Genomic DNA, 57,671 nt, shown 5'->3' with positions numbered 1-57,671 from the left:
CCGTGGTGCGCGGCCCGCAGAGCGTGCAGCACATCTCCGAGCGCGCCGTCCTTGGCAAGGAAGCCGACCGCACCGGCCGCCATCGCCTGACCCAGCAACGCGGGCTCCGTACGTGCGGTGAGCACGACCACCCGCACGTCCGGATGCCGCCGGTGAAGGAGCTCGGTGGCCGCGATGCCATCGAGGTCGGGCAACCCGACATCCATCAGCACCACGTCGGGTCGGAGTTGGTCGACCAGGCGCAGCGCGTCCGCGGCGGTCCTGGCATGTCCGACACAGGTCAGGGCGGGTTGCCCGTCGAGCGCCAGGGCGAGCAGGTCGGCGAAGGTCTGGTGGTCGTCAACCACCAGCACCCGGATCGCCCGGTCGGTCTCGGACTCCGATGACCCGACGGACCGCATCATGACCTCCTGCTCCTGGCGCGCCGGTGCCGCTCGCCCGTCCTTGGCAGTCTAGAAAGTGACTCCACGTCATCGATCCGTCCTAACGGCCCGCCCTTCTCGGCCGGACGGCGATGGCCGAACCATTTCCCGACACCTCGCCTGCCCGCCATCGGGCACCGCCGGTACCGGTTGGGGCGAGGAGCGGACTCCAACCGGCGTGACGCATCGGCAGACCGAGGGCCAGGCTGCGCCGGTCCGGCATGGCACCCCCCAAGGATTCGGGGGTCCACTGGCGACGGAAGTGGCTACCGCACAGTAGCGCCAACCTGCAGAGTCAAGTCGGGGAAGAAGGAGCGGGGGCAGGGGGGCCTGATGTACGAGATCCAGTTGTTCGGCTCGGTCCGGGTGCGGGCCGGCCGAGCTGTGCTGTCGGGCCGTGACTTCGGGGGCGTGAAGCCCCGCCAGATCCTGGCGCTGCTCGCCCTGCGGGGCGCGCTGCCCAAGGACGAGCTGGCCGAGCTGCTGTGGCTGGGCAGGCCGCCGGCGAACCACGTGGCCACCCTGGAGAGCTACGTGTCCGTGCTGCGGCGTCGCCTAGATCCGCAGGGATCGGTGCGGCGTTCGGTGATCCTCACCCGCAACGGCGGCTACCGCCTGGACAGTGACCGGGTCAGCGTAGACGTGACTCGCTTCGACGCCCTGCTCGCTGCTGCTGCCGGCTGCGGCCCGAGCCGGGCCCTACCGCCGCTGCGCGCGGCCCTGATGCTGGCGAATGAGCCGTTGCTGGTCGACGAGCCGTTCGCCGACTGGGCGGTCGATGCCCGCGAGCGTTATCGCAAGCGAATCGTCGACGCGTTGGTCGGCGCCGCCGCTCACACCCTCGCCGTCGGCGATGCCCCGGTGGCGCTGGAGTTCGCCGCGCGGGCCCTGCGGTGGGACCCGCTCGCGGAGCGCGGCTGGTACCTGCGGGTCGCCGCCCACCGGGCGGACGGCGACCGGGCCGCAGCGCTCCGGGCGTACGACGAGTGCCGGCGGCTGCTCAGTCATGAGCTCGGTGTCGAGCCGTCGGCGGAGCTGCGGCACCTCTTCCTCGACCTGCTCCGGCAGGAAGTGTCCGCCGGCTGCGTGGACGGGGTGGTGGCCGCCATCCGGGCCATGGCCCGCGAACTCGCCGCGGTGGGCGACCTGCGCGCGGTCGGCGAGGGCGCCGGCACCTCGGCGCGGCGGTTGGCGCAACTGCTGACCGAGGCGACCGAGCTGGCCGACACGCCCGCCCGTACCCCGCTCTCCGCGGTTTCCTGATCGTGCGCCGCGCTGTGCGCCGATCCACGCCGCGTCCGGAACTCCGTCGGGCGGTCCGCTACTTCCTCTGCCTCAACGCGCTGGCCATCATCGGGGTAGCGGTCGCAGTGTCCCTGGCGAGCGTCCATCTGGCCCGGGAACAGGCGGTGCACTTCGCCGAGCACAGCGCGCGTGGTATGGCCGAGTGGCTGATCTCGCCCCACTGCACGCCGAGGCTGCGGGCCGGAGATCCGATGGCGCTGCGGGCGCTCGACGAGGCGGTGCGGGCCCGGATGCGGGACGGCTCGGTGGTCCGGGTCAAGGTGTGGAGTTTCGACGGACGGGTGCTCTATTCCGACCAGGCGGAGCTGATCGGGCGCCGCTACGAGCTCGCGGCCGAGGACCGTGCACTCGCCGGGACCAACCGGGTGACGGCCGAGATCAGCGAGCTGGATCGGGCCGAGCACGAGTACGAACAACAGGTCGAGCGGTTGGTTGAGGTCTACCTGAGCCTGTCGGGCACCGACGGGGAGCCGGTGTTGTTCGAGGCGTACTTCCCGGCGGACCGGCTGGAGGACGACGCGCGGTACATCGGTTGGCGGCTCGCGCCGCTGGCGCTGCTGGCCATTGTCGTCCTGCAGCTGTTCCAGCTTCCGCTGGCGCTGGCGCTCGCCCGCCGACTGGACCACGCCCATCGCGAACGGGGCCGTCTGCTGGAGCACGCCATCGCCGCATCCGAGCTGGAACGGCGAAGGATCGCCCGGGACCTGCACGACGAGGTCATCCAGGACCTGGCGGGGGTGGGCTACTCCCTGGGGGCGGTGGAGCTGCGCCTGTCCGGCGGGGGCGAGCGGCTCCGGGAGACCGTTCGTCGGCTCTCCGCCACCGTGCAACGGGATGTACGGGCGCTGCGGCGGGCCATGGTCGACATCCATCCGCCGGACCTGTCCGTCACCGGACTCCCGACCGCTCTGGACGAGCTGGCGGAACCGATGCGCGCGACGGGCAAGGTCTGCCACGTGCGGGTCGTCGAGACGTCCGAGCTGCCGGTCAACGTCCGCCAACTGCTCTACCGCAGCGCCCGCGAAGCGCTGCGCAACATAGACAAGCACGCCCACGCCGACCGGATCGACCTCACGGTCGAGACCTCTGGCGATCAGGTGCGGTTGACCGTTGACGACAACGGCGTCGGCTTCGACACGACCGATCCGCCCCAGCCCGATCACCTCGGAATGCGGCTTCTCGGCGAGGCGGTCCGGGAGGTCCGGGGCACGCTCTCCGTCACCAGCGCGCCGGGGGTTGGCACGGTGGTCACGGTAGTCCTGCCGCTCGACGACGGCGGTCAGCATCGGCGATGGGTGCCGTGGCGCCGGTAGGCCGCGACACCTGCAGAGGCGCAACAGCGCAGCTCGGCCGCTCGTCCGGGGCGGTCCGTGTGGGCTGACGGCTGGGCGGCTGGTACGAGCAGGGCCGGCGACATTCGGTGTACGGTGTGCCGCCGTTGCTCGACACACCGCCCGCTCTGCGGGTCGCAGCGGCGTTGGCGAACTCGCCCGAGCGATCTGACCGCCCACCCGGCAATGGGCTTAACGCGTCTTCCCATCCCACGACGCAACGGCGCCGTTCAGGATGCGCGGCTCCACCGAAGCCCGGATCGTCGTGCCCTTGCCGGGAGTCAGTGAGTGCGGCGAACGGCAGCCCTACGTCCAGACCGCAGGCCCTGTGCCGTCCTGGACCGTCGTCTGCGCCACCAACCGGCTCTCCGCCGGCGTCGGCCTCGTTGAGGCCGAGGGCTGCCCGTGCCGGATTCCCGGCGCGGTGGAGAGTGTCGCCCACATCTGGCCGCGCCCCGCCGTCCTCGGTGCGGTCGCGGGGGCCGCACCGACCCAGTAGCCGCGTCCGGCAAACACGGACGCCCCCACCACCTCACGGCAGCGGGGGCGTTCCGGTGAAGGTCAGGCGTCGAAGCGGACCCGACGACGGCGCGCCACCACCAGCGCCACGCCAGCCAGCACCGCGATCACACCAACGGCGCCGAGCGCAGTGGCGTTGACACCGGTGACGGGAAGGCCGCCGCCCGCGCCCGGCGCGGGGCTGGTGGTCGGCGGGACGGTGTTCGGCTTGAGGGGGTTGGACTCGCAGCCGATCCCCGGCGTGCCCCTGTTGCCGTCCAGGCCCCACGGGTCGTTGTTCACGTCCACCAACGTGACCCGGTATTTCACGTCAGAGCAGTTAACCGTGCCGGGAGGGTCGGGGAAGTCGGCGCACAGGTTCTGCGCAGTGCCGGTGTAGACGTACGCCTCGCAGTCGCGCGGCTCCGCGGGCTGGCGGGTCGGCGGGGTGGTCGGCGTCTTCGTCGGTTCGGCGCCCGGCTCGACCGCCTGGAAGTTGATGGCCTTGCCGTCGATCTTCAGGTTCGTCACGACCACTGTGCCGGCGGTGCCGTTGTCGTACACCACGCCGGCCGCCCCGATGGCGCCGGCTTCCGCGACGGTGAAGGTGACCGCGCCGTCCGCGCCGCACTGCGTGCCGCCGCCGATGTTCTGATCCCACGAGTTTGTGTTGACGCCGCCGACGACGACGAAGACGCGCGGGGCGCCACCGTTGCACACCGCGCCGGCGGACAGCTCGTAGGAGAAGCTGATCTCGGTGCCGGCCTCGACGTCGACGCCGAGGTTCGCGGCCTCGACGGAGGTGTTGCCGCCGGTCAGCGTGACGGCGTGCTGGCCGGTGATGGCCGAGTCACCGTTGGCCGTCCACACCGGATCGCCGGGCGCGGCCTGGGCGGAACCGGCCAGAGCCAGGGACGAGAGAACGATCGCGCCGACCGTGGCGCCGACAATCTTGAGCGTGCGCATAGAACCCCTTGGTTGAGTGTCGGTTCCCGTTCGCCGGCGGGAACTGGGCAGTCCGACTGGATCAACGACAGCCCGGACCAGGCACAACGCGAGGATCACTACTATCAGTCGTCAATCCGCGACGGTCGCCTGTTCGGGCCGAGGACGGTCGGTCGCGCGGCCCACACCATGCACGCTGGACGACAGAGCGGATCGGCTGTTCGGCCCATGCCCGGCTCCTGCACGCCTACCTCGCAGCGAAGTCCCGGGCACGGGCGACCTGAGAGAAGCCTGCTGCACCACCTCAACGCCAACCAGGGAAGGGCGACCAGTGGAGACCGACATCCAGTACCGCCCCGAACGAGGTTCACGCCCTCGCGGCCGCCGAGGGCGGACACCTGGACCAAGGGCCTCTGCCGAAGTTCTGGATCGAGCATGAAGGCCGGCCTGCGATCGGTTCGCCGACCGCTACTGATAGCCCCGCCTCAGCAGGTACTTGGCGCCGGCGTCGAAGCCTTCATGGCTGAGGATCTCGAACCCGAAGGCGTCGGCCAGGCGTGCGGTGGTGTCGAACGCCGCGCATACGGCGAGCGCGTCCTCGATCTGTTCCCGGGTGGCACCTGCGGCGAGCACCTGCCGCATGTCGGCGGCACCGACCGTCCGCTCGGTCAGGAGCTTGCCGAGCATCCGCAGGGTCGCTCGGAGTGGCTCCGCGATCGGCGCGGTCTCCAAGTCCGTCAGCACCGCCGTGACCATCGGTTCGCTCTGGTACGCCTGCCGGGCGGTCGCGGTGTGCGCGGCGGTGCAGAACTCAGACTCGTTGACGGTGGCGACGTAGGCCGCCATCAGCTCCCGGTCGGCGACCGACCAGGGCGACGGTCCACGCATCGCCTCGTGGGTGGCGTCCTTGGCCCGGGCGCCGTAGAAGTCGGGCCGGTAGAACACGATCTTGGCTGCGTCGGGCACGGGGTGGCCGGAGAACAGGCGGATGAACGTGAACAGCAACTTGGCGCCGGGGCGGTAGCCGCGGTCGAGGATGTCGAGGCGCATCAGCCGGTCCGCCCGTCGTCCGTGGCGTCGGCCAGAGCCGCCAGCCCGGCCGAGTACAGCCGTGCGGAGTGACCGACCGCGGCGCAGACCACCAGTTCGAACAGCTCGTCCTCGGTGTAGCCGGCCGCCTTGGCCGTGGCGATCTCGGCCTCGGTGACGCGTACTGGTCTCGCGGTGACCTTGTTGAGAAGCGTGTCCAGCGGCGGCGGCAGAGGATCGCCCGCGAAGGCGGCGGCACGCTGCTCAGTGGGGGCCCGGCCGGCGCCGTGCACAATGCGGTCGACCAGCGCCAGGTGCGCTGCCCGCTTCCGGCTGCCGTCTGGCGTGGTCATCTCCATTCGAGGCGCTGCCGCAGCAGCGACTGTTCGGCGGGATTGGTGGTCAGCGCGAGGGCGCGTTCGTTCGCGGCGTGCGCCGCTGTCGTGTCTCCGAGAGTGTGGAGGAACTCGGCGCGGGTGGCGTGGAACAGGTGGTAGTCGCTCAGCGCCTCGTGCAGGGCGTCGACCTCGGTGAGCGCGGCGGCCGAGCCAGTGACGTAGCGCAGAGCGATGGCGCGGTGCAACCGGGTGACCGGTGATGGTGCCAGGCGCAGCAGCATGTCGTAGAGCACGACGATCTGGACCCAGTCGGTCTCCTCCCAGGTCCGGGCCTCGGCGTGGCAGGCGACGATCGCGGCCTGCAGTTGGTACGGCCCGGGTCGCTGCTGCGCGGCGGCGCGGGCGATGAGCTGTCCGGCGGCGGCGATGGCGTTGTAGTCCCATCGCGACCGGTCCTGGTCGTGCAGTTGGATGATCTCGTCGCGGTCGTCGAAGCGGGCGGCGGCGCGGGCGCGGTGCAGTTGGATCAACGCGAGGAGGCCGGCGACCTCGGGCTCAGTGGGCATGAGGGTGTGCAGGAGCGCGCCGAGGAACTCGGCGTCGCCGGTGAGGTCGCGGGAGTGCGTCCGATCGCCGGTGGTGGACAGGTAGCCCTCGTTGAACAGTAGGTAGATGACGGCGAGGACCTCGGTGAGTCGGGAGCCGAGCTCGTCGGCGGACGGGATGCGGTACGGGATGCCGGCGTCGCTGATCTTCCGTTTGGCGCGGGTGATGCGTTGCCCGACGGTGCTCTCGGGCACGAGGAACGCCTTGGCGATCTGGGTGGTGGTGAGTCCGCACACGACGCGCAGCGTGAGCGCGACCTGGGCGGCGCGGGGCAGCGCCGGGTGGCAGCAGGTGAAGATCAGCCGAAGCCGGTCGTCGGGTTCCGGCTCAGCAGGCCACGGTACGAGGGTGAGCTTCTGCCGGTGGCGGTCCTCGCGGCGCAGGTGGTCCAGCCCGCGGCGGCGGGCGACGGTGTACAGCCAGGCGTCGGGTCGCTCGGGGATGCCGTCGATGGGCCAGTGGGTGAGGGCGGCCTCGATGGCGTCGGCGACGAGGTCTTCGGCGGTGGCGAAGTCGCCGACGAGGTGGACCAGGGACGCGGCGAGCCGGCCCGCGTGGTCGCGGACCACGAGGGCGAGCTCGTCGTGCGTCGGCGGAAAAGCCATGTCAGGCTCAGGCGGCGATCGGCCGGATCTCCACGATCGGGCAGGCCGGCCAGGACTTCGCGATCCGCAGCGCTTCGTCCAGGTCGGCGACGTCGATCTCGGCGTACCCGGAGACGACCTCCTTGCCCTCCACGAACGGACCGTCGGAGACCAACGGCCCGCCGCTGTCCAGTCGCACGGTGGTGGCGGTGTCGACCGGCAGCAGGTGCGTGTGGTGGGTGATCTTGTCGTGGTGCTCAGCGAACCACTGCTGGACGCGGCCGTAGGCGCGTTCCCGTTCGGGCTCGTCCATGGCGGCCAGGTCGGTGGCGAACTGCTCGGTCTCGACGAACATCAACACGTACTTCATCGGTGCTCCTCTCGCACGTGGACGGGTCAGGCGAACAGGGCGGCCATGCGGCGGGCCATCTCGTCGGGGGCAACGTCCTCGACATGCGTGGCGACGGTCCAGGCGTGACCGAACGGATCGACGATGAAGCCGTCCCGGTCACCGTAGAACTGGTTCTCCGGGGCCCGCTTGAGCGTCGCGCCGGACTCGACAGCCTTCGCCACGGTAGCGTCGACGTCGGGCACGTAGATGAACTGGAAGACCGGTGTGCCGGGCAGGCCGTCGGCGGGTGGTGCGGTGGTGCCGCGGTACGGGTCGGCATCTTCGACGATGAGTACCGAGTCGCCGATCTCGATCTCGGCGTGCGCGATCATGTCGCCGGGACCGGGCATGCGCATCCGTTCGGTGGCGCCGAACACCTCGGCGTAGAAGGCGAGCGCCTTCGCGGCACCGTCGACGACGAGGCACGGGGTGACGCGCCGGTAGGTGGCGGGAATGGGGTCGGGCTTCGCAGGCTCAGTCATCGGTGTGCTCCTCGGCTCGGTGGCTTACCTCTACCAGGGAGACGACCGGCGGCGAGCCTGATCCGACACCCGGCTCAGAAAATTTCCGGCGGGTGGTGCTTCGCCGGGCGTCGCGGCGTGACGGGCCGCTGTGCTCGACCGCAGGTGGGTCGCTGCCACAGGCGATCGGCACGGCGATGACCAACATGCGGGCTGCGAGGGCCCGGCGCAGGTCGGGAAGGTCGGCGGGCGCAGCGACGTCGTGGACGGCCCGATGCGCATCGCCCAGCGCCCGGGCCAGGCCGAGCACGCGCCACGGTCGACGCTGCAGCAGTGTGAAAATGTTCGGTCCGTCGAAGCGGTCGAGCACCAAGACGGTGCGGGCCTCGTGATCCACGACGTCGTGCAGCCTCGGCGCGAGGCCCGCACCGTCGAGCGCGCCGAGCACGGCCGCCTCGGCGTGGTGACCCTCGAAACCGGGGCGGTGGAGCTTGAGCACCGCAGTGCTGCCCCACGCGTAGACCTCCGCCTCCCGCCCGGCACCCAGTCTCGGCCGGAGCAGCGCCGCCCCACCCGGGCCGGTCATCCGGCGGGTGTCTCGGCGTCGGGCTTGCGGGCGCGGATCCGCTCGACGCTGCCGGCCTTGAGCCGCTCGACCTCGACGATCTCGAACCCGGCCGCGCGCACGAGGGGCAGTTGACGGCGGGTGAAGTGCTCGCCCGCGGCGGGGATAGTGATCCGTTCCAGGAGCCACTGCGCGGCGTAGATAGGCGGCCAGGTGCTGCCGATGTGGTCGAGCAGCAGCAGCCGACCGCCCGGGACAAGGACGCGGTACATCTCGCCAATCGCTGCGGCCGGGTCGGCGATGGCGCACAGCGACAGCGCGCACACGACGGTGTCGAGCGACGCGTCGGCGAAGGGCAGATGCTCGGCGTCGCCCTCGTGGAGTTCGACGGTGCGGCCGAGATCGGCGGCACGCCTCCGGGCGAGGGCGAGCATCGCCGGGCTGAGCTCCACGCCGGTGACGGTGACGTCGGTCGGGTAGTGCGGCAGGTTCCGGCCGGTGCCGATCGCGACCTCGAGGACACGACCGTGGACGCGGGCGCCCAACCACTCCCGGCCACCGCCGAACTGGACCTTCTCGAAGAAGGCGATCTGCTTGTCGTAGCTGGGTGCGGACTTGTCCCACACCCGTCGTGCCTTGGCGGTCTGGTCAGGTGCGGCGGTCACGGTCGCCTCCAACAGGCAAAGGAGTGGTGCCGGTCAGGTGGTCGGTGGCAGGCAGTCCAGGCCGGGGCGGGCGGCCGCGGCGGTGATGACGCCGGCGATGACGTGCCGGACCCGGTCGGCGGCTAGGTCGGCGTCGGGCTGTCCGGCGTCGAGCCAGGCGATGATCGCCTCGATCGCCGCGGTCGGTGCCAGGCACGAAGCCCACAGCGCCCACGCCTCGTCCGCCACGACTTGGGAGATCTGCAGATGCGCGGCGGCGGTGATGTCGGCGCGGAACTGTTCGACGCGGGCCTTGAACTCCGGCTCGCGGGCGGCGTGGGCGAACAGCAGCCGGAACCCGGCCGGGTCCGCGGTCGCGGCCTTGAGCAGCCCGTCGATGCTGGCGTCGGTGAATCCGCCGACCGGCTCGGCCACGTGGTCACTCAGCACGGCGCAGAACCGGTCGAGGACCGCCTCGTAGAGGTCGGTCTTGGAGTCGAAGTGCCGGTAGAGCAGCACCCGTGTGATGCCCGCCTCGGCGGCGATCTCGTCCAGGCCGGTCGCGGTGAACCCGTTGCGGGCGAAGGCTTCCGTCGCCGCGGCGAGGATCTGTTCGCGCCGCTGCGCCCGCGGTAGCCGGCGTGCCGGACCCGGCTCGTCCTCGACCATCCCCATGCCCTCCAACGTCTTGTTGACGTCAAAGTGTACTTAGTCTTATGTTGCCTCACAAGTACACAACTGGGGTGTCGATGGATTCCGTCATCGGTCGGCCGGGTCGCCAAGATGTTCCGCGGCCGGCGTCCGAGCCTTGGACGCCTGAGTCTGGCCATCCCGCGGGGCAGCATCTACGGGCTGCTCGGCCCGAACGGTGCCGGCAAGACGACGCTCATCCGGATCCTCGCCAAAGCTGCTGCGCCCCGACACCGGCGGCGTGCGGGTCGCCGGCCATGACGTCGTGCGCGAGCCGGCCGCCGTTCGGGCCCGCATCGGAATGGCCGGGCAGTTCGCCGCCGTCGACGACCACCTCACCGGCCGTAAGAACATCGCCATGATCGGCCGCCGCTACTTGCTGTCCGGCCGCTACGCCGACACCCGCACGACGGGATCGTGAAACGGATCGGCCTCGGTCACGCGGCCGATCGGCAGGTCAAGACCTACTCCGGCGGCATGCGCCGCCGCATCGACCTCGCCGCCCTCGACCTCTTCCACGTCGGCCATCCTCGCGAGGATGGCCACCGACGTCACGGGATTATCGCGTGCGACTGCGCGGCCGGTCGACGAGTGCGCGACCCGAGGCCGCCGATTTCCGCCGCCGGCCGCCCGCCCGAATGGCAGGGTGGACGTTCATGGACAGGAAGCAGGTCGCTGATTGGCTCGCCGCCTACGAGCAGGCGTGGCGGACGCCGGGCACGAGCGGGCTTGTCACGCTCTTCACCGAGGACGCGAGCTACCAGCAGGGGCCGTACTGGACGCCCGTGGTCGGCCTGCCGGCCATCGGCCGGATGTGGGAAGCGCAGCGCAAGGGCCCTGACGAGGTGTTCGAGATGAGCCGGGAGATCGTCGCGGTCGACGGCGACACCGCGGTGGCGCGCCTGGAGGTCCGCTACGGCGACCCGGTCGACCAGGAGTACCGCGACCTGTGGGTCATGCGGTTCGCCGAGGACGGACGTTGCCGATCGTTCGAGGAGTGGCCGTTCTGGCCGGGACAGCAGCCGGCCAGCCTGCCGGACGGATCGTGACCCGCGAACTGGTCACGGTCGCGGGGTCGGCGGTCATTCCCTCATTCGACCGCGAATCGGGATGATACGTCGGCCGACGCGAGGACTTTCGCCGCCGGCCTTCTAACTATCCGCGATAGCGCCCTGACTTTTCGTTGACCCGGGCATAAGTCGTCGTTACGGTCGACGCATGTCTATGGCCGATCCGGTAACGGCGTCGCCGACATGACGTCCGACGTGACGACCAGCGTCCGGCTGACCGGGATCAGCAAGTCCTTCCTCGGGGTGCCGGTGCTGCACGGGGTGGACCTGGAACTGCGCGGCGGCGAGGTGCACGCCGTGATGGGCGAGAACGGCGCGGGCAAGTCCACTCTGCTCAAGGTGCTGGCCGGGGTGCACCGGCCGGACGGCGGCAGCATCGAGGTCGACGGCGCCGAGGTGTCCTTCGCCGGCCCCAGCGATGCGCAGCGGGCCGGCATCGCGATCATCCACCAGGAGTTCACCCTGCTGCCGCACCGCAGCGTCGCCGAGAACGTCTACCTCGGCCGCGAGCCCGTACGCCGGATGCAGGTCGACCGGCGGCGCATGGTGGCCGACACCCGCGAGTTGCTGGACTGGCTCGGCGAGGACGGGATCGACCCGACCGATGCGGTGTCGTCGCTGTCGGTCGCTCAGCGTCAGGTCGTGGAGATCGTCAAGGCGCTGTCGACCAACGCGCGGGTGCTGGGCATGGACGAGCCGACCGCCGCGCTCGCCGACCACGAGGTCGAGCTGCTCTACGACCTGGTGCGCCGGCTGCGCGAGCGGGGCATCGCGATCCTCTACGTCTCGCACCGCATGCGCGAGGTGTTCGACCTCGCCGACCGGATCACCGTGCTCAAGGACGGGCGCCTCGTCGCCTGCGCGCCGACCCGCGAGCTGACCCCGGCCGACCTCGTCCGCCACATGGTGGGCCGCGACCTGGGCGAGTACTACCCGGACCGAGGGGCCCCCGACGACCTCGGGCCCGTGCGTCTCGCGCTGCGCGGCGCCGGTAACGGCCGCGTCCGCGACCTCGATCTCGAGGTACGCGCCGGAGAGATCGTCGGTCTGGCCGGGCTGCAGGGGTCGGGCCGATCGGCGCTGGCCCGCGCCGTGTTCGGTGTCGAGCCGTTCAGCCGAGGTGGGTTGGAGGTGGACGGGCGGGCGCAGCGGGTGACCCGGCCCCGCACCGCCGTGCGCCTCGGGATCGCGCTGGTCACCGAGGACCGCAAGGGCGACGGGTTGGCGCTTCGCCAGTCCGTACGCGACAACACGTTGCTGGTGCGCCGCGCCGCGCTCCGCGGGGCACGGTCCCGTACGCGCGCCGACGTGCCGGCGCTGCTCGACCTGGTGAAAGTGGTGGCCCGCGGCGAACACCAGGAGGTGCGCTTCCTCTCCGGCGGCAACCAGCAGAAGGTCGTACTCGCCAAGTGGCTGGCGGTCGAGCCGAGGGTGCTCATCGTCGACGAGCCGACGCGCGGCATCGACGTCGGCGCGAAGCGGGCCGTGCACGAGTTGCTTCGTGACCTGGCGAAGCGCGGCGTGGCGGTGCTGATGATCTCCTCGGAACTTCCCGAGTTGATCGGGATGAGCGACCGGATCCTCGTCATGCACGACGGCGCGCTGGCCGGTGAGCTGCCCGCCGGCGCGAGCGAGGGGGCCGTGATGGCGCTCGCCACCGGGCACCGGGCCGGTGAAACGGCATGAGCGTCCTTCAGCGGAACACCTCCCCGGCCGGGCAACTGGTCGCCCGGCCCGTGCTGCGCCGGCGGCTCACCCCGGTCGTCGTCGTCTACCTCGCGCTCGTCGCCCTGCTCGTCGTCGGCAGCGTCCTCGTCGGGCTGCGCGGCGAGGTCCTGCTCGACCAGGCCGGCATCCTCAACATCCTCACCCGGTCCACCGCGCTCGGGCTCGTCGCGATAGGCCAGACGATGGTGATCCTCACCGGGTCCCTCGACCTGTCCGTCGCGTACCTGATCGGCCTGACCTCGCTGCTCGCGGCAGAGACCATGGCCGGGCAGAACGGCATGGTCGTACCGGGCGTGCTGCTCGCGCTCGCCGTGGCCGCCGGCGTCGGGCTGGTCAACGGCCTGGTCATCACCGTCCTCAAGGCCAACGCGTTCATCGCGACGCTCGGGGTGGCGCTGATCCTGCGCGGCTATCTCGAGGACAACTACACGGGCCCGGCCGGCGACGTGCCGCGCGGCTTCCAACACCTCGGCTACGACCGGATCGGCCCGGTGCCGGTCGCGGCGCTGCTCATGCTGGCCGTCGCCGCGCTCGCCTGGTGGTACCTGTCGCGGACCCGCCCCGGCTACCACATGTACGCCGTCGGCGGCGACCTCGAGGTGGCCCGGCTCTCCGGGGTGCCGACCCGTCGGGTCGTCGTCACCGCACACGTGCTGTGCTCGCTCGCCGCCGGCCTCACCGGGATCTACCTCGCCAGCCGGCTCGGCTCGGGAGCCCCCTACGTCGGCACCGACGCCGGCTACGACCTGGAGTCGATCGCCGCCGTCGTGCTCGGCGGGACGCTGCTCGCCGGCGGCCGAGGTGGCGTCGTCGGCACCATCGGCGGTGTCCTCATCCTCGCCACCCTGGACACGATCTTCGACGACCTCGCGGTCGACCCGTTCTTCAAGGACGTGGTGCGCGGTGTCGTCCTGGTGGCCGCGGTCGCGCTCTACGCCCGCCGGATGATGGCCGATCGCGCCCGGGGGAGGCTGACGTGAGCTGGCGTCCCCGTCTGGCCGAGGGCACCGCGCCCGTGCTCGTCGTCCTGCTCCTGCTGCTCATCGGCCTCGCGGTCGCCGGCCCGGCCTACGACGAGCCGTCCGGCTACCTGGCGCTGCTCAAGCGCGCCGCGCCGCTGATGATCCTCGCGATCGGGCAGTACTTCGTCATCGTCTCCGGCGGGTTCGACCTGTCCGTCGGCGCCCTGGTCACCGCCGGGGTGGTCATCGCGGCCCGGCTGATCGACGGCAACGACTCCGCGACCACCTGGGTGATCCTGCTCGTACTCGGGTTCGGCCTGCTGGTCGGCCTGGTCAACGGGCTGATCACGACGAAGCTCCTGGTGCCCTCGTTCATCGTCACGCTCGGCATGCTGCTGGTGCTCGACGGCGCGACCTTCCTCTGGACCGACGGCGCGCCACGCGGCGCGCTGTCGGCCGGGTTCCGGCGGTTCGGGCGCGGCGACCTGGACATCCCGGTGCTCGGCGAGGTTCCGTGGTCGGTGCTCATCCTGTTGGCGATCCTGGTCGCCGCGGCCCTGTTCATGCGCAGCGGCACCGGCCGGGCGCTCGTCGCGGCCGGCGACAACGAGGCCGTCGTGCGGCTCTCCGGCGGCCAGGTCGACCGGCTCCGGCTGCTCGCGTTCGTCCTCTCCGGAGTGCTCGCCGCGGTCGCCGCGATCCTGCTCGGCGGGTTCGCCGGCGTCTCGGCGCAGGTCGGCAACGGCCTGGAGTTCCGGGCGATCACCGCCGTCGTGCTGGGCGGCGTGCTCCTCGGCGGCGGGCGCGGGTCGGTGGTCGCGGCCGCCGCCGGCGCACTGTCCCTGGAGGCGCTGTTCACGCTGCTGAACCTGCTCGGTGTGAGCGGCGCACTCGAGTCGGCCGTGCAGGGCCTGATCATCATCGCCGCCGTCGCCTACGCCTCGCTCGGCGGTGGTCTGCGGCAACGGCTGCGGTGGCGGCCGAAGCGAAACACCGTGCACCCCGCTCCCTCCTGACGTCCCGACGGCTGGCAAAGGAGATCGGAAATATGACCAAGAGATGGGCCCTGGTGGCCGTGGCGGCTGCGCTCGCACTCGCCGGATGCTCGAGCGACCTGCCCGACGACACCCCCGGCGGTGGGTCGTCCGGCTCTGACACCCGTAAGTCGGAGTTCTTCGACCAGGCCGAGTACGACCGCCAGCTCGCATTCCGCAACGCCACGCCGCAGGGCCCGGACGGCAAACCGTGGGAGCAGATGCTCGAGCCGGAGATGGTCGACACCGCGAAGTTCGCCAAGCCCGGCGGGAAGTACACCCTCTGCTTCTCCAACGCGGCGGTGGACAACCCCTGGCGGCAGGTGGGCTTCAAGACCATGCAGCAGGAGGTGAAGCTGCACCCGGAGATCACCGACTTCGTCGTGCTGGACGCGGAGGCCAAGGACGACAAGCAGATCAGCGACCTCCAGTCGCTGACCGGCCGGAACTGCTCCGCGATCATCATCTCGCCGAACACCACCGCCACCCTGACGCCGGCCGTCGAACAGGCGTGCGCGAGTGGCGTGCCGGTGATCGTGTTCGACCGGGGCGTCAACACCAGCTGCCCCGTCACCTTCATCCACCCCATCGGCGGCTTCGCCTTCGGCGCGAACGGCGCGGAGTTCCTCAAGGAGAAGGTCAAGCCGGGCGGCAAGGTCCTCGCCCTGCGCATCCTGCCCGGCGTGGACGTGCTCGAGCAGCGGTGGGCGGCCGCCAACGAGATCTTCGCCGGCAGCGAGCTCGACGTGGTCGGCGTGGAGTTCACTGACGGCGACGCGGCCAAGACCAAGAGCATCGTGGCCGACTACATCCAGCGCGAGGGTGAGATCAACGGCGTGTGGATGGATGCCGGCGCGACCGCCGTCGCCGCCGTCGAGGCGTTCCAGGACGCGGGTGTCGACGTGCCCGCCGTCGTCGGCGAGGACCAGCAGGACTTCCTGCGGCTGTGGGTCGACGAGGGCCTGACCGCCGTCGCGCCGACCTATCCCACCTACCAGTGGCGCACTCCGGTCATCGCGGCACTGAAGATCCTCAAGGGCGAGCAGGTGCCGAAGGAGTGGGTGCTGCCGCAGCCGCGGATCACCACCGACAACGTCCGGGAGTACGTCAAGCAGGACATGCCGCCACTGCACTACGCGATGTGTGGCTGCGAGGGCATGCCGGGCTACCCGGGGCCGTGGAAGTGAGCGGACATCCGCTCGGGGTCAACACGTGGGTGTGGACCTCACCGCTGACCGACGCGACCTTGGCCGCGCTCGCGGCCAAGGTCGCGGGGTGGGGCTTCGACGTGCTCGAACTCCCGGTGGAGAACCCGGGCGACTGGAACCCGAAGCGGGCCGCGCAGGTGCTCGCCGAGCATGGTCTCGGCGCCACCGTCTGCCTCGTGATGCCACCCGGTCGGGAACTCGTCGGGGCGGATGAGGCCACGATCCGGTCCACGCGGGACTACCTGTTCCGCGTGGTGGACGCCGCCGCGACGGTCGGCTCGGCGGTGATCGCCGGGCCGGCGTACGCCTCGGTCGGCCGCACCTGGCGGCTGTCACCGGGCGAGCGGGCCGCGGCGTACGCGCAGCTGCGCGAGAGCCTCGCCCCCGTCGTCGCGCACGCGGGCGCGGCCGGGGTCACGGTGGCCGTCGAGCCGCTCAACCGCTACGAGACGAGCCTGCTCAACACCGTCGGGCAGACCCTCGAGGCGATCGGCGACCTGCCGCACTGCGGGGTCGCGCTCGATCTCTACCACCAGAACATCGAGGAGACCGACGTCCCGGCGGCGATCCGCGCGGCCGCCGGCCGGGTGGCCCACGTCCAGGTCTGCGGCAACGACCGCGGCACGCCCGGCGTCGACCACCTGGACTGGCCGGCCATCCTCGCCGCGATCGACGAGGCGGGCTACACCGGCCCGCTGTGCATCGAGTCGTTCACCGCGGAGAACGCCACGATCGCCACCGCCGCCTCCATCTGGCGGCCGCTCGCCGAGAGCCAGGACGCGATCGCCGTCGACGGCCTGAAGTTCCTGCGGGCGGTGATGCCGTAGGCCCACCGCCAGCTGCACCCGGTCCGACGGCGCCGGCACGCCGCACGGTCACGACAGCATCAGTTCCTCGCGTCCCAGGAGGTACACCACCCCATGAACGTGACCTGGCGTCCCCGGTGGGGACGGTTACTCGCGATGCCGGTCGCCGCCACGCTCGCACTGTCCATGATCGGCACGCCGCCGGCGGCCGCGCACCCGGGCGCGCACGGCGACGCCCATGTGCTGATCTTCACCAAGACCACCCAGTTCCGGCACGCCGAGGCGATCACTCAGGGTGTCCCGGTGCTGCAGGCCGCTTTCACCGAAGCCGGGATCACCTCCGAGCACACCGAGGACTCGGCGATCTTCAACGACGAGGACCTCGCGCACTTCGACGCCCTGGTGATGTTCCAGGCTTCCGGCGACCCGTGGACCGCCGAGGAGAAGGCGGCGATGGAGCGCTACATGCAGGCCGGCCACGGCATCGTCGCCATCCACAACGCGACCGACATGCGCGGGAACTACGCGTGGTGGGACACCATGATCGGCACGCTGATGCCCGGTCACGCCGCCACCGGCAGCAGCCCCGGCCTTCCCGGCACCGTGCGGGTCGAGGACCAGACCCACCCGTCGACCAGCCACCTGCCGCAGCGGTGGGATCGGGCCGACGAGTGGTACAACTACGCGCTCAACGTCCGCGGCGACGCGCACGTTCTCGCCACGATGGACGAGACGACGTACGACCCGGGCGGCAACGCCATGGGCTACGACCACCCGATCTCGTGGTGCAAGCCGTACGACGGCGGGCGTGCCTGGATGACCGGCATGGGCCACTTCGGCGCGCACTACACCGGTGAGACGCGGCTGGTGCAGCACATCGTCGGCGGCGTGAAGTGGGCCGCCGGCATAGCCGAGGGCGACTGTGGCGCGACCACCTGGGACAAGTTCGAGCGCGTGCCGCTGGACCAGAACACCAGCGCGCCGTACGCGATGGATGTCGCGCCCGACGGCCGGGTGTTCTACACCGAGCTGGTCCGCGGCGAGATCCGGGTGTACGACCCGCGCAACCAGACCACGTCGACCGCGATCACCATCCCCGTCTACTCCGGCGGTGAGGACGGCCTGCTGGGCATCGCGCTGGACCCGCGCTTCGCGGACAACGGCCATCTCTACCTCTACTACTCGCCGGCGAGCAGCGACGACACGAACCCGGACAACTTCGTCAACCGGCTGTCCCGGCTGACCGTCGGCGCCGGCTCGCAGATCGACCGGGCCAGCGAGAAGGTGCTGCTGGAGGTGCCCGCGCGGCGGCTGCCCGACGAGCCGGGGCACACCGGCGGCGGGTTGGACTTCGGCCTGGACGGCAACCTCTACCTCGGCGTGGGCGACGACGTGAACCCGCACTCCGAGCCGTCCGGCGGCTACGCGCCGCTGTCGGAACGCGACAACACCTTCCACGACGCGCGGGCGACCTCGGCCAACACCAACGACCTGCGCGGCAAGGTCCTGCGGATCCACCCCGAGGCGGACGGCACCTACTCCGTTCCCGAGGGCAACCTGTTCCCGGCGGGCACCGCGAAGACCCGCCCGGAGATCTACGCGATGGGCTTCCGCAACCCGTTCCGCTTCGCCATCGACCCGCGCTCGGGTGCGCTGGCCGTGGCCGACTACTCGCCGGACAACGGCAACGACAACCCCGACCGCGGCCCGGCGGGCATCGCCGAGTGGAACCTCATCACCGAGCCCGGCTTCTACGGCTGGCCGCTGTGCATGGGCGACAACGAGCCGTTCCGGGACGTCGACTACCGGACCAACCCGGTGACCGTCGGCGCGTACTTCGACTGCGCCAACCCGGTGAACGACTCGATCCGCAACACCGGCCTCACCCAGCTGCCGGCGGCCAAACCGGCGAAGATGTGGTACGGCTACAAGCGCTCCTCGGTGCCGTCGGTCATCCCGCAGGGCGGTGGCCTCGCGCCGATGGGCGGGCCGTTCTACCAGTACGACCCGGACCTGAAGTCGGACACGAAGTTCCCGGCGTACTACGACGGCAAGCCGTTCTTCTACGAGTGGTCCCGCAACAAGATGTACTCGATCGTCACCGACGGCGACGGAGGCGTGGAGAAGGTCAACCCGTTCCTGCCGGAGGAGCAGTTCCTCGCGCCGATCGACTCGAAGTTCGGCCCGGAGGGCTCCCTGTACGTGCTCGACTGGGGTGGCGGCTTCGGCCGGGACAACCCGAACTCGGGCCTGTACCGCATCGACTACATCTCCGGCTCGCGCTCCCCGGAGGCGAAGGCCACGGCCACGCCGGACTCCGGGCCCGCGCCGCTTGAGGTGCGGTTCGACGGCGCGCCGTCGTCCGACCCGGAGGGGGAGCAGCTGACCTACGCGTGGGACTTCGACGGCAACGGCACGGTCGACTCGACCGACCGGGCGCCGACCCACACGTACGCCGACAACGGCGTCTACGACGCCCGGCTCACGGTGACCGATCCGCACGGCAGGACCGGCACCACGACCGTGCCCATCACCGTCGGCAACACCCGGCCGGAGGTGCGTTTCGAGCTGCCGCCCAACGGCGGGTTCTTCGACTTCGGTGACGAGATCAGCTGGAACCTGTCGGTCACCGACGCCGAGGACACCCAGATCGACGACGCCGACGTGGTGATCCAACCGGCGCTCGGCCACGACGAGCACGCTCACCCGGCCGAGCCGCTGCACGGGCGCACCGGCACGGTGGCCACCTCGCTGGGCGGTGGGCACAGCGACGACATGAACGTCTTCTACGCCCTCGACGGCCGCTACACCGACTCCGGCGGCGCCGGCGGGATCCCCCCGCTCACCGGGTCGGACACCACCCTGCTGTTCCCGAAGCAGCGGGAGGCGGAGTTCTTCGACGCCTCGCAGGGCGTGACCGTGGCACCGTCGCGGGACGTGGAGGGCCACGCCAACGCCATCACCGGCCAGAACGGCGCGTGGGCGTCGTACGACCCGGTGAACCTGCGCGGCGTGGACAAGCTGGTCCTGCGGGCCGGCGCGGCCGGCGCGGGCAGCGTCGAGCTGCGCCGCGGCGCGCCCGACGGTGCGCTGCTGGGCACCGCGCAGGTGCCGGCGACGCCCGCCGGCCGTTACGTGGACGTACCGGTCGACGTCACCGACCCGGGGGAGACGTTCACCCTGTACGCGGTCTTCCCCGGCGCGGGGGAGCGGCGGCTGAACTTCATCGAGGCCGACGGCAAGGGCGTCTCGCCGACGAGCAAGCCGAAGGTCGCGGTGACCGCCCCGAGGCCGGACGACGATCTGGAGCCCGGCGCGATCCAGGTCACCGCCGACGCGAGCGACGCCGAGAACACGGTCACCAAGGTCGAGTTCTTCGTCGACGACACCTCGATCGGCACCGACACGACCGCGCCGTACGAGGTGACGTGGAACGCCACGACCCAGAAGCGCTACCAGCTGACCGCGGTCGCCACCAACGACAAGGGCGGCAGCACCACCTCCCGCATCGTCGAGGTGGAGGTCGGCGACCTGTACGGCGACTGGCAGACCTTCAGCAACACCGACGCCACGTTCGAGCGGCCGGACACCGACACCTGGGTGATCAACTCCGGCGGCGCGAACATGTGGCAGGGCACCGACCAGTACGGCTCGGTCTACCTGCCGGCCGCCGCGGGCAACCAGTGGACGGCCACGGTGCGCATCGAACGGCAGGGCAACTCCAACGCGTCCGCCAAGGCCGGGCTGATCGTCCGCAACGACGTCACCCAACCGGCCAGCTCGCCCGGCTACGCGGCGATGACGATCCGGGCCGGCCTCGGATTCGAGTGGTTGCGCGACACCGACGGCAACGGGCAGCTCGATGCCAGCACCGGCGCCAGCACGACGAGCTACCCGGCGTGGGCGCGGATCGTGCGCGACGGCAACCAGTACCACGGCTACTGGAGCAAGGACGGGGTGAACTTCACCCGAGTCGGTGATCCGGTGACGCTGACCGGCGCGGCGAGCCCGCAGGACATCGGACTCGCGGTGACCGCGCACAGCACCTCGGCCACGAGCGAGGTGGAGTTCTCCGGGTTCAGCCTGGTGGACGAGGCCATCCACCCCGAGCCGGAACCCGAGCCCGAGCCCGCACCGGGCTGCGTGGTCAAGGGCTCGGACACCTTCGACGGCACCGCGCTCAACACCACCCGCTGGACGGTGGCGCGCAACGCGCCGGACCGGCCGGTGCGGATGGCGGACGGCGTACTGGCGCTGCCGGTCACCAACGGTGACATCAACGAGGCCGCGTCCGGCCCGATCAGCTACGTCGGCCAGCCGGTGCGGACCGGGGCGTGGACGGTCGAGACGAGGGTGTCGATCGCGCACAGCCGGGAGTGGCAGCATGCCGGCCTGCTGATGCACGGCACGGACAACGACTACGTGAAGCTGGCGTTCACCCGCAGCTCGTCCGGAGGGCGGCTGCTCGAGTTCCAGACGGAGGCGGCGGGCACCAGGACCTGGCACGCCAACCTGGCGGTACCCGCCGACTTCCCGGCGGCCGTCCACCTACGGCTGGTGAGCGACGGAACGAAGCTGACCGCCGCGTACTCGACCGACGGCCAGACCTGGACGGCGCTGGCCGGCGAGGCGACAGTGATCCCGCGTGCCACCATCGGCCCGATGGCCGCCGGCGACACGGCGGCCGTCGAGGTCGACGCGGTGTTCGACCACTTCACCGTCACCCCGGACTCGACCGACGACGGCGTACGCGCGCCGAGCGACGAGTTCGGCGGCGACGCGCTCGACGGCTGCCGCTGGGACCAGGTGGTGCGCTACGACTCGACGAAGGTCGCGGTGGCCGACGGTCAGCTGCGGATCGAGACGCAGCCGGGCGACATCAACGGCGACAACTCCGCCTCGCCGCGCAACTTCGTCCTCCAGGACCTGCCCGACGGCGACTGGACGATCCAGACCCGGCTGACGCCGACGATGCTGCACCGCTGGCAGCTGGCCGGTTTCCTGTTGTACGCCGACGACGACAACTACGTGAAGTTCGACGTGCTGGCGACGAATACCAGCGGCTCACCTGTCGACCTGCGCGCCGAGCTGGTCTCCGAACGCGACGGGGAGTTCGGCAACGGCGGCAACCGGTCGATCGACGTCGCGGAGGCGACCGAGAGCGGCTGGTACGACCTGCGGCTGAAGCGGACCGGGAACACCTACTCGGCCGAGATCAGCGACGGCGGGGTCAACTGGACCTCGCTGGGTGACCCGGTGACCAACGACGCCGCGATGACGTCGTTCGGTCTGATGGCGCTGGGTCCGGAGCAGGTGTCGCCGGTGACGGTGGCGTTCGACTACTTCCGGCTGGTCGACACGACGCCGCCGTCGGTGTCGGTGGCGGTCGACCCGGCGGCGCCGAACGGCGCGAACGGCTGGTACGTCTCGCCGGTCACCGTGTCGGCGAGCGCGACGGACGACAGCAGCGGCCCGCTCCGGATCTCCTACGCGGTCGGCGACGGCGAGTGGGTGGACTACCGGCAGCCGGTGGCGGTGACCGAGAACGGCAAGCGCGAGCTGCGGTTCCGGGCGGTCGACGAGGCGGGCAACGTCTCGCCGCAGTCGGTCGTGTCGGTGCAGGTCGACTCGGCGGCGCCGGTGGTGTCGTTCGGCGGCGTGAAGGACGGCGGCTCCTACCAGTTGGGCGCGGAGTTGCCGGTCACGGCGTCGGCGCAGGATCCGGCGTCGGGCGTCGCGTCCGTGCAGGTGCGCCTGGACGGCGAGCCGGTCACGGGGGCGGTCGCGCCGACCGCGGGCACCCACCGGGTGACCGCGGTGGCGACCGACAAGGCCGGCAACGTGGTGGAGTCGACGGCGTCGTTCGAGGTGGTGGCGACGTTCGCGAACACCGGGGCGCTCCTCGAACGGTACCGCGCGCAGGGGCTGGTCCTGCCGCACCGCGCGGCAGCCCTCAAGGGTCAGCTTCAGGTGGCCGAGCGGATGGCGAAGGCCGGGCGCAAGGCGCAGGCCGAGGCCGCGCTCGACCGGTTCGCGTCGTTCGCCGCGACAGTCGCCGACGAGCGGGCGCGCACCCAGTTGGTGGCGGCCGGCGCGTACCTCAAGGCCCACCTGTGAGGTGATGACGGCGAGCCGGTGCCGGCCGGCTCGCGACCGGTGCCGGAGCACGCCTCGCGTGCTCCGGCACCCGTGTCGCCGACGACCTCGACGGGGGCTACGACGACCTCACGGGGACCGCCCGGCTTGATCCACTCCGGGTCATTGCAGTCGCGGTGTCCGCCGCTGGGGACATCCCGACTTCACGGGGCAGAGCCGATCATGGTTGCCGCGGCGCGTCTGATCGTCCTTCGCGTACGCGCTTCAGACAGCGCCGTTCACGAGGCAGCCCCTACTCGGGGCTCTTGGAATCCAGGAAGAGCCCGAGCGCCTCGACGACGAGGCGGTGGTCGTCGAGTTGGGGCAGGCCCGAGACGGTGACGGTGCCGACCGGGCCGGTGCCCCGGAGAATGATCGGGAAGCAGCCGCCGTGCGCGGCGTACCGGGCCGGCTCGAGGTGGGATTGCTCCTCGAAGGTGGTGCCGCGGTCGCGGTAGGACTGGCCGACGAGGTACGAGCTGTGTCCGAACCGACGGACGACGCGGATCTTGCGTTCGATCCAGTCGTCGTTGTCGGCGGTGGTGCCGGGCAGCGCGTAGTGGAAGAGCTGGTGGTCGCCGAGGCGGATGTCGACGGTGACGGCGTGGCCGCGCTCCCGGGCCAGCCTGACCAGACGATCTCCCAGGTCCCAGGCGTCGTTGTGGTCGAAGCGGTCGAACTGAAGGCGTTCTTCCTGCTCCTGAAGTTCTGGCGTCACGGTGTACCGCTCCCTTGCTCGATCGTCGCAACGATCTAAGCAGAGCAGAGAACCCGGCGCGGCCGCACGGTGTATGGACTACCTCAGCGGGCGGAAGTGGTGCCGCACCGCATAGCGGAAGACCGCCTCACCGAGCTCCGCGCCGTCGACGTCGGCGCTGCGGAAGTGGACTCCGCCCCAGACGCGCGCGCCGATGAGCTCGTCGAGCGCCTGGGAGAAGCTGTCGAAGTGCCGGGTCGTCCCGGAGTCCGCGCTGGATCCGCTGAAGGAGACGTCGTCCCTGCCGAAGAAGTGCCGGTAGAGCGACATTCGGGCGCCGGTGCCGCACGCGTGGCCGGACGGGTACTCGGGGAAGGGCGGTGTGATGAGCAACGGTGTCCAGTCCGGGTCCGCCGCCGTCCCGGGGTTGCCGTCCCTGTCGGCCTGCTGGATGGCGGTGACCGGACGCCAGTAGCTCCACTGCTCCTTCTGGCTGAAGCAGGCCACTCCCGAGTCGGCCACGATGAGGTCGGTCATCGCGAAGAAGCGCGCGGTCTGCAGCGCGTTCAATCGCTGGGTGGTGGCGAGCTGACGCTTGATCTCCCAGGAGGCGGACTGCCGGTCGTGCCACCAGAGCGCGGCCTCGGTCTGGTCCTGGGTGCGCACCGTGCTGGACGCCGAGCCGACCTCCTTGGCCTCGGCAACCTCCCGGGCGTACGCCTTGCTGGTCAGCGGGGGCGGGCCGGGCGCGCGGAACAGCGACGCGCGGGGGAGCAGGAACGGACGCATGTGCCCCGTCCAGGCACCCTGGGACAGAAACAGCGGCGGTGTGGGACGCCACTGGCCGGGCTCGGTGCCGACCGACCACTGCTGGTCGCCGAACGCGCCGTCGTCCTGTCGCACGGCGACCATCGCGGCCGCGGCCCGGGTGCCGACCCGGACGCCGCCCTGCTTCGGCGGACCGTCGGGGATCGCGTCGAGCGCCTCGTCGTACTGTGCCCGGAGCCGTTGCTGCTGGTTGGGGAAGAGTGCGGCGAGCACGCCGTGGGCGGCGGTGGCGACGGCCGCGTCCACCGATTCGGTGCCCCGGGCCGCCGGCGCGACCAGGTACGGCTGGTAGGGCGTCCCCGCGATCGCGTTCACCGCGTCGTAGACCGCGCCGTTCACCATCGCGAAGCTACGCACCTGCTCGTTCGGCTGCTGCGCCGCGACGTCCCAGATCGCCGTCTGCGCGTTGAGGTCCCAGCTCACGACCGGATTGGTGGTGCCGGTGCCGGGGGCGGACGACCCGGCCGCGGCGGTCGCCGTCGGAGCGGTCGCCGCGAGCAGCGCGCCGAGCGCGACGGACGTGGGGAGGGCGCGGGACCAGAATCTCCGGCGCGCCGGACGGCGGCTCGACATGGGTTCCCCCGGTGTTGATCTGCGGTCGGTGTGGCCGGGAACGGGCAACCGTCGACGGCGGAACACCCAGCAAATCAATCGACGGTGATGAACTTTATCACGAGCATCTACTGTGGGTGGTCCTGCTCGTCGGGTTGCGAGCGAAGAGGTAGGTGGGCAGCTCGGGCCGGACGACAAAGCACGTCAATTCTCGCTGATGGAGGAGAGGCCGCGATCGTACTTCCGGCGATTCGTGGCGGCCGCAGCACCACGTCACCTCAGCTGTAAAGCGTCTCCTGGGACACGACTGTCATTGCGCGCCGATCAAGAGGTGGTCTGTCGGGGAGTAGTCGATCTTCCCATCGGTGTGCCGCTTCCACCAGCGCACGCCCTGCTCTGGTCGATCTGGCGACGAACATCCCGGGCCCGAGTCCGGCGATCCCACTATCGGCGCAGACAAGCGAGATCACGTTCAGGTATTAGGCTGAGCCTGTGATTCGGGCTGTGATCGTGGACGTTGACGACACCCTGTGCCTCACTCAGGCCGCCTCGCTCGCGTTGGAGAACGAAGTTCTGACCGAGATGGGCCGGCCGCCGGTGCCGCGGGAAGTGCATCTGTCCACATGGGGCGAGCCCCTGCTGGACGCCATGCCCAAAAGGTCACCCGGCCTCGACCTTTCTCTGTTCTCGGCGCTTCATCAGAGCGCGCTGGAACGGCACATTGCTGACGGTCGTCTGGACGTGATTCCGCCAGAGAACCTGCGCGCGCTGGACGAGTTTGTGCTGGCCGGCCGGTCGGTGTTCCTTCTGACGTCCCGGACCGAGGACGAGGTCCGGCACATGTTGGAGCCGAATCACGTCTTGGCCGGGCGCGTCAGTGGCGTCTACCACGCCGGCAACACACGTTTCCGGAAGCCAAATCCGCGTGCCTTCGATGAATTGCTGACAACGACTGGGATACCGCCTCAGCAGTGCGTCTACGTGGGGGATTCACCGGGCGATGCACTGGCCGCCGGTCGTGCCGGCATGAACTTCATAGGCTGCCTACAGAGCAGGGTCCGGAAACCGGAGGACTTCCACCTCCGTTACGTTAACGTTTTCATCGACGCTTTTCCCGATATCGTCGATGCAGTCCAGCAACTCGACCGGTTCACTGCCGACGTCTACCCGGAAGCCGACGACCGGCCCACGCAACCGGCTGACTTGCACTTCGTGAGCGACTGGGAGCAAGAACCCTCACAAGCCATCGATGATGCACGCCGTAGCCGTCCTCGTAGCCGCGCCACAGGCAACGCCGAAGCCAAGTGACGTTGGAGTATTAGGGCGTAATAGACTCGGCGTACCCAGTCGAGGTCGGCTGCTCCGTCAAAGAGCTTGTCCCGTTGGGCCCGAGCGAGCACAGCCAGACAGCGGCGAGCGATGTCCTGGTGGATTCGGGCTGTCTCGCTGTCCGCAGCTGCCGGCAGCCCTAAGGCGAATGCCCAAGCACTCTTGGCTTCGAGCACATTGGCCGTGATCCCGTGCATCGCCACCAGCGGTGGCGCGGTGTCCGGCCTGCCGTCATCCACGGCCTCGGCGAGCTGACGGGCCGCGGAAGAAGCCAACGCCTCCAGCAGCGCTTGCCGACTGGCGAATCGCCGGTGGATTGTCGTGCGGGCAACGCCGCGGCGGTAGCGATCTGCTCTATGGCCGCACCCGGGTCCTCGGCCAGCACCTGCTCGGCCGCCTCGAGTATGGCGCGCATGCTACGCTCCGCGTCCGCTCGCAACGGTCGTACCGTTTTGCCCACGCCACAACCGCCGGGCTGGACCTGCCGTCGCCGAAGCCATCTGGCGCGCGATGATCGATGCCTTCATCCAGCTGGAACTGACCGAACACCGCCGAGGACATAGCCACCGATTTGCTCCGGTGGGTTCGCCGTGCTCCGTGCTGCTGGTCCATGCTCCGGTCGCGGCCGTGCGGCGGCCCGACTGATCGGCGCGGCCGGCGCCGCCCCGACCAGGCTGGGTGGCTCAACCCAGCGCCCACCGGGTTGACGGACTGTTGTGGGCCAAGACGAGCGGACGCCGCACTGGTGAGCGGACGCTGCGGCTGGACTGGCCGCGCCCGAACGGCGACAGACGCCACATCGAATGCGTCGTCATGTGATCGTCGACCGGGACGACATCGCGGCGGGTGTAGCCGTGCTGCCGGAACAGGTCGAGGTCGGCGTCGGTCAAGGCCTCCGCGTACGTGGGCAGGCTGAGGGTGTCCATCCGTTGCTGCGCTCCGGCGAGGACGGCCGCGGCGCGGCCCGACTCGGCCGGCCCGGGCGCGGCGAGCAGCGCCAGGTGGTTGTGCGGCTCGTTGGGCCGCCGTGCGGCGAGGGCCTGGTCAAGCTGGCGGAACCGGTCCTGGTGCGCGCCGGACGCGGCGGCGAGCCGATCGGCGTACCGGGCTGGGGGTGGAATGGGTCGGTAGCGGTGGAACCAGACGGTCGCGGCAGCGCCGTCGGGAAGCAGGAACGCGTCGCCGAAGAGCAGCGCGTGTTCGATCCAGATCCGGGCCACGGCGGCGAGGACGGTGGGCTGGTGCTGCTCGTCGGAGACGAGCCAGGCGCCGACGGCGGTGGGGGAGAGGGTTTCTGCGGCGAGATCGGCGATCCGGGCGATGTCGCACCACCGGGCCCGGACGACAGGCATGGTCACGCTCATGAGTAGCTCCTGGTCACCATTGTGATCGACGAAAGTCGGGGAAGAAGCCGGCGTCGCGGGCCGGCGTGGGCCACCAAGGGGGCCGTCAGGCATGCAGGTGCGCAGAGGCTGCCAGTGTCCAGGCGGGCGGGACGGAAACGGCCCGCCGGTCAGGCGGGCCGGGTGCCCGGTCGGGGCGAGCGGGACGGGAGAGCGACGCCACCGCTCGGGCGGCATCGGTGCCCGGCCACGCCGGGCGGCGTCCACATCGAGGCGGTGGCGTCAGCCGGACCTGCGTGGATGGAGCCGGACGAGCCGCATCCACTGGCGCCGGGAGCGGGCGTGGCTGGCGCGGAATCCGCGTCAGGCCGGGGCGGGTGCGGCTCATTCGACCCTGCGAGGCGCGGCAGGGACGAAAGCTGTTTTGTGGTCTGCCCGTCCGTCGGCATGCTGGTGAGGGTGGGCCCGGCAACGGTTCCGCCTGGTTTGTTGACCGGTCCCGTGCCAGGGCTGGTGCAGCAGACAGGACCGGCCTGCGGCGCCGCCGGTAGCGCCGGCGCGGGTGGTGGTGTGGCCGGCGGGCTGGCGGGCGGGTTCAGGGGGTCCGTCACCGGGTCGAAGGTGTCGAGCACGGGTTCCAGCGGATCGAGCACCGGTTCCAGCCCTCGCCAGACGGGCGACAGGGCCGGAGCGAGCGGCTGGATCACCGGTCTGAGGACGTCAGCCACCGGGGTGACTACGCCGGCCCGCACCGGGTCGGTGACCGGGCGCAGCGCGTCGGCCGCCGGGGTGAGCACCCCGGACCGGACCGGATCCGTGACCGGACGGAGAGCTGCACCCACCGGTGCCAGCACCTCACCGCCACCCGGCCTGGTGGCTGGTCGGGCCGCGCCAGCGGCCGGATTCGGCGTGTCGACCTGGGCGGGGCGGGCCGGCGGTGGGGTGACTTGGTTCGTTGGCGGGGCCGCGGGCCGGGCTGGCGGACGGTTGGGCGCTGGACGAGGGTCGGCTCCGCTCGGCGGGGTGCCGCGGGTCGTCTCGCCGGTAGACGCGCCCGGGGCGGGCGGTTGTGCTGTCGGGTCGAGGATCGGGCGGAGGAGGCCGGTGAGCAGGTCGACGGCGGAATCGACCGGCGCGGCCGGCGGACGGTCGGCGGCGTAGGCGACCCTGGTGGTGGCGGCCTCGTGGACGGCCCACGCCACGAAGACCCCGCCGAGCAGGAGGCCGAGGCGCAGCGCGACCCGCGTCCACCGCTCGCCCGGTCGACTCATCTCCGCACCCCTCCGACCCCGGCCATCGCCGACGATCAACATCCGCACTCTACCGAACGAAGTTGACCGATCACAGTCCGAGAAGGGTGGAGTTCCGGGGCGTTGTGTCCTGGCCAGACGCGGGCTTCGGCCGCTGCCCAACACCGGAGCCCTGGGCGCGAGCACCTAACGACGCGTCCTCGACCTGGGCCACGACGTCGTCCCAGGGGTCGGACCGTCACGACCACCCACGGGAGCGACCAATTGCCTACCCCAGGTCGCCCGAAGTAGCCCTCCTCCTCACCGAGAAGCAGCGGCACGTCATAGACCGACAGGTCCGGTCGAACGCCTGGCGGTGCGCGGTATTCGCTACCTGCTGTATTCCTCAGCTCCAACATCAGGGCTCTGGCCTGCTGCTCCTAGGGCTGGCAGCTGTTCGTGACGGCTGGCTAGCGGACCGCTCGGTCAGCGCCCAGTTGAGGGCACTGGCCTGTTCCATGGTGTGCCTCTCTGAACCAGAACCACTGCCCGGTCAAGGATTGCCTTCCGTCCCGGCCGCAGGTTCGTGAATCGCCGGCGTGTGGCGGTGTTGCCCGGGTTCACGGGGGCGCTGGCTCGGCACGGCCGGTGGAGAGTGGTCGGCGCGTAGGGCCATGGCGAAGGTGATCGCGCCGAGGGCGGCCAGGGTGGCTATGACTGTTATCGATCCTAGCCACCAGCCCGGCGCGCCCTTACTCAGGAGCACGCACCCCTGTCAGCTACGGCTTCAGCACGATTTTGCCACGCGCGTGGCGGGACTCGCTCAACTCGTGCGCGGCGGCGGCCTCCTCCAAGGCGAACACGGCAGCGATCGGCACCGTGAAGCGGCCCTGCTCGGCGAGTTCCCCAGCGACGGCGATTCCTTCGGGCGCCGGCGAGTCCGCACCGGGACCAGAACCGCGGGAGAGGTGCACGCCGTACGCCGCGGCGTTGATGTCGGCGATGCTCACCACCCTGTCGGGGCCCGCGACCAGGCCGACCAGGTCGGGCAGAGAACCAGAGCCGGCACAGTCCAGCACGACATCCACCCCACTGGGCACCAGAGTGTCGACCCGATCGGCCAGCCCGGGTCCGTAGGTGGTCGGGACCCCTCCGAGCGAGGCAACGAACTCGTGGTTGCGGGCGCTAGCCGTGCCGATGACGGTCGCGCCGCGAGCGACCGCGAGTTGGATCGCGGTCGTGCCGACCCCGCCGGCCGCGCCTTCGATCAGCAGCGAGGTGCCATCCTTGACGGCCAGCAGGTCGAGCACGCGGGTGGCCGTCTCGATGTTCCCGGCCGCGCCGCCTGCCTGCTCCCACGTCAGGGCGGCCGGCTTCGGCGCCCACGCGGCCAGGACGGCGTACTCGGCGTTTGCCCCGCCGTTTTGGGCAAAGTCGATGATCCCGAAGACTTCATCGCCTGCCTGAACCGTGGTCACCCCGTCACCGATCTCATCCACCACGCCGGCGGCGTCGACTCCGGGCACATGCGGCAGGCGGAGCGGGATCCAGTCCCGGAATCGGCCGGCGCGGAAGTACGTGTCGGCCGGATTGACACCCGAGGCCCGAACCGCCACCCGGATCTGTCCCGGTCCGGGGTGCGGTTCCGGTACCTCGGCGACCTCAAGTACGCTCGCCGGACCGTACTTGGAAAATTGCAAAGCTCTCATGCTCGCGAACACTAAAGGACGCAGGCGCTCTGGATCGCTAAACTGAGAGCGGTGACCGACCGTTTGCCTCACACCCTGCGCTCCGACGCCCTGGACAACCGCGAGCGCATCCTCGACGCGGCCCGCGCGGTGTTCGCCACCGAAGGCCTGAATGTGCCGATGCGGGAGATCGCCCGGCGCGCCGGGGTCGGCCCCGCCACTCTGTACCGGCGCTTTCCGACCAAGGAGATGCTGGTCACCGAGGCATTCACGGAGCAGATGCACGCGTGTCACGTCATCGTCGACGAGGGCCTCGCTGACCCAGATCCGTGGCACGGCTTTTGTCTCGTGATCGAGAAAATGTGTGAATTGCATGCACGCGACCGAGGCTTCACACAAACCTACACATCGACCTTTCCCAACGCGATGGATTTCGACGCGCGCCGCGAATACGCGCTGAACGCGGTCGCCGAACTGGCCCGCCGCGCCAAGGACGCCGGCCGCCTGCGCCCCGACTTCGTCGTGGACGACCTGGTCCTCGTGCTCATGGCCAACAGCGGTATCCACGCGACCTCACCGGCCGCCCAGGTCGCGGCCTCCCGGCGCTTCGCCGCGCTCGCAATCCAGGCATTCCAAGCATCCCCGGACGCCTCGCCGCTCCCGCCAGCTCCGCTTCGCCGAGCAGGATGATCGTGAACAGGCCGTAGCGTCCGGCGGCGTCCGGGTGCCAGTTGATGGCACTGGTGGCTGGCGCGTCGGCCCCGAGGTAGGTGTCGAGGTCTTCCGAGGATGGAGGTTCCTACACCGCCCATCTGGAAGACCTCGACGTGCCTGACGCTACCTTCGGCTGGTGCCGACGCCGCGGGTGTGCAGGAAGACCCCGGGACACCGTCACGCCCGCTCAGATCGGTGAACGGCGCACCCGATAGCGCAGGTGAAGCACCCGGTTGCCCTGAATCACCACGTCAGGATCCTCCAACAGGTGCTGCGCGTGGACCGACCCGAAGTAGCGCTTGCCGGACCCGAACACGACGGGTACGACGTCCATCCGCACCTCGTCGATCAGGCCCGCGGCAAGCACCTGGCCGCCGACGTCACCAGCGGCGACCTCGACCATGCGGTCACCCGCAAGCTCCTGCGCCTTGGCCACGGCTGCCTCGACGCCGTCGACGAAGTGAAACGGCGCCTCGGGGTCCCAGCCCTCGGGCTCCGGCCGGTGCGTCACGACGACCACGTGGTCGATCCCGCCCGGAGGCTTCCCGTCCCAGCCGTCCGTCATGTCGAAGACATGGCGGCCGACGATTGTCGCCCCGATCTGGTCCCAGTACGGCCGGGTGTAGTCGTAGGACGTCTGCGACACCTTCACCTCGCCGCTCTCGTCCAACGGGACGTCACCGCTGGACAACCAATCGAACAGCGGTCCGGGCTGGTCATTCTCGTCCGCGACGAAGCCGTCCACCGACACCGAGCTGTACATGACCACCTTGCCCACGGGGCTCTCCTCTGCTCTGGGATGCCCCTAAATTAGCGTGTCGTGAGATGTCGCTCTTGTAAGAAATCAATCGGCCGGCAGCGGCCAGCCGTCCATCGCGTGGCCGGGATGTTCGCGCAGGAACCGCCGCCGGACTTCGACGTACCGGGTCGGCGTGAGCCCGGTGAACGCCCGGAACTCGTGGCCGAAGTGGGCCTGGTCGAAGTAGCCTGCGACACCGGCGAGGTCGCCCCAGTCGATCGGCCCGGCGGGGTTGATCGCGAACACGGTGGCGGTGAAGCGGTAGGTGCGGGCCAGCCGCTTCGGCGTGACGCCGATGAGCTCCTTGAACCGCTGTGCCAGATGAGTGCTGCTGACACCGGCTGCCACGCTCAGGTCGCCGATCGCCACGCCCCCGCTGGTCGCCGCGATGACGCTGCTCGTATGGCGGACCAGCCCCAGGCCGGCGGTCTCGCACAGCCGTCGCATCAGCTCCTCCTCGAGCAGCGTCAGCATCTCGTGCGGTCCGTCCGCCGTGGCCAGCCGGTCTCGCAGCTCAGCAATGGCGGGCCGGCCCCAAACCTGCTCTACCGTCACCGGCCGGTCACACAACTCGGCCGCGGGCATCGGCAGGAACGGCGCCAGCCCCCACGGCTTGAAGTGCACGCCGACGGACCGGGTCCGGAGTGGGTAGCCGAACTCGAACGCGCGGGTGGGCGTGGTGACCACGCAGCCGTCGGCGTACTCGACCGTCTCGATGTCGGTGCCGCCGCGGATGCGGAACGGCGCCCCGAGGTTGACGATGAGCAACGCCGCCGGCATCGGCGGCAGCGTCAGCCGGGCGTACGGCGGCGCACCCTCCAGGTAGTAAAGGTCGTCGATCAGCCCGTCCAGCGGCGGTCGCGGCACTCTGGACACGTACTCCACGCCCACAGCATCGCAGACGCCATAAGCGTCACCGAAGACACTTTGCATTGTGAAGAGCCGCTCTCGAGCCGCGCCCGTACGGCTGGCAACGGTCGGGCCGGCATCAAGGATGGTTAGCGGAGCGCCGAGAACTGCGCGGCCCTTCCATCGGCTGTTTGCGCCTAGAGCACGCCGTGGGTCACGAGGTCGCGCGCCTGGCCCAGTTGGCAAGGGCCGCAATAGAGGAGTGTCAACGCTTCCTGGACGGCCTGACTTTCGCGGCCCGTAACCCGGCCTCACCGGACGTCGACATCTGGAGGCCGGAGGGGCGGCAGACCGGGCCAGCCGTGGCTGCCTTAGGTCGATTGCGCGGCGCCGAGGAAGACGCCATTGGGTTGTACACGAGTACAGTCAACGGCTAGCGCACTAGGGCCACCTCTTGGAAGCGTCCGAGTCCATGGTGGCGCTTGCCTTCGAGGACGAGCAATTGGTGGTGTCCGAGGCAATCAAGTTCCTGTGCCGCGCCACACGCCCGGCCGTCTGCAAACGCACGGCTTGGGCGGGCGGCGCCGGTGACACGCCCCGTTCGGGAGTCCATCATGGAGCGACAGCGCGGTGTACCGTCGCCGCATGACGGTGCTGCAGGAGTTTGTCGCCGCTCTTTCCAGCGGCCGGATCCAGGTTGTCGACCTCACCGCTCCGCTCTCGGACCAGACCCCGATCCTGGGTCTGCCCGAGCAGTTCGGCCAGACCTGGCCGTTCCGGCTCAGCGAGATCAGCCGGTACGACGACCGCGGTCCGGCCTGGTACTGGAACAACTTCTCCACTGGCGAGCACACCGGCACCCACTTCGACGCCCCTGTGCACTGGGTCACCGGTCAACAGGGCGCCGACGTGTCGCAGGTCCCGGTGAGCCAGTTGATTGCCCCGGCGGTGGTGATCGACCACTCCGCCGACGCCGTCGACGACCCTGACTTCCTGCTCGAGGTCGAGCACATCAAGGCGTGGGAGGCGGAACATGGTGCCCTGCCCACGGGCGGCTGGCTGCTCTACCGCACCGGCTGGGACGCGTACGGCGACGACCCGGAGCGGTACGCCAACGCCGGGCGTACCCCGGGCATCTCCGTCGAGTGCGCCCGCTGGCTGGCCGAGGAGTCGCCGATCCAGGGCGTCGGGGTGGAGACGGTCGGCACCGACGCGGGCGCCGCGCATTCGTTCGACCCGCCGTTCCCGTGCCACTCGTTCCTGCTCGGCCAGGACAAGTACGGCCTGACCCAGCTGCGTAACCTGGCGCAGCTGCCGGCGACCGGCGCGGTGGTGATCGCCGGACCATTGCCGATCGTCTCCGGGTCCGGCAGCCCGTGCCGGGTCCTCGCGCTGGTCGAGCGGTAGGACCGGGCCACCGATGCGGGTAGCCGAGGTGGTCGGGCGGGTTCTGTACGGACACGGCGCACGGCATGTCTTCGGGGTGGTCGGCAGCGGCAACTTCCATGTCACGAACGCGCTTGTGGCGGCCGGCGCCCGGTTCGTGGCGGCGGCCCACGAGGGCGGCGCGGCGAGCATGACGGACGGGTACGCCCGCACCTCCGGGACGGTGGGCCTGCTCTCGGTGCACCAGGGTCCGGGCGTCACCAACGCGCTGACCGGCCTCACCGAGGCCGCGAAGAGCCGTACCCCGATGGTGGTCCTGGCCCCGGAGGCGACCGCGCCCCGGTCGAACTTCTTCATCGACCTGCCGGCGCTCGCCGCCTCGGTCGGGGCCGACTTCCGCCGGGTACGCGCGACGCACGCCGCCGAGGACGCGAGCGCGGCGTACCGGGCCGCCGCCCGGGGCGCGACGGTGGTGCTGGGCCTCCCGTTGGAGGTGCAGAGCGCAGTGACCGAACCGTGGTCCGGCCCGATCCCCGCCGTCGCGCCGACCCCGGCCACCGCACCGCAGGTCGAGCCGTTGCTGGCCGCGCTCCAGTCCGCACGTCGACCGGTCTTCATCGCGGGTCGGGGCGCCCGGGCGGCCCGGGAACCGCTGACCCGGCTCGCCGACGCGTGCGGCGCGCTGCTCGCGGTCTCGGCCGCGGCGAAGGGACTGTTCGCCGGGAATCCGTGGAACATCGACGTGGCCGGCGGTTTCGCCACCCCGCTCGCCGGCGAGCTGATCGGCGCGGCGGACCTGGTCGTGGCGTGGGGCAGCACGCTGAACATGTGGACCACCCGGCACGGCGAACTGATCCCGCCCTCCGCCGTCGTCGTCCAGGTAGACCACGACCCGACCGCGTTCGGGGTGAATCGCCCGGTCGACCTGACAGTGGCCGGCGAGGTGACGGCGGTCGCCGAGGCGGTGCTCGGTCGGCTGGACGCCGGCTCCACGGGGCCCGTGGACGCCGGGACCGGCGGCTGGCGTACGCCGGAGCTGGCACAACGGATTCGCGCCCACGGCCGGTGGCGGACGGTCCCGTATCGGGACGAGAGTGGGTCGGCGCGGGCCGGCGCCCCGGCGGAGATCGACCCGAGGACGCTCTCGGCCGCCCTGGACGACCTGCTGCCACCCGACCGGACGGTGGTGGTCGACTCCGGCAACTTCATGGGCTACCCGTCGATGTGGCTCGACGTGCCGGACGTGGCCGGATTCTGTTTCACCCAGGCGTTCCAGTCGACCGGGCTCGGCCTGGCCAGTGCGCTCGGCGCGGCGGTCGCGCGGCCGGACCGGCTCACCGTCGCCGCGGTCGGCGACGGTGGCTTCGTCATGTCCGCGACCGAGCTGGTCACCGCCGTCCGGCTGGCGCTACCGCTCCTCGTGGTGATCTACGACGACGCGGCGTACGGCGCCGAGGTGCACCACTTCGGCCCGGACGGATACCCGTTGGAGACGGTCACCTTCCCCGAGACCGACCTGGCCGCGATCGCCCGTGGCTACGGCTGCGACGGGTTGACCGTCCGGACCGTCGACGACCTCGGGCCGGTACGCCGCTGGCTCGCTGGCCCCCGTACCCGTCCGTTCGTGGTCGACGCCAAGGTCTGCGCCGCGCGCGGCTCATGGTGGCTGGAGGAGGCGTTTCGTGGCCACTGAGGCACCGACGTGCGTACGGCGACGCGGGGCGGCGTAACCGCAGTGTATGGTCCGTCGTCATCGTCGGTCAGGTCGGCCTCGGCAACCATTGTGGAGATGATGGAGTTGGCGCCAGCCAGGGTTGTCCGCATGGACTCGGCATGCAGCAGGTTGATGAACACGGTCCTGGTCAGTGCCGACAGGGGGACACGGGTGTCTTCGCGGTAGGGCTTGAAGCGCAGGTCCGGGTCCGCGATCGCCTGGCTTGCCTTGTCCTCGAACAGGTTCACGGCGTGCGTGGTCATGTTCGCTTTGGGAGCGAACTGCTGGCTTGGGCGGTTGCGGCGGCGGCGCGGGCCATCGTCCAGGCGATGTGGTAGCACTCGGCCAGCGACCGGACTGCGGCTAGGGCGTGTCCTGCCGATCTTGTAGCGGTTGATCGTTGACGATGTCGGTGGTGCGTCGTGGTGAGTTGACCGTTCCTCGCCGGACGGGCCATCTTCGAGTACGCAGTGTTCGGCCGGGTGTCCCGCGACCGCGTGGGCGGGGTCCTCGTGCTCGCCGCCATCTCGCCAGCAACGATCTTCCTGCCGCCGGTGCTGGTCGCCGCCGCCGCTGCTCTCGTCCTGGCCGGGATCGCCGTATCCGACGCAGCCCGTGCCCGACGACGCCCACCCGAGCCGCCCTCACCACCTGGCTAGCCGGAAATTGTCACCCACGTCCCGAGACTGTTCTGTCACGCAGGTCCTGAGACCCGACATCGCCGGCAGCCGGTGTCGTACTCCGCTTGATGAGTTACGGATTGGTTCCACATGAGGCGCGGCACTCCCGCCAACCGTGACGTGACGGAGAGAGTAGCGCTCGCCGGTCCTGGTCACGTGTCGCTGGGGCGGTGGGGTCCTGGTGGGGAGATCGGTGCTGGTTGTCTTCGTACCCGCCGGTTGTCGGCGATGGCGATGGCGGTGAGGACTGCGCCGGAGGCTGCGGCGACAGCGAGCGGTGGGGCGAGCAGCATCGGCGGCACGAGGCAGGCGAGCGCGAGTAGACCGATGAAGCGGCTTCTGGAGATGCGGCCGAATACCAGGTACTGCAGGAGGATCCGACCGGCAAGGTACAGCGCGGTACCGCCGAGTATGGTGATGGTCGCGTTCGCGCGTGGGTCGCCGAACGGGTCGTCGATGACCAGTTCGGCGCCGACCGAGGCGACGACGAGGCCGGCGATCATGATCAGGTGTGCGTAGTTCACCAGGGCGCCGAGACGGTCCGGGTTGGCTGAGGCCTCGACGGCCGGTCCGATGTCTTCTCCGGCTCGGAAGATGTAGGTCCGCCATATCAGTGCCGCGCCAGCGAATGTCACCACGAACGCCAAGGTCCGGTCGGTAGCAAAACCGCGACTGGTGAGGCTCGATCCGATGGTGAGGATCAGCTCGCCGAGGGCGATGACGAACATTGTCCGGTAGCGGTCGGCCAGGGGCTCGCCGCCGGCGTGCGACTGCGGACCGGCCAGGCGACGGAGTCCTGACAGGGGGTAGTTGAACCACCGTGCGACGTAGATGAGGACAATCGCGAGCGTCCACAGCGCCGTGCGTACTGTGCTTGGGGCGATGGCGCCGATGATCCAGGGCACCCCGGTGGCGGCGTGCCAGATCGCCGCCCGTCCAGCGGCATGTTGCAGCTCGTGGCCGCGCAACAGGACCACGAGGAACAGACTGCGGCCGACCTGGATGACAAGGAAGGTGACCGCGAAGATCAGGCCGGTCTTGCCGAACGCTTCGGGGATCGCTGCGGAGAGCACCAGGGCACCGACCATGGTGGCGATGACCAGCAGTTGTACCGGCGCCCGCCGCGGGTCCAACTGTGCGGTTGCCGCCGCGGTGCGGGACCATACCCATCCGATGGTCAGCAGCATCACCAGTGCCTGGTACGCGCCGGACCAGGTCAGATTGTTGAGCAGCTGCTGGGCGAGCGCGCGGAGGGCAAAGATGAGCACGACATCGAAGAACAGCTCCAGGAACGACGCTCGCGCGGTGTCCTCGAGCTTGCGAAACAGTCCGCTTGTTCCATTCGTCGTCACCGGCTCACCCGTTCCTACCGATCTTAGGATGGAATTAGGGTATCCGTCCTCTTTTGCTCATGTGGTCCAAGTCCTGGGCTCTTCTCAAGGTCCTCTAGCCGTGCCACGGATCATGAGACATCGATCCCAAGGTGCAGTCACGTTGCGACTACCAAATCGGCCTAGGCGTTAACGTGTTCGGTCCGGCCAGTCGAGAACCAAAGGGAGAGGCAGCGAGGAGGCGGAAAGACGACCAGCGACGGCCGAGACCAGACCACACAAGGCGGCAGAGGGGCCATGCTCCGCAGTGCAAGATGGCATCGGATGTCATCGAACGATGTCCCGTAACCGCGTTCACACAACTGCGCTCAACGGCAGCGAACAGCAGTCATTGGCAGTCTTTGCCGCCTGGTAGGGGTATTCGCGGGTCATGGCGGTAAGGGAGTCCCGGTTTGCTCGTGCCTTGGAGGTGGGTGCAGATTGGGCGCAGGTTGGCGAATAGGTCACCGCGTCCGAAGTGCTCACCGACGTCGGACACTCAGCGTTCCACGAACGTCTCTTGAGGCGCCCGCGGCGGGGTCTTGAGCACCTCGACGCCGGCACCGGCGAACACCGCGTCAAGGCCGCGGTGAATTTCTTGTCGCGGTCGCGAAGCAGGAACCGCAAGCCGTTCTCGTGGCCAGAAGGGTCAGGGGGCCGGCACGAACGTCTGACGCTGCCGGCCCAGGCCGGTGATGCCGAGTTCGACCACGTCGCCCGGCCTGAGGTACACCGGGTCCAGCATCCCGAGGGCGACCCCGGGCGGCGTGCCTGTGTTGATGATGTCGCCGGGCTCGAGCACCATGAACTGGCTCAGGTAATGGATCAGGTACCCGACATCGAAGATCATGTCTTTGGTGGACCCGGTCTGTCGGCGCTCGCCGTTGACGTCGAGCCACAGGTCCAGAGCGCCCGGGTCAACGATCTCGTCCGGGGTCACCAGCCACGGCCCGGCCGGGTTGAACGTCTCGCAGGACTTGCCCTTGACCCATTGGCCGCCGCGTTCGAGCTGGAACTCCCGCTCGGAAACGTCGTGACAGATCAGGTACCCGGCGACGGAGCCCAGCCCCTCCTGCGGAGTGGACAGGTAGCGGCACCGTTTGCCGATCACCACGCCGAGCTCCACCTCCCAGTCGGTCTTGGTGGAGCCGCGTGGGATGAATACCGGGTCGTTCGGTCCGCTCAGGGTGTTGCTCGCCTTGAGAAAGACGATCGGCTCGTTGGGCCGCTGCATGCCTGATTCGTCCGCGTGGTCCGCGTAGTTGAGCCCGATGCAGACGATCTTTCCTGGTCGGGACAGTGGGGCGCCGAGCCGCTGTCCTGGCTCCAACCGGGTGCGCGGGGCGCCCGCCCCGACAAAGCTGGTCAGTCGGGCGGGACCATCGGAGTCGAAGAACGCGGAGTCGAAGTCGTGGGTGACATCGGAGACGTCCACGATCTCGTCGCCGTCTAGCAGGACGTACGGGCGTTCGGCGCCCAGTTCACCAATGCGCAGCAGCTTCACGTGCATCCTTCGGTCGGATTGACGGTCTCTTTGCCTCGATGATCATGCGGTGGTCAATCCGCCGTCGATGATCAGAGCCGCGCCGTTGATGAACCTGCCCTCCGCTCCGGCCACGAACGCGATCACGGCGGCGATCTCGTCCGGTGACCCCAGCTGGCCGTCAAGTTGCCGAGCCGCCATCGCCGCGCGGGCAGCCGCCGGGTCCTCGGCGTTCGCGAGAATCTTGCCGATCCACTCGGTCTCGACGGTGCCTGGACAGATCGCTACGCAGCGGATCCCCTGCTTGGCGTGGTCGACGGCGACGGCGCGGGTCAGGCCAACCAGGCCTGCTTTCGACGCGCAATAGGCCGCGCGTCGGGCCAGCCCGATCTGCCCGGCGACTGACGCCACGTTGATGATCACACCCTGGCCGGCGGCCACCATCGATGGCAGGATCGCGCGGGTGGTGAGGAACGGGCCGGTGAGGTTCACCGCGAGTACGCGGTCCCAATCTTCGTCACTGGTTTCCAGTACGGTGGCCGCGACGCCGATCCCGGCGACGTTGACCAGCAGTGTCGGGCGACCGACGTTGACCTCAACCGTGCCGACCACCGATGCGACCTCGTCGGGACTGGAGAGATCCACCCGAAACGGATGGGCCCTGCCGTCGGCCTGCCTGATCCGCTCGCACGTCTCGGCCGTACCGACCGGGTCCACATCCAGCAGTGCCAGCTCGTAACCCTCGCGCGCCAGCCGTAGTGCCGTGGCTCGCCCGATGCCCGACGCGGCTCCGGTGACCACCGCGACCGGCTGGTGTCGGTGGCTCGGGTGGCTGTCCTCGTTCACAGCACCGCCCCGATCCGCCACGGGACGATCTCCTCGGTCCCGAACCCAAGGGCCTCCGACTTGCTCGACAGTCCCGAGGCCGTGTCCACGAGCAACTCGAACAGCCGCGTCCCGTGCCGGACGTGTTCCTCGTGCGTCAGCGCCGGCCCCGCGTCGAAGTCGATGTCGCCGGGCATCCGATCGAACAGCTCAGTGGTGGTGCTGATCTTCACGCAGGGCACGGGTCGTGAGCCGAACAGCGAGCCGCGGCCGGTGGTGAAGGCAAGGAGGTTTGCGCCGCCCGCGACCATCCCGGTGGCGGACACCGGGTCATATCCGGGCGTGTCCATGAAGGTCAGCCCGGGCCCGGTCACCGCCTCCGCGTACCGCACGACGGAGTTCAGCGGGCTGGTGCCGGCCTTGAGCACGGCGCCCAGCGACTTCTCCCAGATGGTGGTGATACCGCCGGCGCGGTTGCCCGTTGAGGGGTTGTCATCGAGCGACGCTCCGTTGCGCTGCGCGTACTCGCGCCACCACTGGATCAGCTCATCGATCCGCGCCGCCACAGGCGATGCCGCTCTGCTGGTCAGCAGGTGCTCGGCGCCGTATATCTCCGGCGTCTCGCCGAGTATGACGCGACCTCCTGCCGCCACGACAAGGTCGGCGGCGACGCCGAGCGTCGGGTTCGCGGTCAGACCGGAGTACGCGTCGCTGCCACCGCACTGCAGGCCGAGCACCAGGTCGCTGAGCGGAACGGGTTCGCGGCGCAGCTGAGAAACTCGATCCGCGATGGCGGACACCCGGCGCAGCCCCTCATTGACCGTGGCGACCGTTCCGCCGAGCTCCTGAATCCCCAGCTGCTCGACGTCGGCGCTCGGCACGTCCAGGATGTGCTCTGGTTGGTTGACCTCGCAGCCGAGACTGACCAGGACAACCCCGGCGAGGTTGCGGTGGGATGCGTACCCCCGCAGCGTCCGGCGCAGGATCTCGTCACCCGTAGTGCCCTCGGCCAGGCCGCACCCGAGGTCGTGGCTCAGCGCGATAACGCCATCGAGCCCAGGTACGCCGGAGAGCGCCGCGTTCGCCGCCTGTGCGATGAGACGCGCCACCGTCGCGGCGCAGTTCACCGTGGGCAGGACTGCGATGTAGTTGCGTGTCCCCGCGCGGCCGTCCGGACGCCGATACCCCAGGAAGTGGTCGCGGGTCGGCGGCACCGGAGGTGACCAGGATGACGTCGACGCGGTCGGGCGGACGGCTTCCGGCTGACGTTCCGGCAGCCCCATGTTGTGTACGTGGACATGTTCCCCCGACGCGATGTCGTTGCGCGCCACGCCGATCGTCGCACCGTACTTCCGCACCGCCTCGCCCTGGGCTATCTGCCGGAGCGCAATCTTGTGGCCGGCGGGAATGTCGTCCCGAGCCGGCACGGTGTCGCGGCCGTCGACGAGCACCGGCGTGCCCTGCCCGACGGCGTGCATGACGAGTCCCACGTTGTCGGGGCCGGTCTTCGGGACGACGGGCACTACAGCTGCTGACAAAACCTCTACCTCCGGTTCACCGCTCATCCGAGTGCCGGCTGATGTCGACGAGCCACGGCGGCGGTGCCGGAGCCTTCCTGGGACAGCAACTGGTCACCCGCCTGAACGCCCGCTGGCGTTGTCCAGTCGGTACACGCGCTGCGCGTTGCCGCCGAAGATCTGAGCGATCTCGTTCGGGCTCGTTGGCATCAGCGTGGCGGTCAAACCCCCGACGACCTCCTCGTAGGTGCCGGCAAGCAGGCAGACCGGCCAGTCCGAGCCGAACATGAGGCGGTCCGGTCCGAACCAACCCACGACGTGGTCGACAAACGGGCGCAGGTCGTCCGGCGTCCAGGAGGCCCAGTCCGCCTCGGTGACCATGCCCGACAGCTTGACCGACACGTTCGGCTCGGCCGCGAGCGCGGGCATGCGCCGCATCCACGGATCGTCCTGGCCGTCGACAATGCGTGGTTTCGCGATGTGATCGAGGACGAACTGCAGCTCAGGGAATTGTCGGACCGTGTCGGTTGCCGCTGGCAACTCCCGGGCCCGAACCAGGAGGTCGTAGGTGAGACCGCGACGCTGTACGGCGGCGAGGCCGCGCCGCACGTCGTCGCGACCGAGCCAGTCCGGGTCCGATTCGTCGTGTACCTGGTGCCGGATGCCAACCAACCAGCGACCGAACGGGCCCTCCAGCAGCGCGTCGAGATCGTCGCCGACGGTCGGCGAGGTCAGGTCGACCCAACCCACCACGCCGTGGACGGAATCGGTCGCCGCCGCCAGTTCCAGGAACTCGAGTGTCTCGTGGACGCTGGAGAGCGTCTGCACAAGAACCGTCCCGTCGATGTTCGCCGTTCGCAGGCTCGGCAGCAGGTCATCCGGCATGAACGCCCGGCGCACCGGGTCCATGACCTCGCCCACCATCCACGGATACGAATACCGTGCGGGATCCCAATAATGTTGATGGGCATCGACGCGCATCGCGGGGGTGCTCACCACGCCTCCTTACTGCGGGGTCGGGACATCGTCGCTGAGCAGTCCGTCGCGGCGCAGGTCCGCCCAGAGTTGCGGGGGAATCTCGACATCGAACAGCGACAGGTCCATGTCGAGTTCCTCGACGGTACGGGGCCCGATCAGAACCGTGCACACGCTCGGGTGCGCGAGCGGGAACTGTACCGCTGCCGCGGCGAGGGGCACCCCGTACCTGCTGCAGACCGATTGGATCGCGGACGCCTTGGCGAGGACCTCGTTGTCGGCCGGCACGTAGTTGAACTGCGCACCGGACGTCGGGTTGACCAGAATGCCGCTGTTGAAAACGCCACCGACCACAACCGAGACACCGCGCTCCTGACACAGCGGCAGCAGGTCGTTCATCGATGTCTGATCCAGCAGGGTGTATCGGCCGGCGAGGAGCAGCACGTCCAGGTCGCAGGCGCGGACCAGTTCGGCGAGCGGTGCGGAATTGTTCATCCCCGCGCCGATCGCCTGCACCATCCCCTCGGCTCGAAGATCCCGCAGCGCGCGGCAACCGGCGGAGCTGGCCTGCGCGAGATGATTGTCCGGGTCATGCAGATGGAGGACATCGACGCGGTCGACGCCCATCCGGTCCAGGCTCTCCTCCACCGAGCGACGGACACCGTCGTAGCTGAAGTCCCACACCGGACCAGCCGATGGAACATCCTGGTAGAACGGAACGCCGTCGTGAAACTGGCTGTCGTCCGGCGGGGCGCCTTCGCGCAGCAGGCGCCCGACTTTCGTCGAAATGATCAGTTCGTCCCGCGGCACCTGGGTGATGGCCCGGCCGACCCGCTGTTCGGCAAGTCCGTGCCCATACAGCGGCGCGGTGTCCAGGTAACGGATGCCGTTCGCGAGCGCGCGGCCGATCACGGCGAGGGCGTCCTCGTCGCTGATCGCTTGTTGGAAGTTGCCGAGGACGGCGGTTCCCAGACCGAGTCGAGGAGCGAACAGGTCCGTGCGACCGATCCTGACCGGTGCGGCTGCGGTGATCATGGATTCCTACTCCGACGGTGGTTGCTCGCTTGCGCGACGCCTAGTTCTGGGCTCTGGTCGCGCCGACGCCTTTGATCTGCCACTTCTCCCGCGCTTGTGGGGCGATGGCAGTGGACGCGCCGGGCGCTTGGGGACGTTCGAGGAAGCCGTCATGGACGACGCTGCGGTGCTCGAACGCATCCTGTGTCCACGGAATGAACTCCACCAGCGGCTGGGTCTCGCTGAGGACCGTGCCGACGAGATGCTGATGTACCTGCATCATGTCGCCGGCGTGGGGGACGACGCGGAGGCCGTTCGCCGCGGCGTGACGAGCGACCTGCATCCACTCCGTCACACCTCCGACACGGGTGACGTCGACCTGCACAACGCGCAACGCGTCAGCGGCGATGAAATTCGCGAACGCGTGGTACGAGTACAGGCTCTCGCCGGCGGCGACGTCGACCGTGCTCGTCGCCTGCAGGCGTTGGTGCGCCTGGAGGTCGTCGGCGTGAACCGGCTCCTCGAACCAGTCCATCCCGACCTCGGCGAGCACCGGCAGCATCCGGTTGGCGGTGCTGAAATCCCAGCGCTGGTTCGCGTCGCACATCAACGTGATGTCGGCGCCGATCGCCTGACGCACGGCGCGCACCCGATGGGCGTCTTCACGCCAGTCGGCCTTGCCGACCTTGATCTTGACTCGGCGCCAACCGCGGTCGACGAGTGAATTGAGGTCACGCACGACCTCCGCCACGCTGAGGTTGAGCCATCCGCCATCGGTGTTGTAGGTCTCGATGGCGTCGGCCATGCCACCGAGCAGCCGCCAGAGCGGCAGGTTCGCACGTTGCGCGGCGAGGTCCCAGAGCGCGATGTCAACCATCGACAACGCCATGTGCACAACACCGCCCCGGCCGATCCAGTGTGTCGGCAGCCAGTACAGTCGCTTCCACGTGCCGAGAATGTCCTCGGACGATGCCCCGACAAGGGCCGGCGCGTAATAGCGGTCAATTACGTGGCAGAGCAGTTCGGGCCCCAGATGCACTCCGGAGATGCCGGTACCGACCTTGCCGTCCGCCGTACGAATTTCCACCACGGGAATCGTCCAGGCATTCAGGGAAGCGGTGGAATCCGCCAAGGTCTTGGGAAGTGGCACCGAAAGCGCATACGTCTCAACAGACGTGATGACGCTGCCGTCGTCACCCGGCGTCAGGTCTGCTTGCGCAGGCGAAAGCAGGCCGAACACGTCATCTGGCATCTCAAGTCCCACTTGGCGCCCCTTGTCTTACGTGCGGATCACACCCCCGGGTCCAGCAGAGATATTCAGGCACGGGGGATTCCGGTTGACAACGCCGTATCACGAATACCTGCGTTCCGTACGACGAATACAGCTACCCCCGGCCCCAGCTGAGCTCCGCGGGGCGCCCGGGCACCCCGGGGCGAGGCGCCGCTGGCCAGGCCGGCCTTCTCGGCGGCTGGGCTAGTCTTGCGCCGAAGGAGGCACCTGGGGATGGACGTCGAGCTGGCCTGGCTTCGATCTTGGATCGAAGTGGTCGACTCTGGGGGATTTGCCCGTGCGGCTGCCCGGCTGCACGTGTCGCAGCCCCGAGTCTCCGCACGGGTGGCCAGCCTTGAGCGAGCCCTGGGATGCGTACTGATCGAGCGGCGGATCCGTCCGCTCACGCTGACCGACGAGGGCCGGCGGCTGCTGCCGAGGGCGCGGATGATCGTCGCGGCGCTCGACGACGCGGTCTCGGACATGCGCGCGACGGCCGGCACCCTCACCGGAAAGCTCGCCATAGCGAGCTTCGCCAGCGCCAGCTCCGAGTTCCTGCCCGGCGTCCTGAGGAAGCTGCGCGACGCGAATCCGCTGCTTGAGCTGGCGGTGCTCGACGGCGACGTGCAGGTCATCGAGGACAGTCTGTCCGAGCGGCGGGCAGCCGTCGCGTTGCGCCCGCTTCGACCCGAGCCCGCCGATCAGGCACTGGTCCGCCGTGGCATCTGGCGAGAACCCTTCGTCGTACTGGCGCCCCCCGGGCATCCCGTACTGGGTAACGACTCAATTACGTTGGAGAACGTTGCGGCGTATCCGGTCATCACGATCGGCGACCCCCTCGGTGATCCGAGCCTCGGGTACGAGGCGTGGTCAGCCATGCAATCCAGCCGGATCGAGCCGGCGGCGGGCATGGTCTCGCACCAGCCGACGACGCTCGCCGCGATGGTCCGGGGCGGGCACGGTATCGGCTTGCTGAACAGCCTGGCGGGTGCGATGGTGCGCACCGACGGGCTTGAGGTCCGGGAGGTCGCGAACCGGCACCTCTATCGCGACGTGGGCCTCTGGTGGCACGCGGAACGGCCGCTCAGCCGCGCGGCACAGGCATTCATCGATCTCGTACTGGACGGCGACCGACCTGCCGGGACACTGCCGATCCCGACGGACTGAGTCTCGTTCGTTCCTCGTGTGACGCTCGCGCCGTACGAACTCACCGCTCGCACTGCGCCCGCTGACTGTCGGACCTGGTCGCCTTTCCCGGCGACCAACCGGGCACGCCGCCACGATCAACACAGTCCGCCCAACGCTTGCCGACATCAACTGCGCCCGTCGTCACCGATCGGTTACGCCGCGCGTGGCCTACGTCGATCGACGCTTCGACAGCGCCGGCAGCGCGTCCGAATAGTTCAACAAACGTCCTTATTCGCCGCGCGAATCGAGCATATTCGCGATGCGGCGTTGCGACGGGTGGCCGCACCGTGCCTCAATGTCTGCAACATTTCGAGCAGATGACCTGCGCGGGCCGCACTGTTAACAACCGCATCCCGCGTACGTAGACATGCACGAGTCTCTGCGGCCTGGGACTGCCGTCGGCGCCCCGGCGGCGGATTGACGGCAATGCTGGGAATAGGTGGCGCATGGACATTTTGGAAGCACCCGCATATCACGCGTCGAGCCGCGGCGGGCGTCAGTGCGTTCGGTGGCGGTCGCCGATACACGAGACGGCCCGGCGCGCGAGTCGCGGGATTCTCCTCGATCATCGCGTCCGCCGATTCACGCGGGCTCGCGGCGCGCGTACTCACACGGCGATCATGCGGTCTCTTGCGCCAGCGAAGGAGAGCCGACTGTGGTCGTAACAAGCGCGAGAAGCAGTGTCGCTCCGGGGCGTCGCGGCCGCCGTACGGTCCGCAGCAGCCCATCACGCCGGGACGACGGTCGCCTGGCCCTCATCCTGATCCTTCCGGCCGCGGTCGGATTCGGCGTCTTCGCGGCCTACCCGTTGCTCAGCGGCATCTATCTCAGCTTCACCAACTTCCGGATCCTGACCCCGGCTACGTGGGCCGGTACCGCCAATTACCGCCAGTTGCTCTCGGACAGTGTGTTCTGGGATTCGCTCCAGACGACGGTCTATTTCGTGGTCCTCTCCGTCAGCGTCGGAATGCTGGTGTCGCTGGCCACCGCGGTCATTCTGCACCGACTGACGAAGTCGCCGGTCGTGCGCGGTCTCGTGCTCCTGCCGTTTCTGATCTCCGGGGTGGTCGCCGCCCTGGTGTGGCAGTGGATGCTGGATCCTGGGCTCGGCATCGTCAACGTCGCCGTCAAGGCACTGTTCGGCCACGAAATCCTCTTTCTCGGCTCCCAGGAATGGGTGATCCCCTCGCTCGCCCTGATTGCCGTCTGGAAGTCGATGGGATACAACGCGATCCTGATCTTCGCCGGCCTCCAGACGATCCCCGGCGAGATCTACGAGGCCGGACGGATGGACGGGGCCGGCGAGTTCCGAATGTTCGCGAGGCTCACCCTCCCCTTGCTCCGCCCGATCATGGCGATGGTCATCATCCTGACCATGATCAGTTCCTTCCAGGTCTTCGACCTCGTCGCCGTTGGTACCAGTGGCCAGGGAGGGCCGGCTGGAGGGCCGGCCAACGCTTCGAACGTTCTGCCTCTCTACATATACAAAACGGGGTTCACCCAATTCAACTTCGGCTATGCAATCACGATGTCGATGGCGCTCTTCGTGATGCTGCTAGTGATCACCTTCGCCCAGATGCGTCTGCTTCGCGCGAACGATTCCGACACGAACTGAGAGCGGCCCGATGACAACAACAATCGCGGACGAAGCGCGCGAGGCGACCGGACGGACGCCGGCCGCGAGTAGCAGGCGACCGCGCCGCGTTTCGGTGGGAAAGATCGTCGCCTGGACCTACCTGGTGCTCTTCCTCTTCGTTACGGTATTTCCCTTCTACTGGATCCTCCGGACGGCTCTTTCCAACAACTACGCGCTGACCCGCAACCCTTCCTCGCCAGTACCCGTCGATTTCACGCTCGGACCATTCAAGCGAGTTCTCGGGCTGGCAACACGTGCCGAAGCCATCGCTGAGGGAGGCTCGGGCGCCTCCATCGACCTCGCGCTCTATGTCCGAAACTCCCTCATCTACGCGACCACGCTCACGGTCATCGTGGTCTTCTGCTCACTCCTCGCGGCGTACGCCTTCTCCCGCCTGCGGTGGCGAGGGAGAAACCTGGTTTTCTCGATCTTCCTGAGCGCTCTCATGATTCCCGGGATCATGACGCTACTGCCGAACTTCGTCCTGATACACGACCTCGGCCTCACCAACACGTTCGCCGGACTCATCCTCCCGGGTGCGCTGTTCTCGGCGTTCAACATCTTCTTCCTGAGGCAGTTCATGCTAGGACTGTCCGATGACATCGAGGACGCCGCCCTCATCGACGGTGTCGGTCGATTCAGGTTGCTCTTCCGAATCACCGTCCCCATGACGTCCGGGCCAATTACCACAATCTCGCTGCTCACGTTCATCGGCGCCTGGAATGACTACTTCTGGCCGTTGATGGTGGCCAGCGACTCGAGCGTGCGGCCGCTGACGGTCGCCCTGGGTGTCTTCCAACAGGCGTCGATCCAGACCCAGCCCGACTACGCCGGGCTTATGGCGGCCGCGCTCGTTGCCGCCTTCCCCATGCTCGTGCTCTTCATGGTCTTCGGAAAGCGCGTCGTCGACTCGATCGGGTTTACCGGCATCAAGTAGACCTCATCCCGAGCCGCCTGGCCGCCGCAGCACATGGAACCAGTGGCCTTCCGGGCGACCCGTGGCGTCTCGACAATCGAAAATGCTAGAAAAGAGGAATGGAATGAGAATCAAACGGATCGCCTCCGCCGCCGTGTGCGGCGTCGCGCTGGCGGCGTTGGCCGGCTGCGGCGCGGGCTCCTCCGACACCTCGGATGGGAAGGTTACGGTCAACTGGTGGACGTGGTCCCCGGAACAAGCCGCCGCATATGAACAGTGCTTCCCGGCGTTCGAGCAAGCCAACCCCAACATCAAGGTCAAGATCTCGAATTACAACGTCGGCGACTACTTCACCAAACTCACTGCAGGATTTGTCTCCGGCGCCGCGCCCGACGCCTTCATGAACAGCGTGACCTACCTGGATTCGTACGCGAGCCAGGGGCAACTCCTGCCGCTGGAGGACCACATCGGCCGCGACGGCTTCGACATGAACCGGTACTCGATCGGTGCGAGCGCCTGGAAGTACAAGGACGGAAAGCAGTACGCCCTGCCGATGGACTGGGCGACCGGGGTGCTGTACTACAACCAGGATCTGCTTACCAAGGCCGGCTACGCCCCGAAGGACGTCAACGAGCTGACCTGGACCGCGAACGACGGCGGCAGCTTCTGGAAAATGGTCAAGCATCTGACGGTCGACGAAAGTGGTGTTCGTGGCGACGAACCCGGTTTCAACGCGGCCAAGGTGAAGACCTACGGGATCGCCAACCTCGAGACGACCGGAGATCCGTTCGGCCAGAACTACTGGGGATGGCTGCTGCCCAACGACGGGATCAATATCCCGGACGCCAACCAATGGCCGACCGTCTTCAACTACGCGGACCCGAAGGTCGTCCAGTCCCTGAAACTCGTACGCAGCCTGACCAATGATGGCTTCTCGCCGAAGTTGAAGCAGTTCACCACCGGCGGCACCGAGCAGCTCGGCTCCGGCAACGTCGCCATGATCCTGGGCGGCACCTGGGACGCGAACGCGCTCGCAAAACTGCCGAACTTCAAAGTTGGCATGGCGCCGCTCCCCGCCGGATCGGCCGGCAAGCGTGCACTGATGTCGAACTCCAACGGCAACAACATCTGGGCGGGAACCAAGCACCCGCAGGAGACCTGGAAGTGGATCTCCTACCAGGGGAGCGAGGCTTGCCAGACGAAGGCCGCCGAGTACAACGGATCGTTCCTTCCCTCCATCGCCGCGTCGATGGAGGCCCTCGGCAAGAAGCAATCCGGTCAGGGAATCGACTTCTCAGTCTTCACGAACTATGTGAAAAACAACGAACTCTTCCCCTCTCCGGTGTACAACAACGGCGCCGCGTTGAGCGACGCGATGGTGCCACAGTTCGAGGCCTACTTCACGAACAAGGCTGACGAGAGCATCTTCCCGAAGATGCAGGAGCAGAGCAAGACGCTGCTGGCCGCGAAGTAGGTTCCCGGCCAATCCTCACCTCAAGCGTGGACAGGGAAACATGCAGACAGTGACGCCGACCGCCGAGATTGTCGCGCTCCACGGCCGGAACGCATCCGTGCTGGTCGAGCTATCACGCCCGATACCGCGGATCCTGCATTGGGGTCTGAACCTGGGAGAACTGGGCGTCGACGAGCTCACAGCGCTTCACCGCAGCTCGATCCCGTCGTCCACGCACAACTCCACCGACGATCCGCGGTACTTCACCGTACTGGCCACCGAAGCCGACGCCTGGTCGGGCACACCCGCCGTTGAGGGGCATCTGCGGGACGGTTCACCGTTCCCCAGATTCGTGTTGAGCGATCACTTCTTCGATCCCACGAAGATGTCGTTGCAGCTCACACTGGCCGACCAGGCGTCCGGCCTCACCGCGGCACTGACGTACCGGCTCGACGAGCACGACGTCCTCGCCGTGGACATGTCCATCTCCGCGGACGCGAGCGCCGCAACCCCGTACCACCTCACCGCGCTCACCGCGCTTCTGCCCCTTCCCGAAGGCGCCGTCGAATGCGTCGACTTCACCGGGAAGTGGGCACGAGAGCGGAGTCCGCAGCGCAGCCCCATCCTGCCTGGCACGCGGTTGCGGGAGAGCCGCCGCGGGAGGCCGTCACTCGACTCCCCGTACCTGCTCATGGCTGGAACCGCATCCTTCGGCTTCGGACACGGCGAGGTGTGGGCGGTGCACCTCGGCTGGAGTGGTAGCCAGCGCTACCTCGTCGAACAGTTGCCGGAAGGAGCCGGCGTCCACCGCTCGGTCCTCGGTGCCGGCGAACTCCTCCTGCCCGGTGAGGTCGTCCTGAACCCGGGCGAAACGTACCGCAGCCCGACGGTCTATTTCGCATGGTCGAACGCAGGCATGGACGGCATCGCCGAGGCCTTTCACGCGATGCTCCGAAGCCGACCTCGCCGCATGACACCCAGACCGCTGACCCTGAACACCTGGGAAGCCGTCTACTTCAACCACGACATCGACACGCTGCACCAGTTGGTCGAGCGGGCCGCACGCGTCGGAGTCGAGCGCATCGTGCTGGACGACGGTTGGTTCACCGGACGCCGCAACGATACAGCGGGCCTTGGCGACTGGTACGTCGACAAGGATGTGTGGCCGGACGGGCTCTGGCCGCTCGTTGACGCGGTCCGTGACAAGGGAATGCAGTTCGGTCTCTGGTTCGAGCCGGAGATGGTGAACCTCCGCTCTCGCATCGCTGCCGATCATCCAGAGTGGCTGCTGGCTCCCGCCGAAGGCGAGGGGCCAGCCATCCGGCACCAGCACGTGCTGAACCTCGCCGACGAAGACGCATGGCATTACGTACTGGAGCGCATCGACTCGATCGTGACCGAGTACCAACTCGACTACATCAAGTGGGATCACAACCGCGAGCTCCACGAGGCGGCGCTCAGGCGCGCTTATGGACGTGCCGGCGTACGGGCACAGACGCTCGCGCTCTACCGCATGATCGACACGCTGCGGGACCGGCATCCGGGACTGGAGATCGAGTCGTGCGCGAGCGGTGGCGGACGCATCGACCTCGGCATCCTTCAGCGCACCGACCGCGTGTGGGCATCGGACTGCAACGACCCGGTCGAGCGGCAGGACATCCAGCGCTGGACCGCTCAGCTCATCCCGCTCGAGTTCATCGGAACACACCTCGGAGCGTCGGAGTCGCACACGACGGGCCGGGTAACAGCGCTGTCGTTCCGCCTGGCCACCGCGCTCTTCGGCCACGCCGGGATCGAGGCCGACCTGACGGCGTGCTCGGCGGACGAGTTGAGCACGATCGCCGCGTGGGCCAAGCTCTACAAGGAGCTCCGTGGTCTGCTCCACTCCGGCCGACTCGTCCGGGCCGACCTCGCCGACGCGGCGACGCTCCTGGACGGAGTCGTGGCCCACGACGGCACGGAGGCCTTGTACTCATGGGTGCGGCTGGCCACGTCGAATCCCGTTCAGGCCGGGCGGATCCGCCTACCTGGTCTCGAGCCGGCGCGATGGTACCGCGTTCGCGTCCGCACGGAGGTCGGTGAGTCCTCGCTGCACGAGGGGGCCCCGATATGGCTCGACTCCGCCTGTCGGGACGGCTTCGTCGTCTCCGGCGTTATCGCCACAGAGATCGGCCTACCCATGCCGACACTCAACCCGCAGCAGGCCATGCTCCTGCACGTGGTCAGCGACTGAGAACGAAGGAAGCCCATGCTCACCATTTCCGGCGGGGAGCCGCGGACCGCCAGCACCGAAGCAGCGGGCATCCTGTGGTACGACCGGCCCGCGGAACGCTGGTTCGAGGCCCTGCCGATCGGCAACGGCCGGCTCGCCGGCATGGTCTACGGAGGAACCGACGCCGAACGCGTACGCCTGTCCGAGTCGACCGCGTGGTCGGGAGCGCCGTCGACAACCGACGTGAGCCCGACCGCACTGGGAGCGCTGCCCACCGTACGTCGGCTGCTTTTTGCCGGGTGTCACGCGGAGGCCCAGCAGTTGGCCAACGAGCACCTCCTGGGAAGGCCGGTGTCGTTCGGCACCAACGTCCCGTTGCCGGTGGTCCGTCTCGACTTCGAGGACAGCGAAACTCCTCGAAATTACCGCAGAGCCCTCGACCTCGACACCGGTATCGTGTCTGTCGAGTACGACCAGGACGGCACGCATTTCGTCCGCGAGACCCTCGCGTCGCACCCGCACGGCGTCATCGCCCTGCGTATCACGGCAGATCAACCGGGCGCCGTCAGCTTCACCGTCAGCCTCGATGAGGCCACAGTGCCCGGCCGGACGATAGGAACGGACACCGGCATTGCCTTCAGTGGCCACGCCTTCGAGTCCCTACACAGCAACGGACGTCAGGGTACGGCCCTCGAGATTCGGGTCCAGGTGGAGGTCGAGGGCGGAGCCGTCCGGCGGCAAGCCGCTGCGTTCGAGGTAGTCGAGGCGGATTCGGCCCTGATCCTGATCGGTGTTGGCACCGACTGGGCGGGCGACGACCCGGTTAACCGGGTGGACACCCTGGTTGCCGCAGCCTCCGTCGCCGGCTACGAGGCACTGCGCGCACTGCACGTTCACGACCACAGCAGCATGATGCGGCGGGTCTCGCTCGACCTCGGCGCCACGGCGGAGGATGTCGGCGATCTCCCGACCGACCTGCGGCGGGAGCGGTTCGCCAAGGGGGAGCGGGACGACGGCCTGATCGCCGTGTACTTCCAGTACGGGCGGTATCTCACCGTCGCCGGATCCCGCGCGGACTCCCCGCTGCCGCTTGCCTTGCAGGGGCTGTGGAACGACGGGCTCGCCAGCAGCGCGCCGTGGACCAACGACTTTCATCTGGACATGAACACGGAGCAGAACTACTGGGCCGCGGAACCGACCAACCTCGCCGAGTGTCAGGCGCCGCTCTTCCGACTCATCCACGGCCTCGCCGAGACCGGACGCGCGACGGCTACTCAGATGTACGGCGCGCCCGGCTGGGTCGCCCACACCGTCACCAACGCATGGGGGTACTCCGCCCCCGGGTGGGGCGCGGGCTGGGGCCTCAACGTCACGGCTGGGGTGTGGATCGCCCTGCAACTGTGGGAGCACTACGAATACGGCCGCGACGAACAGTTCCTCCGCGACCAGGTGTACCCGGTGTTCCGGGAGGCCGCGCTGTTCCTGCTCTCCTATCTGGTGCCCGAGCCGGACCACGGTTGGCTGGTTGCCGGCCCCTCGGACTCACCCGAGAACTGGTACGTCGCCCCGGACGGCACCCACTGCTCGATCGCCATGGGCAACACCGTCGACCGGGTCTTCGCCGAGGCGGCACTGCGAATCTGTGCGGAGGCCGCCACGATTCTCGGCGTGGACCCGGAGCTACGCGAACGGATCGCGGTAGCCCGCGCACAACTGCCCCCGTTCCAGGTGGGCCGACATGGACAGCTCCAGGAGTGGCTGCACGACGTCGATGAGGCGGAGCCGGCCCACCGACACACCTCCCATCTCTGCGCGCTCTTCCCCGAACGGCAGATCACGCCGCGCGCCGCCCCCGGTCTGGCCCGGGCCGCCGAGGTCACCATCGAACGTCGGCAGAGCGCGGAGGGGTGGGAACAGACCGAATGGGTGGAGGCGAACTTCGCCGTCTACTTCGCCCGTCTCCTCAACGGCGACAAGGCACTGGCCCATCTCACGAACCTCATCACCGATGCCAGCGAGGCAAACCTGATGAGCTACTCCGCCGGCGGAGTCGCCGGAGCCGCTCAGAACATCTACTCCTTCGACGGCAACGCCGGTGGCACCGCCGCCGTGGCGGAGATGCTGCTGCAGTCGGACGGCGAGGAGGTTGAGATTCTTCCCGCACTGCCCGCGACCTGGCACAACGGTTCCGTCCGAGGGCTGCGGGCACGAGGTGGTTTCACCGTCGATATCACCTGGCGCGACGGACGCCTACACCACGCCCGGATACGGTCAGCGCGAACGGCAGCATCTCGCGTCCGCTACGGCGACGAGACGATCGAGGTCGCGTTCACGCCGGGGGACGAGGTCGCCGTCCGGCTCGAGTGACAACCAGGCTACCGCCATCACGACGCCCGCCTCGTTGTGCCGGCTCAGCGGCCGGTGACCGTCACGCGGGCTCATCGACTCTTCGAGACACACATCCGCACCGGTTTCGACCGCAAGCGGCATCACCCCGGCCATCGGCCGGCCCATATCCGTAACAGGCACCACCCCCGGCTCCCCCAACCAGGAGGTGTGACTGTGAAGTCACCGTTACGCACCACCCCACAACGAACCGCGCGACGCGAAAACCGAGCCCGTAGCGGCATGGCCCTGGCCGCCACCATCATCGTCGCCCTCGGCGCGGGCGCCGTCCCGGCGCTGGCTGCCGAACCCGATCCGAAGCCACAGGCTGCCGTACCCGGCCCGAAGCCGAGCCCCGCGCCGAACGGTGCGACGTCCGGCGCCACCACGAAGGACCCGTCGCCCGCCGACCGGGCGGCCGCGCAGAAGGCGGCCGCCGCGGCGGCCGCGCAGGGCATCGCGGACCGCCCCTACATGGGGTGGAGCAGTTGGAGCCTGCAGGCCACCAACTACCCCGGGGTCAACCCGAACGGACCCGCGAGCTGGCTGAACGAGGCCAACGTCCTCCAGCAGGCCGATGCCCTCGCCACAAAGCTCAAGCCGTACGGCTACGAGTACCTCAACCTCGACGCCGGCTGGTCGACTGACTACAACGGGACGCCCCACCTGGACGGGTACGGGCGGGGGATCGCCTCGCCCCAGCGGTTCCCGCACGGCATGAAGTACGTGGCCGACTACATCCATGGCAAGGGCCTGAAGGCCGGCATCTATCTCGGCGTCGGTCTGGACAAGCCCGCGTACGGCAACGGCACGACACCGATCTGGAACGCCTCCGGCTGCACCACCGGCGACATCGTCTACCCGGACCTGCGTACGACGAACGGCTGGGACAGCGCCTACAAGATTGATTTCGCGAATCCGTGCGCCCAGCAGTACATCGACTCGCAGGCACAGCTGTTCGCCGATTGGGGCTACGACTTCGTCAAGCTCGACGGCGTCGGGCCGGGCTCGTTCCGTAGCGGTGACAACTACAACAACGTCGCGGACGTCGCCGCCTGGCAGGCGGCCATCGCCAAGACGGGGCGTCCGATCCAGTTCATCGTGTCCTGGTCGCTGGACCGCAACTACGCGGCCGACTGGAAGCGGTACTCCAACGGCTGGCGGATCGACACGGACGTGGAGTGCTACTGCGACACCCTGGTGACCTGGAACAGTTCCGTCAAGATCCGGTGGGACGACGTACCCGGCTGGACGCCCTGGACCGGACCCGGCGGCTGGAACAATCTCGACACGCTCAATGTCGGCAACGGCCAAATGGACGGCATCACCGAGGACGAGCGGCAGAGCTACATGACGCTGTGGGCGATCTCGGCGGCCCCGCTCTACGTCGGTGACGACCTCACCAAGCTCGACGCGTACGGCCTCTCCCTGCTCACCAACCGCGAGGTGATCGCGATCGACCAGCAGGGTATCCCGGCCCGCCCGGTGACGCCCACCGGCCCCGCGCAGGTCTGGGGCATGAAGAACGCCGACGGTACGTACACCATCGCGCTGTTCAACATGGGTAGCTTCCCCACACAGGTGACCGCGAACTGGAGCAGCTTCGGCTTCGGTGGGAAGGCCGCCGTACGCGACCTGTGGCAGCACAAGGAGCTCGGCGACCGGGACGGCGGCATCTCGGCGACCCTGCCGTCACACGGCTCCCGACTGTTCAAAGTCACGCCCAAGAACGGTGCTGTCAAGCTGGCCAGCTACGAGGCGGAGGCCAGCACGAACACCGTGGTACGTGGCGCCGCGGTCTCCGGCTGCGCGAACTGCTCCGGCGGCTCGAAGGTCGGCAGCCTCTACAACGGCGGCGCGCTGCGCGTCAACGGCGTCACCGTGCCGAAGGCGGGCACTTACCAGGTGAACATCCGCTACGCCACCAACGACCCGCGCTCGGCGACCGTCTCGGCCAACGGCCAGAACGCCGTCACCCTGGCCTTCCCGCCGAGCGGTGGTTGGGACATCCCGGCTACCGTGACCGTAGCCCTGCAGCTGCGTGCCGGCACCAACACGATCGAGATCGACAGCACCACGCCGGTCTACTCACCCGACATCGACAAGATCGAGGTACCGCTGTCCGGACGGTAGGCGCGGCTCGTCTGTGAGGGCTGGAGCGGTGCCGCCGCTCCAGCCCGCACCGCATCCCAGCGGGCGACCGGCGGCGGCTCGGTCCGGAACCCGGATCGGGGGAGCGGGTTGGGAGCAACAGGGTGCACTGAACAGCGTCGAACCGCGCCGAACGGCATCGAACGGCGCTCAACTGCACCCAGCCCTGCCCGCGGCTTCTTGTTTCCGCAGGTCAGAGTCGGTGTAGCGTCCTGTTTCACACCGAAGACGTCGTGGCAGCCGCCGCGCATCGGAGGTAGGCGATTGCTGCGGCTAGGCGCTCGGGGTCGTCGCGGAAGCTGCCAAGACCGGTGTTACACCACTGGCAGAGTAGACCGCGCGGGCCTCTCTCGATCAGGTCGATGTGCGACCTCGCGGATCACCCGGTCGAGGGCTGTCGTCGGTCCGCCGGCGCTACCGTTGGCCGCCGGGCGGCAGTAAACGGCGCTCGGTGGGGGAGCTGACCGATTTTGCCCAGGCTTTTGGTTGAGCAACGCACGGTCAGCAGGGGTTCGGTTGAGATCGGCTGGGCGCTACAGCAACTCTAAGCCGGCTCCCAGCTTTCCCCATTACGTTGGGTAACCATCGAACACCGGGTGGTTCCCCCGATGGGGCGTGAAGGGCTGGAGCGGGTGCAACGACGATCACGGCGCATTCTGATCACTGTGCTGGCGGCACTGCTGGTGCTGGGCGGCGGGGCGACGATCGCCATCGGG

47 protein-coding genes (1 of these 47 running past the window's edge) are annotated in these 57,671 nt (G+C 69.1%); 22 read left to right on the top strand and 25 right to left on the bottom strand.

The features are described from left to right. Positions 1–401, bottom strand: the 5' portion of a protein-coding gene (locus tag AB0C04_RS29035) for a response regulator transcription factor (protein ID WP_357060687.1). 289 nt of this gene lie to the left of the window's left edge; the window shows 401 of its 690 coding nt (coding positions 1–401); its start codon is at positions 399–401; its stop codon lies off the left edge, out of view. 354 nt (positions 402–755) lie between these two features. Between AB0C04_RS29035 and AB0C04_RS29030 the strand changes: the two genes are divergently transcribed. Together AB0C04_RS29030 and AB0C04_RS29025 are read left to right on the top strand one after the other, a co-directional pair. Continuing rightward, entirely contained in the window at positions 756–1,685 is a 930-nt protein-coding gene (locus AB0C04_RS29030; RefSeq protein ID WP_357060684.1) for a BTAD domain-containing putative transcriptional regulator, read from the top strand. A 14-nt stretch (positions 1,686–1,699) separates the two neighbouring features. Beyond that, positions 1,700–3,040: an ATP-binding protein gene (locus AB0C04_RS29025; protein ID WP_357060681.1), complete on the top strand. Its 1,341-nt coding sequence runs from the start codon at positions 1,700–1,702 to the stop codon at positions 3,038–3,040. A 579-nt stretch (positions 3,041–3,619) separates the two neighbouring features. On the opposite strand, the gene AB0C04_RS29020 is transcribed toward AB0C04_RS29025, so the two are convergent. From AB0C04_RS29020 to AB0C04_RS28980, 9 genes are all read right to left on the bottom strand, one after another. Beyond that, complete coding sequence (locus AB0C04_RS29020; protein WP_357060678.1) at positions 3,620–4,522, bottom strand: LPXTG cell wall anchor domain-containing protein; 903 nt, start codon at positions 4,520–4,522, stop codon at positions 3,620–3,622. A gap of 447 nt (positions 4,523–4,969) precedes the next feature. Then, the gene (locus tag AB0C04_RS29015; protein ID WP_357060674.1) at positions 4,970–5,551 is read right to left on the bottom strand and encodes a carboxymuconolactone decarboxylase family protein; all 582 of its coding nucleotides are present in this window, start codon (positions 5,549–5,551) and stop codon (positions 4,970–4,972) included. After that, positions 5,551–5,883: a hypothetical protein gene (locus AB0C04_RS29010; RefSeq protein WP_357060671.1), complete on the bottom strand. Its 333-nt coding sequence runs from the start codon at positions 5,881–5,883 to the stop codon at positions 5,551–5,553. Before AB0C04_RS29010 ends, AB0C04_RS29015 begins: the two co-directional genes overlap by 1 nt. Further along, positions 5,880–7,079: an RNA polymerase sigma factor gene (locus AB0C04_RS29005; RefSeq protein ID WP_357060668.1), complete on the bottom strand. Its 1,200-nt coding sequence runs from the start codon at positions 7,077–7,079 to the stop codon at positions 5,880–5,882. The genes AB0C04_RS29010 and AB0C04_RS29005 overlap by 4 nt, the downstream gene beginning before the upstream one ends. Before the next feature lie 7 nt (positions 7,080–7,086). Further along, complete coding sequence (locus AB0C04_RS29000) at positions 7,087–7,428, bottom strand: YciI family protein (RefSeq protein WP_357060665.1); 342 nt, start codon at positions 7,426–7,428, stop codon at positions 7,087–7,089. A gap of 26 nt (positions 7,429–7,454) precedes the next feature. After that, the gene (locus tag AB0C04_RS28995) at positions 7,455–7,931 is read right to left on the bottom strand and encodes a VOC family protein (RefSeq protein WP_357060662.1); all 477 of its coding nucleotides are present in this window, start codon (positions 7,929–7,931) and stop codon (positions 7,455–7,457) included. After that, on the bottom strand, positions 7,924–8,409 hold the full coding sequence (locus AB0C04_RS28990; RefSeq protein ID WP_357060660.1) for a hypothetical protein: 486 nt from the start codon (positions 8,407–8,409) through the stop codon (positions 7,924–7,926). The genes AB0C04_RS28995 and AB0C04_RS28990 overlap by 8 nt, the downstream gene beginning before the upstream one ends. Before the next feature lie 83 nt (positions 8,410–8,492). Beyond that, positions 8,493–9,140 carry a methyltransferase domain-containing protein gene (locus tag AB0C04_RS28985; protein ID WP_357060657.1) on the bottom strand — a complete coding sequence of 216 codons (648 nt, stop codon included), beginning with the start codon at positions 9,138–9,140 and terminating at the stop codon, positions 8,493–8,495. Positions 9,141–9,173: 33 nt separating this feature from the next. Continuing rightward, positions 9,174–9,794, bottom strand: coding sequence for a TetR/AcrR family transcriptional regulator (locus tag AB0C04_RS28980; RefSeq protein WP_357060654.1), 621 nt, complete (start codon positions 9,792–9,794; stop codon positions 9,174–9,176). Positions 9,795–9,902: 108 nt separating this feature from the next. Between AB0C04_RS28980 and AB0C04_RS28975 the strand changes: the two genes are divergently transcribed. After that, complete coding sequence (locus tag AB0C04_RS28975; RefSeq protein WP_357060651.1) at positions 9,903–10,070, top strand: ATP-binding cassette domain-containing protein; 168 nt, start codon at positions 9,903–9,905, stop codon at positions 10,068–10,070. Next, positions 10,051–10,230, top strand: a complete 180-nt coding sequence (locus AB0C04_RS28970) for a hypothetical protein (protein WP_357060648.1) — start codon at positions 10,051–10,053, stop codon at positions 10,228–10,230. The genes AB0C04_RS28975 and AB0C04_RS28970 overlap by 20 nt, the downstream gene beginning before the upstream one ends. Here AB0C04_RS28970 and AB0C04_RS28965 read toward each other — a convergent pair. Beyond that, complete coding sequence (locus AB0C04_RS28965) at positions 10,200–10,337, bottom strand: hypothetical protein (RefSeq protein ID WP_357060645.1); 138 nt, start codon at positions 10,335–10,337, stop codon at positions 10,200–10,202. The two genes, AB0C04_RS28970 and AB0C04_RS28965, sit on opposite strands and share 31 nt — an antisense overlap. Positions 10,338–10,465: 128 nt before the next feature. Between AB0C04_RS28965 and AB0C04_RS28960 the strand changes: the two genes are divergently transcribed. From AB0C04_RS28960 to AB0C04_RS28930, 7 genes are all read left to right on the top strand, one after another. Continuing rightward, positions 10,466–10,858, top strand: a complete 393-nt coding sequence (locus AB0C04_RS28960; RefSeq protein ID WP_357060643.1) for a nuclear transport factor 2 family protein — start codon at positions 10,466–10,468, stop codon at positions 10,856–10,858. 204 nt (positions 10,859–11,062) lie between these two features. Next, entirely contained in the window at positions 11,063–12,565 is a 1,503-nt protein-coding gene (locus AB0C04_RS28955; RefSeq protein WP_357060640.1) for a sugar ABC transporter ATP-binding protein, read from the top strand. Beyond that, a complete protein-coding gene (locus AB0C04_RS28950; protein WP_357060637.1) occupies positions 12,562–13,587 on the top strand; it encodes an ABC transporter permease in 1,026 nt (341 codons plus the stop codon). The genes AB0C04_RS28955 and AB0C04_RS28950 overlap by 4 nt, the downstream gene beginning before the upstream one ends. Then, complete coding sequence (locus AB0C04_RS28945) at positions 13,584–14,585, top strand: ABC transporter permease (RefSeq protein WP_357060635.1); 1,002 nt, start codon at positions 13,584–13,586, stop codon at positions 14,583–14,585. Before AB0C04_RS28950 ends, AB0C04_RS28945 begins: the two co-directional genes overlap by 4 nt. A gap of 32 nt (positions 14,586–14,617) precedes the next feature. Continuing rightward, positions 14,618–15,790, top strand: a complete 1,173-nt coding sequence (locus AB0C04_RS28940; protein ID WP_357060632.1) for a substrate-binding domain-containing protein — start codon at positions 14,618–14,620, stop codon at positions 15,788–15,790. Further along, complete coding sequence (locus AB0C04_RS28935; protein ID WP_357060629.1) at positions 15,787–16,638, top strand: sugar phosphate isomerase/epimerase family protein; 852 nt, start codon at positions 15,787–15,789, stop codon at positions 16,636–16,638. Before AB0C04_RS28940 ends, AB0C04_RS28935 begins: the two co-directional genes overlap by 4 nt. Before the next feature lie 135 nt (positions 16,639–16,773). Beyond that, complete coding sequence (locus AB0C04_RS28930; RefSeq protein ID WP_357060627.1) at positions 16,774–22,734, top strand: ThuA domain-containing protein; 5,961 nt, start codon at positions 16,774–16,776, stop codon at positions 22,732–22,734. Between the two features lie 271 nt (positions 22,735–23,005). Here the strand turns inward: AB0C04_RS28930 and AB0C04_RS28925 are convergent, their stop codons facing one another. Together AB0C04_RS28925 and AB0C04_RS28920 are read right to left on the bottom strand one after the other, a co-directional pair. Further along, positions 23,006–23,470: a heme-degrading domain-containing protein gene (locus tag AB0C04_RS28925; RefSeq protein WP_357060624.1), complete on the bottom strand. Its 465-nt coding sequence runs from the start codon at positions 23,468–23,470 to the stop codon at positions 23,006–23,008. Between the two features lie 78 nt (positions 23,471–23,548). Next, complete coding sequence (locus AB0C04_RS28920) at positions 23,549–24,850, bottom strand: vanadium-dependent haloperoxidase (protein ID WP_357060621.1); 1,302 nt, start codon at positions 24,848–24,850, stop codon at positions 23,549–23,551. Positions 24,851–25,321: 471 nt separating this feature from the next. Here AB0C04_RS28920 and AB0C04_RS28915 point away from each other — a divergent pair, with 471 nt between their 5' ends. Further along, positions 25,322–26,137, top strand: coding sequence for an HAD-IA family hydrolase (locus AB0C04_RS28915; RefSeq protein WP_357060619.1), 816 nt, complete (start codon positions 25,322–25,324; stop codon positions 26,135–26,137). A 704-nt stretch (positions 26,138–26,841) separates the two neighbouring features. On the opposite strand, the gene AB0C04_RS28910 is transcribed toward AB0C04_RS28915, so the two are convergent. Beyond that, the gene (locus AB0C04_RS28910; protein WP_357060616.1) at positions 26,842–27,522 is read right to left on the bottom strand and encodes a hypothetical protein; all 681 of its coding nucleotides are present in this window, start codon (positions 27,520–27,522) and stop codon (positions 26,842–26,844) included. A gap of 1,987 nt (positions 27,523–29,509) precedes the next feature. Next, positions 29,510–30,439 carry an NADP-dependent oxidoreductase gene (locus tag AB0C04_RS28905; protein ID WP_357060614.1) on the bottom strand — a complete coding sequence of 310 codons (930 nt, stop codon included), beginning with the start codon at positions 30,437–30,439 and terminating at the stop codon, positions 29,510–29,512. A 51-nt stretch (positions 30,440–30,490) separates the two neighbouring features. Here AB0C04_RS28905 and AB0C04_RS28900 point away from each other — a divergent pair, with 51 nt between their 5' ends. Continuing rightward, positions 30,491–31,108, top strand: coding sequence for a helix-turn-helix domain-containing protein (locus tag AB0C04_RS28900; protein WP_357060611.1), 618 nt, complete (start codon positions 30,491–30,493; stop codon positions 31,106–31,108). Between the two features lie 211 nt (positions 31,109–31,319). Here AB0C04_RS28900 and AB0C04_RS28895 read toward each other — a convergent pair whose 3' ends face one another. Both AB0C04_RS28895 and AB0C04_RS28890 read right to left on the bottom strand, forming a co-directional pair. Beyond that, on the bottom strand, positions 31,320–31,910 hold the full coding sequence (locus tag AB0C04_RS28895) for a dihydrofolate reductase family protein (protein WP_357060608.1): 591 nt from the start codon (positions 31,908–31,910) through the stop codon (positions 31,320–31,322). Between the two features lie 66 nt (positions 31,911–31,976). Beyond that, on the bottom strand, positions 31,977–32,816 hold the full coding sequence (locus tag AB0C04_RS28890) for a helix-turn-helix domain-containing protein (protein WP_357060606.1): 840 nt from the start codon (positions 32,814–32,816) through the stop codon (positions 31,977–31,979). Positions 32,817–33,425: 609 nt separating this feature from the next. On the opposite strand from AB0C04_RS28890, the gene AB0C04_RS28885 reads away from it, so the two are divergent. Continuing rightward, positions 33,426–34,187, top strand: coding sequence for a cyclase family protein (locus AB0C04_RS28885; protein ID WP_357060603.1), 762 nt, complete (start codon positions 33,426–33,428; stop codon positions 34,185–34,187). 13 nt (positions 34,188–34,200) lie between these two features. Beyond that, positions 34,201–35,859 (top strand): thiamine pyrophosphate-binding protein, encoded by a 1,659-nt coding sequence (locus tag AB0C04_RS28880; RefSeq protein ID WP_357060601.1) that lies wholly within the window; start codon positions 34,201–34,203, stop codon positions 35,857–35,859. An 853-nt stretch (positions 35,860–36,712) separates the two neighbouring features. On the opposite strand, the gene AB0C04_RS28875 is transcribed toward AB0C04_RS28880, so the two are convergent. The 7 genes from AB0C04_RS28875 to AB0C04_RS28845 all read right to left on the bottom strand — a co-directional run bounded on the left by AB0C04_RS28875 (position 36,713) and on the right by AB0C04_RS28845 (position 44,996). Then, complete coding sequence (locus AB0C04_RS28875; RefSeq protein WP_357060598.1) at positions 36,713–37,912, bottom strand: low temperature requirement protein A; 1,200 nt, start codon at positions 37,910–37,912, stop codon at positions 36,713–36,715. A gap of 667 nt (positions 37,913–38,579) precedes the next feature. Beyond that, complete coding sequence (locus AB0C04_RS28870; protein ID WP_357060595.1) at positions 38,580–39,434, bottom strand: fumarylacetoacetate hydrolase family protein; 855 nt, start codon at positions 39,432–39,434, stop codon at positions 38,580–38,582. A 42-nt stretch (positions 39,435–39,476) separates the two neighbouring features. Then, positions 39,477–40,259 carry an SDR family oxidoreductase gene (locus tag AB0C04_RS28865; protein ID WP_357060592.1) on the bottom strand — a complete coding sequence of 261 codons (783 nt, stop codon included), beginning with the start codon at positions 40,257–40,259 and terminating at the stop codon, positions 39,477–39,479. Further along, positions 40,256–41,761 (bottom strand): altronate dehydratase family protein, encoded by a 1,506-nt coding sequence (locus AB0C04_RS28860; RefSeq protein WP_357060590.1) that lies wholly within the window; start codon positions 41,759–41,761, stop codon positions 40,256–40,258. The genes AB0C04_RS28865 and AB0C04_RS28860 overlap by 4 nt, the downstream gene beginning before the upstream one ends. Positions 41,762–41,869: 108 nt before the next feature. Beyond that, entirely contained in the window at positions 41,870–42,751 is an 882-nt protein-coding gene (locus AB0C04_RS28855) for an amidohydrolase family protein (RefSeq protein ID WP_357060587.1), read from the bottom strand. Between the two features lie 9 nt (positions 42,752–42,760). After that, entirely contained in the window at positions 42,761–43,765 is a 1,005-nt protein-coding gene (locus AB0C04_RS28850) for an aldo/keto reductase (protein ID WP_357060584.1), read from the bottom strand. Between the two features lie 40 nt (positions 43,766–43,805). Continuing rightward, entirely contained in the window at positions 43,806–44,996 is a 1,191-nt protein-coding gene (locus AB0C04_RS28845; protein WP_357060581.1) for a mandelate racemase/muconate lactonizing enzyme family protein, read from the bottom strand. A gap of 252 nt (positions 44,997–45,248) precedes the next feature. Between AB0C04_RS28845 and AB0C04_RS28840 the strand changes: the two genes are divergently transcribed. The 7 genes from AB0C04_RS28840 (at position 45,249) to AB0C04_RS28810 (ending at position 56,937) form a co-directional block, all read left to right on the top strand. Next, positions 45,249–46,181, top strand: a complete 933-nt coding sequence (locus AB0C04_RS28840; RefSeq protein ID WP_357060578.1) for a LysR family transcriptional regulator — start codon at positions 45,249–45,251, stop codon at positions 46,179–46,181. Between the two features lie 676 nt (positions 46,182–46,857). After that, on the top strand, positions 46,858–47,817 hold the full coding sequence (locus tag AB0C04_RS28835) for a sugar ABC transporter permease (protein ID WP_357060575.1): 960 nt from the start codon (positions 46,858–46,860) through the stop codon (positions 47,815–47,817). A 10-nt stretch (positions 47,818–47,827) separates the two neighbouring features. Then, positions 47,828–48,775 (top strand): carbohydrate ABC transporter permease, encoded by a 948-nt coding sequence (locus tag AB0C04_RS28830; protein ID WP_357060572.1) that lies wholly within the window; start codon positions 47,828–47,830, stop codon positions 48,773–48,775. A gap of 103 nt (positions 48,776–48,878) precedes the next feature. Further along, positions 48,879–50,228: a sugar ABC transporter substrate-binding protein gene (locus AB0C04_RS28825; protein WP_357060570.1), complete on the top strand. Its 1,350-nt coding sequence runs from the start codon at positions 48,879–48,881 to the stop codon at positions 50,226–50,228. Positions 50,229–50,277: 49 nt separating this feature from the next. Beyond that, positions 50,278–52,440 (top strand): alpha-galactosidase, encoded by a 2,163-nt coding sequence (locus AB0C04_RS28820; RefSeq protein WP_357060567.1) that lies wholly within the window; start codon positions 50,278–50,280, stop codon positions 52,438–52,440. Positions 52,441–52,455: 15 nt separating this feature from the next. After that, on the top strand, positions 52,456–54,786 hold the full coding sequence (locus AB0C04_RS28815) for a glycoside hydrolase family 95 protein (RefSeq protein ID WP_357060564.1): 2,331 nt from the start codon (positions 52,456–52,458) through the stop codon (positions 54,784–54,786). A gap of 261 nt (positions 54,787–55,047) precedes the next feature. Then, positions 55,048–56,937, top strand: a complete 1,890-nt coding sequence (locus AB0C04_RS28810; RefSeq protein ID WP_357060561.1) for a carbohydrate-binding protein — start codon at positions 55,048–55,050, stop codon at positions 56,935–56,937. Positions 56,938–57,172: 235 nt separating this feature from the next. Here AB0C04_RS28810 and AB0C04_RS28805 read toward each other — a convergent pair whose 3' ends face one another. Beyond that, positions 57,173–57,310, bottom strand: coding sequence for an endonuclease domain-containing protein (locus tag AB0C04_RS28805; protein WP_357060834.1), 138 nt, complete (start codon positions 57,308–57,310; stop codon positions 57,173–57,175). Positions 57,311–57,671: the final 361 nt, after the last annotated feature.

Source organism: Micromonospora sp. NPDC048909 (genome assembly GCF_040649635.1).
GTDB lineage: Bacteria > Actinomycetota > Actinomycetes > Mycobacteriales > Micromonosporaceae > Micromonospora.
Note: the sequence above shows the minus strand (reverse complement) of the source record. Positions and strands in the feature narration are given on the sequence as shown.

Bases quoted from the DNA above. Each gene is read 5' to 3' on its own strand.
- AB0C04_RS29030 (WP_357060684.1), top strand. From the start codon at position 756: ATGTACGAGATCCAGTTGTTCGGCTCGGTCCGGGTGCGGGCCGGCCGA.
- AB0C04_RS29020 (WP_357060678.1), bottom strand. From the start codon at position 4,522: ATGCGCACGCTCAAGATTGTCGGCGCCACGGTCGGCGCGATCGTTCTC.
- AB0C04_RS29015 (WP_357060674.1), bottom strand. From the start codon at position 5,551: ATGCGCCTCGACATCCTCGACCGCGGCTACCGCCCCGGCGCCAAGTTG.
- AB0C04_RS29010 (WP_357060671.1), bottom strand. From the start codon at position 5,883: ATGACCACGCCAGACGGCAGCCGGAAGCGGGCAGCGCACCTGGCGCTG.
- AB0C04_RS29005 (WP_357060668.1), bottom strand. From the start codon at position 7,079: ATGGCTTTTCCGCCGACGCACGACGAGCTCGCCCTCGTGGTCCGCGAC.
- AB0C04_RS29000 (WP_357060665.1), bottom strand. From the start codon at position 7,428: ATGAAGTACGTGTTGATGTTCGTCGAGACCGAGCAGTTCGCCACCGAC.
- AB0C04_RS28995 (WP_357060662.1), bottom strand. From the start codon at position 7,931: ATGACTGAGCCTGCGAAGCCCGACCCCATTCCCGCCACCTACCGGCGC.
- AB0C04_RS28980 (WP_357060654.1), bottom strand. From the start codon at position 9,794: ATGGGGATGGTCGAGGACGAGCCGGGTCCGGCACGCCGGCTACCGCGG.
- AB0C04_RS28975 (WP_357060651.1), top strand. From the start codon at position 9,903: ATGTTCCGCGGCCGGCGTCCGAGCCTTGGACGCCTGAGTCTGGCCATC.
- AB0C04_RS28965 (WP_357060645.1), bottom strand. From the start codon at position 10,337: ATGGCCGACGTGGAAGAGGTCGAGGGCGGCGAGGTCGATGCGGCGGCG.
- AB0C04_RS28960 (WP_357060643.1), top strand. From the start codon at position 10,466: ATGGACAGGAAGCAGGTCGCTGATTGGCTCGCCGCCTACGAGCAGGCG.
- AB0C04_RS28955 (WP_357060640.1), top strand. From the start codon at position 11,063: ATGACGTCCGACGTGACGACCAGCGTCCGGCTGACCGGGATCAGCAAG.
- AB0C04_RS28950 (WP_357060637.1), top strand. From the start codon at position 12,562: ATGAGCGTCCTTCAGCGGAACACCTCCCCGGCCGGGCAACTGGTCGCC.
- AB0C04_RS28940 (WP_357060632.1), top strand. From the start codon at position 14,618: ATGACCAAGAGATGGGCCCTGGTGGCCGTGGCGGCTGCGCTCGCACTC.
- AB0C04_RS28930 (WP_357060627.1), top strand. From the start codon at position 16,774: ATGCCGGTCGCCGCCACGCTCGCACTGTCCATGATCGGCACGCCGCCG.
- AB0C04_RS28920 (WP_357060621.1), bottom strand. From the start codon at position 24,850: ATGTCGAGCCGCCGTCCGGCGCGCCGGAGATTCTGGTCCCGCGCCCTC.
- AB0C04_RS28910 (WP_357060616.1), bottom strand. From the start codon at position 27,522: ATGAGCGTGACCATGCCTGTCGTCCGGGCCCGGTGGTGCGACATCGCC.
- AB0C04_RS28905 (WP_357060614.1), bottom strand. From the start codon at position 30,439: ATGAGAGCTTTGCAATTTTCCAAGTACGGTCCGGCGAGCGTACTTGAG.
- AB0C04_RS28885 (WP_357060603.1), top strand. From the start codon at position 33,426: ATGACGGTGCTGCAGGAGTTTGTCGCCGCTCTTTCCAGCGGCCGGATC.
- AB0C04_RS28880 (WP_357060601.1), top strand. From the start codon at position 34,201: ATGCGGGTAGCCGAGGTGGTCGGGCGGGTTCTGTACGGACACGGCGCA.
- AB0C04_RS28850 (WP_357060584.1), bottom strand. From the start codon at position 43,765: ATGATCACCGCAGCCGCACCGGTCAGGATCGGTCGCACGGACCTGTTC.
- AB0C04_RS28845 (WP_357060581.1), bottom strand. From the start codon at position 44,996: ATGCCAGATGACGTGTTCGGCCTGCTTTCGCCTGCGCAAGCAGACCTG.
- AB0C04_RS28840 (WP_357060578.1), top strand. From the start codon at position 45,249: ATGGACGTCGAGCTGGCCTGGCTTCGATCTTGGATCGAAGTGGTCGAC.
- AB0C04_RS28830 (WP_357060572.1), top strand. From the start codon at position 47,828: ATGACAACAACAATCGCGGACGAAGCGCGCGAGGCGACCGGACGGACG.
- AB0C04_RS28825 (WP_357060570.1), top strand. From the start codon at position 48,879: ATGAGAATCAAACGGATCGCCTCCGCCGCCGTGTGCGGCGTCGCGCTG.
- AB0C04_RS28815 (WP_357060564.1), top strand. From the start codon at position 52,456: ATGCTCACCATTTCCGGCGGGGAGCCGCGGACCGCCAGCACCGAAGCA.
- AB0C04_RS28810 (WP_357060561.1), top strand. From the start codon at position 55,048: ATGGCCCTGGCCGCCACCATCATCGTCGCCCTCGGCGCGGGCGCCGTC.